General features: G+C 53.7%; 55 protein-coding genes, 1 tRNA gene and 1 riboswitch (2 of these 57 cut by a window edge). Of the genes, 33 read left to right on the top strand and 23 right to left on the bottom strand.

Annotated elements, in window-relative coordinates; genetic code table 11:
- Both hpxA and puuE read left to right on the top strand, forming a co-directional pair.
- A protein-coding gene (gene hpxA, locus ACHHZ6_RS15315) for an allantoin racemase (protein ID WP_182274449.1) crosses the window boundary here: on the top strand, window positions 1–257 show its final stretch. 487 nt of this gene lie to the left of the window's left edge; the window shows 257 of its 744 coding nt (coding positions 488–744); its start codon lies beyond the left edge, outside the window; it ends in the stop codon at window positions 255–257.
- 17 nt (window positions 258–274) lie between these two features.
- Entirely contained in the window at window positions 275–1,207 is a 933-nt protein-coding gene (puuE, locus tag ACHHZ6_RS15320; protein ID WP_182274450.1) for an allantoinase PuuE, read from the top strand.
- A 23-nt stretch (window positions 1,208–1,230) separates the two neighbouring features.
- Here puuE and hpxZ read toward each other — a convergent pair whose 3' ends face one another.
- The 4 genes from hpxZ to hpxW are packed head-to-tail and all read right to left on the bottom strand — an operon-like array spanning window position 1,231 to window position 4,796.
- Window positions 1,231–1,623, bottom strand: coding sequence for an oxalurate catabolism protein HpxZ (gene hpxZ, locus ACHHZ6_RS15325; protein WP_182920013.1), 393 nt, complete (start codon window positions 1,621–1,623; stop codon window positions 1,231–1,233).
- Window positions 1,623–3,017, bottom strand: coding sequence for an AtzE family amidohydrolase (locus tag ACHHZ6_RS15330; protein ID WP_395122575.1), 1,395 nt, complete (start codon window positions 3,015–3,017; stop codon window positions 1,623–1,625). The genes hpxZ and ACHHZ6_RS15330 overlap by 1 nt, the downstream gene beginning before the upstream one ends.
- Window positions 3,014–3,202 carry an oxalurate catabolism protein HpxX gene (gene hpxX / locus ACHHZ6_RS15335; RefSeq protein WP_182919741.1) on the bottom strand — a complete coding sequence of 63 codons (189 nt, stop codon included), beginning with the start codon at window positions 3,200–3,202 and terminating at the stop codon, window positions 3,014–3,016. The genes ACHHZ6_RS15330 and hpxX overlap by 4 nt, the downstream gene beginning before the upstream one ends.
- A gap of 10 nt (window positions 3,203–3,212) precedes the next feature.
- On the bottom strand, window positions 3,213–4,796 hold the full coding sequence (gene hpxW, locus ACHHZ6_RS15340; RefSeq protein ID WP_395122577.1) for an oxamate amidohydrolase: 1,584 nt from the start codon (window positions 4,794–4,796) through the stop codon (window positions 3,213–3,215).
- Window positions 4,797–4,950: 154 nt separating this feature from the next.
- Here hpxW and hpxU point away from each other — a divergent pair, with 154 nt between their 5' ends.
- From hpxU to hpxK, 7 genes are all read left to right on the top strand, one after another.
- A complete protein-coding gene (hpxU, locus tag ACHHZ6_RS15345) occupies window positions 4,951–5,790 on the top strand; it encodes a MurR/RpiR family transcriptional regulator HpxU (protein ID WP_182274454.1) in 840 nt (279 codons plus the stop codon).
- Between the two features lie 202 nt (window positions 5,791–5,992).
- The gene (locus ACHHZ6_RS15350; RefSeq protein WP_395122578.1) at window positions 5,993–6,775 is read left to right on the top strand and encodes a transporter substrate-binding domain-containing protein; all 783 of its coding nucleotides are present in this window, start codon (window positions 5,993–5,995) and stop codon (window positions 6,773–6,775) included.
- A gap of 9 nt (window positions 6,776–6,784) precedes the next feature.
- The gene (locus ACHHZ6_RS15355) at window positions 6,785–7,450 is read left to right on the top strand and encodes an amino acid ABC transporter permease (RefSeq protein WP_182274456.1); all 666 of its coding nucleotides are present in this window, start codon (window positions 6,785–6,787) and stop codon (window positions 7,448–7,450) included.
- Window positions 7,450–8,106 (top strand): amino acid ABC transporter permease, encoded by a 657-nt coding sequence (locus tag ACHHZ6_RS15360; protein ID WP_182274653.1) that lies wholly within the window; start codon window positions 7,450–7,452, stop codon window positions 8,104–8,106. The genes ACHHZ6_RS15355 and ACHHZ6_RS15360 overlap by 1 nt, the downstream gene beginning before the upstream one ends.
- Window positions 8,087–8,824, top strand: coding sequence for an amino acid ABC transporter ATP-binding protein (locus tag ACHHZ6_RS15365; protein ID WP_182274457.1), 738 nt, complete (start codon window positions 8,087–8,089; stop codon window positions 8,822–8,824). Before ACHHZ6_RS15360 ends, ACHHZ6_RS15365 begins: the two co-directional genes overlap by 20 nt.
- 14 nt (window positions 8,825–8,838) lie before the next feature.
- Complete coding sequence (locus ACHHZ6_RS15370; RefSeq protein WP_395122580.1) at window positions 8,839–10,080, top strand: pyridoxal-phosphate-dependent aminotransferase family protein; 1,242 nt, start codon at window positions 8,839–8,841, stop codon at window positions 10,078–10,080.
- Window positions 10,077–11,315 (top strand): allantoate amidohydrolase, encoded by a 1,239-nt coding sequence (gene hpxK, locus ACHHZ6_RS15375; RefSeq protein WP_395122582.1) that lies wholly within the window; start codon window positions 10,077–10,079, stop codon window positions 11,313–11,315. The genes ACHHZ6_RS15370 and hpxK overlap by 4 nt, the downstream gene beginning before the upstream one ends.
- A 3-nt stretch (window positions 11,316–11,318) precedes the next feature.
- Here hpxK and cybB read toward each other — a convergent pair whose 3' ends face one another.
- Together cybB and ACHHZ6_RS15385 are read right to left on the bottom strand one after the other, a co-directional pair.
- Window positions 11,319–11,870: a cytochrome b561 gene (gene cybB / locus ACHHZ6_RS15380; protein ID WP_182274460.1), complete on the bottom strand. Its 552-nt coding sequence runs from the start codon at window positions 11,868–11,870 to the stop codon at window positions 11,319–11,321.
- A 112-nt stretch (window positions 11,871–11,982) separates the two neighbouring features.
- Window positions 11,983–12,984 (bottom strand): magnesium transporter, encoded by a 1,002-nt coding sequence (locus tag ACHHZ6_RS15385; protein WP_395122584.1) that lies wholly within the window; start codon window positions 12,982–12,984, stop codon window positions 11,983–11,985.
- A 60-nt stretch (window positions 12,985–13,044) separates the two neighbouring features.
- Window positions 13,045–13,214, bottom strand: a riboswitch (M-box (ykoK) riboswitch).
- 157 nt (window positions 13,215–13,371) lie between these two features.
- Between ACHHZ6_RS15385 and ACHHZ6_RS15390 the strand changes: the two genes are divergently transcribed.
- Complete coding sequence (locus tag ACHHZ6_RS15390; protein ID WP_395122586.1) at window positions 13,372–13,875, top strand: DedA family protein; 504 nt, start codon at window positions 13,372–13,374, stop codon at window positions 13,873–13,875.
- A 1-nt stretch (window position 13,876) separates the two neighbouring features.
- On the opposite strand, the gene ACHHZ6_RS15395 is transcribed toward ACHHZ6_RS15390, so the two are convergent.
- Window positions 13,877–14,626 carry an SDR family oxidoreductase gene (locus ACHHZ6_RS15395; RefSeq protein ID WP_395122587.1) on the bottom strand — a complete coding sequence of 250 codons (750 nt, stop codon included), beginning with the start codon at window positions 14,624–14,626 and terminating at the stop codon, window positions 13,877–13,879.
- Between the two features lie 100 nt (window positions 14,627–14,726).
- Between ACHHZ6_RS15395 and ACHHZ6_RS15400 the strand changes: the two genes are divergently transcribed.
- Window positions 14,727–15,098 carry a helix-turn-helix domain-containing protein gene (locus ACHHZ6_RS15400; RefSeq protein ID WP_182274464.1) on the top strand — a complete coding sequence of 124 codons (372 nt, stop codon included), beginning with the start codon at window positions 14,727–14,729 and terminating at the stop codon, window positions 15,096–15,098.
- A 73-nt stretch (window positions 15,099–15,171) separates the two neighbouring features.
- Window positions 15,172–16,413, top strand: a complete 1,242-nt coding sequence (gene agp / locus ACHHZ6_RS15405; protein ID WP_395122588.1) for a bifunctional glucose-1-phosphatase/inositol phosphatase — start codon at window positions 15,172–15,174, stop codon at window positions 16,411–16,413.
- 32 nt (window positions 16,414–16,445) lie between these two features.
- Here the strand turns inward: agp and ACHHZ6_RS15410 are convergent, their stop codons facing one another.
- Both ACHHZ6_RS15410 and wrbA read right to left on the bottom strand, forming a co-directional pair.
- Window positions 16,446–16,673 (bottom strand): YccJ family protein, encoded by a 228-nt coding sequence (locus tag ACHHZ6_RS15410; protein ID WP_166716999.1) that lies wholly within the window; start codon window positions 16,671–16,673, stop codon window positions 16,446–16,448.
- Between the two features lie 18 nt (window positions 16,674–16,691).
- Window positions 16,692–17,288 carry an NAD(P)H:quinone oxidoreductase gene (gene wrbA, locus ACHHZ6_RS15415; protein WP_182274466.1) on the bottom strand — a complete coding sequence of 199 codons (597 nt, stop codon included), beginning with the start codon at window positions 17,286–17,288 and terminating at the stop codon, window positions 16,692–16,694.
- Between the two features lie 392 nt (window positions 17,289–17,680).
- On the opposite strand from wrbA, the gene ACHHZ6_RS15420 reads away from it, so the two are divergent.
- The 4 genes from ACHHZ6_RS15420 to ACHHZ6_RS15435 all read left to right on the top strand — a co-directional run bounded on the left by ACHHZ6_RS15420 (window position 17,681) and on the right by ACHHZ6_RS15435 (window position 19,744).
- Entirely contained in the window at window positions 17,681–17,851 is a 171-nt protein-coding gene (locus ACHHZ6_RS15420; protein WP_023332656.1) for a general stress protein, read from the top strand.
- Between the two features lie 116 nt (window positions 17,852–17,967).
- A complete protein-coding gene (locus tag ACHHZ6_RS15425; protein ID WP_182274467.1) occupies window positions 17,968–18,873 on the top strand; it encodes a DMT family transporter in 906 nt (301 codons plus the stop codon).
- Window positions 18,874–18,946: 73 nt separating this feature from the next.
- On the top strand, window positions 18,947–19,216 hold the full coding sequence (locus ACHHZ6_RS15430; protein ID WP_182919747.1) for a DUF1778 domain-containing protein: 270 nt from the start codon (window positions 18,947–18,949) through the stop codon (window positions 19,214–19,216).
- Window positions 19,217–19,240: 24 nt separating this feature from the next.
- A complete protein-coding gene (locus ACHHZ6_RS15435; RefSeq protein ID WP_395122639.1) occupies window positions 19,241–19,744 on the top strand; it encodes a GNAT family N-acetyltransferase in 504 nt (167 codons plus the stop codon).
- 84 nt (window positions 19,745–19,828) lie between these two features.
- Here the strand turns inward: ACHHZ6_RS15435 and ACHHZ6_RS15440 are convergent, their stop codons facing one another.
- Complete coding sequence (locus ACHHZ6_RS15440; RefSeq protein WP_395122590.1) at window positions 19,829–20,293, bottom strand: SymE family type I addiction module toxin; 465 nt, start codon at window positions 20,291–20,293, stop codon at window positions 19,829–19,831.
- 590 nt (window positions 20,294–20,883) lie between these two features.
- Here ACHHZ6_RS15440 and ACHHZ6_RS15445 point away from each other — a divergent pair.
- On the top strand, window positions 20,884–21,471 hold the full coding sequence (locus tag ACHHZ6_RS15445) for a LysE family translocator (protein WP_395122592.1): 588 nt from the start codon (window positions 20,884–20,886) through the stop codon (window positions 21,469–21,471).
- Window positions 21,472–21,528: 57 nt separating this feature from the next.
- Here ACHHZ6_RS15445 and ACHHZ6_RS15450 read toward each other — a convergent pair whose 3' ends face one another.
- The 3 genes from ACHHZ6_RS15450 to ACHHZ6_RS15460 all read right to left on the bottom strand — a co-directional run bounded on the left by ACHHZ6_RS15450 (window position 21,529) and on the right by ACHHZ6_RS15460 (window position 24,207).
- Window positions 21,529–22,422 carry a LysR family transcriptional regulator gene (locus tag ACHHZ6_RS15450; RefSeq protein WP_395122594.1) on the bottom strand — a complete coding sequence of 298 codons (894 nt, stop codon included), beginning with the start codon at window positions 22,420–22,422 and terminating at the stop codon, window positions 21,529–21,531.
- A 409-nt stretch (window positions 22,423–22,831) separates the two neighbouring features.
- Window positions 22,832–23,149, bottom strand: a complete 318-nt coding sequence (locus ACHHZ6_RS15455; RefSeq protein WP_182919750.1) for a YebG family protein — start codon at window positions 23,147–23,149, stop codon at window positions 22,832–22,834.
- 71 nt (window positions 23,150–23,220) lie between these two features.
- Window positions 23,221–24,207, bottom strand: a complete 987-nt coding sequence (locus ACHHZ6_RS15460; protein ID WP_395122596.1) for a nitrilase family protein — start codon at window positions 24,205–24,207, stop codon at window positions 23,221–23,223.
- A gap of 100 nt (window positions 24,208–24,307) precedes the next feature.
- Here ACHHZ6_RS15460 and ACHHZ6_RS15465 point away from each other — a divergent pair, with 100 nt between their 5' ends.
- A complete protein-coding gene (locus ACHHZ6_RS15465; RefSeq protein WP_196391365.1) occupies window positions 24,308–25,183 on the top strand; it encodes a LysR family transcriptional regulator in 876 nt (291 codons plus the stop codon).
- 9 nt (window positions 25,184–25,192) lie between these two features.
- On the opposite strand, the gene ACHHZ6_RS15470 is transcribed toward ACHHZ6_RS15465, so the two are convergent.
- The gene (locus ACHHZ6_RS15470) at window positions 25,193–25,555 is read right to left on the bottom strand and encodes a helix-turn-helix domain-containing protein (protein WP_182919753.1); all 363 of its coding nucleotides are present in this window, start codon (window positions 25,553–25,555) and stop codon (window positions 25,193–25,195) included.
- Between the two features lie 336 nt (window positions 25,556–25,891).
- On the opposite strand from ACHHZ6_RS15470, the gene ACHHZ6_RS15475 reads away from it, so the two are divergent.
- Entirely contained in the window at window positions 25,892–27,067 is a 1,176-nt protein-coding gene (locus ACHHZ6_RS15475; protein ID WP_395122598.1) for an efflux RND transporter periplasmic adaptor subunit, read from the top strand.
- Window positions 27,068–27,090: 23 nt separating this feature from the next.
- Window positions 27,091–30,243 (top strand): multidrug efflux RND transporter permease subunit OqxB, encoded by a 3,153-nt coding sequence (gene oqxB, locus ACHHZ6_RS15480; protein ID WP_395122600.1) that lies wholly within the window; start codon window positions 27,091–27,093, stop codon window positions 30,241–30,243.
- A gap of 66 nt (window positions 30,244–30,309) precedes the next feature.
- Here oqxB and ACHHZ6_RS15485 read toward each other — a convergent pair whose 3' ends face one another.
- Window positions 30,310–30,789: an Rrf2 family transcriptional regulator gene (locus tag ACHHZ6_RS15485; protein WP_182919756.1), complete on the bottom strand. Its 480-nt coding sequence runs from the start codon at window positions 30,787–30,789 to the stop codon at window positions 30,310–30,312.
- Between the two features lie 312 nt (window positions 30,790–31,101).
- Here ACHHZ6_RS15485 and ACHHZ6_RS15490 point away from each other — a divergent pair, with 312 nt between their 5' ends.
- The gene (locus ACHHZ6_RS15490; RefSeq protein WP_395122602.1) at window positions 31,102–32,823 is read left to right on the top strand and encodes a SulP family inorganic anion transporter; all 1,722 of its coding nucleotides are present in this window, start codon (window positions 31,102–31,104) and stop codon (window positions 32,821–32,823) included.
- A gap of 58 nt (window positions 32,824–32,881) precedes the next feature.
- Here ACHHZ6_RS15490 and ACHHZ6_RS15495 read toward each other — a convergent pair whose 3' ends face one another.
- Together ACHHZ6_RS15495 and ACHHZ6_RS15500 are read right to left on the bottom strand one after the other, a co-directional pair.
- Window positions 32,882–33,541, bottom strand: a complete 660-nt coding sequence (locus tag ACHHZ6_RS15495; protein WP_395122603.1) for a DUF1345 domain-containing protein — start codon at window positions 33,539–33,541, stop codon at window positions 32,882–32,884.
- A 168-nt stretch (window positions 33,542–33,709) separates the two neighbouring features.
- On the bottom strand, window positions 33,710–34,369 hold the full coding sequence (locus ACHHZ6_RS15500) for a DsbA family protein (protein WP_395122605.1): 660 nt from the start codon (window positions 34,367–34,369) through the stop codon (window positions 33,710–33,712).
- 873 nt (window positions 34,370–35,242) lie between these two features.
- Here ACHHZ6_RS15500 and ACHHZ6_RS15505 point away from each other — a divergent pair.
- The 4 genes from ACHHZ6_RS15505 (at window position 35,243) to rutR (ending at window position 39,508) form a co-directional block, all read left to right on the top strand.
- On the top strand, window positions 35,243–36,175 hold the full coding sequence (locus ACHHZ6_RS15505) for a retron St85 family RNA-directed DNA polymerase (protein WP_395122607.1): 933 nt from the start codon (window positions 35,243–35,245) through the stop codon (window positions 36,173–36,175).
- 4 nt (window positions 36,176–36,179) lie between these two features.
- Complete coding sequence (locus ACHHZ6_RS15510) at window positions 36,180–37,805, top strand: AAA family ATPase (RefSeq protein ID WP_395122609.1); 1,626 nt, start codon at window positions 36,180–36,182, stop codon at window positions 37,803–37,805.
- Window positions 37,805–38,536 (top strand): retron system putative HNH endonuclease, encoded by a 732-nt coding sequence (locus ACHHZ6_RS15515; protein ID WP_117256233.1) that lies wholly within the window; start codon window positions 37,805–37,807, stop codon window positions 38,534–38,536. Before ACHHZ6_RS15510 ends, ACHHZ6_RS15515 begins: the two co-directional genes overlap by 1 nt.
- Before the next feature lie 333 nt (window positions 38,537–38,869).
- A complete protein-coding gene (gene rutR, locus ACHHZ6_RS15520) occupies window positions 38,870–39,508 on the top strand; it encodes an HTH-type transcriptional regulator RutR (protein ID WP_182274471.1) in 639 nt (212 codons plus the stop codon).
- Here rutR and ACHHZ6_RS15525 read toward each other — a convergent pair.
- Both ACHHZ6_RS15525 and putA read right to left on the bottom strand, forming a co-directional pair.
- The gene (locus tag ACHHZ6_RS15525) at window positions 39,505–39,900 is read right to left on the bottom strand and encodes a lysozyme inhibitor LprI family protein (protein ID WP_196391135.1); all 396 of its coding nucleotides are present in this window, start codon (window positions 39,898–39,900) and stop codon (window positions 39,505–39,507) included. The two genes, rutR and ACHHZ6_RS15525, sit on opposite strands and share 4 nt — an antisense overlap.
- A gap of 49 nt (window positions 39,901–39,949) precedes the next feature.
- Window positions 39,950–43,912: a trifunctional transcriptional regulator/proline dehydrogenase/L-glutamate gamma-semialdehyde dehydrogenase gene (putA, locus tag ACHHZ6_RS15530; protein WP_395122611.1), complete on the bottom strand. Its 3,963-nt coding sequence runs from the start codon at window positions 43,910–43,912 to the stop codon at window positions 39,950–39,952.
- 422 nt (window positions 43,913–44,334) lie between these two features.
- Between putA and putP the strand changes: the two genes are divergently transcribed.
- Both putP and ACHHZ6_RS15540 read left to right on the top strand, forming a co-directional pair.
- Window positions 44,335–45,843, top strand: coding sequence for a sodium/proline symporter PutP (putP, locus tag ACHHZ6_RS15535; protein ID WP_182274474.1), 1,509 nt, complete (start codon window positions 44,335–44,337; stop codon window positions 45,841–45,843).
- 114 nt (window positions 45,844–45,957) lie between these two features.
- The gene (locus tag ACHHZ6_RS15540) at window positions 45,958–46,377 is read left to right on the top strand and encodes a DUF3574 domain-containing protein (RefSeq protein WP_182274475.1); all 420 of its coding nucleotides are present in this window, start codon (window positions 45,958–45,960) and stop codon (window positions 46,375–46,377) included.
- Between the two features lie 41 nt (window positions 46,378–46,418).
- On the opposite strand, the gene ACHHZ6_RS15545 is transcribed toward ACHHZ6_RS15540, so the two are convergent.
- On the bottom strand, window positions 46,419–47,603 hold the full coding sequence (locus ACHHZ6_RS15545) for a NupC/NupG family nucleoside CNT transporter (protein ID WP_182274476.1): 1,185 nt from the start codon (window positions 47,601–47,603) through the stop codon (window positions 46,419–46,421).
- 251 nt (window positions 47,604–47,854) lie between these two features.
- Here ACHHZ6_RS15545 and efeU point away from each other — a divergent pair, with 251 nt between their 5' ends.
- The 5 genes from efeU (at window position 47,855) to phoH (ending at window position 52,437) form a co-directional block, all read left to right on the top strand.
- Window positions 47,855–48,688 (top strand): iron uptake transporter permease EfeU, encoded by an 834-nt coding sequence (gene efeU, locus ACHHZ6_RS15550; RefSeq protein ID WP_182919766.1) that lies wholly within the window; start codon window positions 47,855–47,857, stop codon window positions 48,686–48,688.
- Between the two features lie 43 nt (window positions 48,689–48,731).
- Window positions 48,732–49,859 (top strand): iron uptake system protein EfeO, encoded by a 1,128-nt coding sequence (gene efeO / locus ACHHZ6_RS15555; RefSeq protein WP_182274478.1) that lies wholly within the window; start codon window positions 48,732–48,734, stop codon window positions 49,857–49,859.
- Window positions 49,860–49,864: 5 nt separating this feature from the next.
- On the top strand, window positions 49,865–51,148 hold the full coding sequence (gene efeB, locus ACHHZ6_RS15560) for an iron uptake transporter deferrochelatase/peroxidase subunit (RefSeq protein WP_182919768.1): 1,284 nt from the start codon (window positions 49,865–49,867) through the stop codon (window positions 51,146–51,148).
- A 147-nt stretch (window positions 51,149–51,295) separates the two neighbouring features.
- Window positions 51,296–51,670, top strand: a complete 375-nt coding sequence (locus tag ACHHZ6_RS15565) for a hypothetical protein (protein ID WP_395122615.1) — start codon at window positions 51,296–51,298, stop codon at window positions 51,668–51,670.
- Entirely contained in the window at window positions 51,649–52,437 is a 789-nt protein-coding gene (phoH, locus tag ACHHZ6_RS15570) for a phosphate starvation-inducible protein PhoH (RefSeq protein ID WP_182274481.1), read from the top strand. The genes ACHHZ6_RS15565 and phoH overlap by 22 nt, the downstream gene beginning before the upstream one ends.
- 427 nt (window positions 52,438–52,864) lie before the next feature.
- Here the strand turns inward: phoH and ACHHZ6_RS15575 are convergent.
- The 3 genes from ACHHZ6_RS15575 to ACHHZ6_RS15585 all read right to left on the bottom strand — a co-directional run bounded on the left by ACHHZ6_RS15575 (window position 52,865) and on the right by ACHHZ6_RS15585 (window position 54,657).
- A tRNA-Ser gene (locus ACHHZ6_RS15575) sits at window positions 52,865–52,952 on the bottom strand.
- Between the two features lie 146 nt (window positions 52,953–53,098).
- The gene (locus ACHHZ6_RS15580; protein WP_182274482.1) at window positions 53,099–53,776 is read right to left on the bottom strand and encodes an isochorismatase family protein; all 678 of its coding nucleotides are present in this window, start codon (window positions 53,774–53,776) and stop codon (window positions 53,099–53,101) included.
- A 20-nt stretch (window positions 53,777–53,796) separates the two neighbouring features.
- Entirely contained in the window at window positions 53,797–54,657 is an 861-nt protein-coding gene (locus ACHHZ6_RS15585; RefSeq protein WP_182274483.1) for a pirin family protein, read from the bottom strand.
- 109 nt (window positions 54,658–54,766) lie between these two features.
- Between ACHHZ6_RS15585 and ACHHZ6_RS15590 the strand changes: the two genes are divergently transcribed.
- Window positions 54,767–55,396: the 5' portion of a LysR family transcriptional regulator gene (locus ACHHZ6_RS15590; protein ID WP_182919771.1), read on the top strand. 276 nt of this gene lie beyond the right edge of the window; only the first 630 of its 906 coding nucleotides appear in the window; it begins with the start codon at window positions 54,767–54,769; the stop codon falls past the right edge of the window.

A 55,396-nucleotide genomic window follows, 5' to 3' on the forward strand; every position in this document is an offset into this window, starting at 1 on the left:
AGGTGCGGGCACGTTGTATTCAGGCACTGAAAGAGGATGGCTGCGGGGCGATTGTGCTGGGTTGTGGTGGTATGGCGACGCTGGCGCAGGAGCTGACGCGTGAGCTGCATGTTCCTGTCATCGATGGCGTCAGTGCGGCGGTGAAAATGGTCGAATCGCTGGTGGCGCTGGGGCTGTCAACCAGCAAGCACGGCGATCTGGCGTTCCCGGAGAACAAAGCGTTAAGCGGTAAATTTCAGACATTGAATTCATTTTAATTTTGAGGGGGCTGGTGATGGCGCTTTTTGAACCGAATTACCCGCGCGATCTGCGTGGATACGCGGGCAACCCGCCGCATGCGCAGTGGCCGCAGCAGGCGAGAATTGCCGTGCAGTTTGTTCTTAATTACGAAGAAGGTGCAGAAAACCATGTGCTGCACGGCGATGCCGGGTCAGAGCAATTCCTCTCGGACATCATCGGCGCGGCCAGTTACCCGGACAAACATATGTCGATGGACTCCCTCTACGAATACGGCAGCCGTGCCGGGTTCTGGCGGATCCACAACGAATTCAAAAAACGCGGACTGCCGCTGACGGTCTTTGGCGTGGCGATGGCGCTGGCGCGTCATCCTGATATCGTGGAGGCGATCAAAGCGGCAGATTACGACGTGGCCAGCCACGGCTGGCGCTGGATCCACTATCAGAATATGGATATCCACCAGGAGCGTGAGCATCTGCAAAAGGCGGTGCACGTCCTGACCGATCTGTTTGGCAAACCGCCAACCGGCTGGTACACCGGGCGCGACAGCCCCCACACCCGTCAGCTGGTGGCAGAGCACGGCGGCTTTGACTACGACAGCGACTATTATGGCGACGATTTACCCTTCTGGACGGAAGTGACGTGCAGCGATGGCACCCGCAAACCGCACCTGATTGTGCCTTATACGCTCGATGCGAACGACATGCGCTTTGCGACCGCACAGGGGTTTAATACTGCCGAACAGTTTTATACCTATCTGAAAGACAGTTTTGATGTGCTGTATGAAGAGGGAGAGAGTGCGCCGAAGATGATGTCCATCGGCATGCACTGCCGTCTGCTGGGGCGTCCGGGGCGTTTTCGCGCGCTGCAGCGGTTCCTCGATTATATTCAGCAGCACGATCGGGTGTGGGTCTGTACCCGCCAGCAGATTGCCGATCACTGGCGGGACGTGCATCCGTTTAACAAATAGCGGTGGGTTTTGCCGGGTAGCGGCTACGCCTGTGACATCAAACTCACCTGCGCGGCCACAATCCGCCACCCGTACGGAAACCGCACCCACGTTTGCTGCTGGCGACCAATCCTTTCTGTCCCTTCGCGGGTAAATTCGGTGCTGCACACGGCATAATCTTCCCCAAAGGTGGTGATCACCGTATGGCGTAACGTCCGCAGTAGCCCGGCGGACGGACGTGCGGCGCGAAAGGCGCGGATCTCATCAATACCGTACAGGTTTTCTCCTGCCCCCAGGCGTACGGTATTTTTATCGTGCCAGAACAGTTCATCCAGTACCGCGATGTTATTGCTCACCAGCGCGTCTTCATAGCGGTAAAAGGCCGCCGTGACTTCAGCAACCACCCACGGGCGATTAACGTCATCGTGGTTTATCATCATGCAATCTCCGCAGGACGGGCATCGGTTATGCCACGCTCTTCCAGTACCCGCGCCACCCGCAGACAGGCCTGTTCATTAAACGGCGCAGCAATCAGCTGCAGGCCAATGGGTGCGCCCTGCGCAGTACGCAACGGGACGGTAGTGACGGGCAAACCTAAAAATGAAATCGGTTGAGTGAGCATCCCCATGCTGGCCCGAACCGGCAGCGGTTGTCCGTTAATTTCCATCATCTGCTCGCCAATCAGCGTGGCGCTGCGCGGTGTCGCCGGGGCGATCAGCACGTCGGCCCGGGAAAATAACGCCTTAAACGCCAGCCTGGCGTGGGTGCGGAAACGCTGCGCCTGAATATACCAGGCCGAAGGGATCATGGAGCCTGCCAACAGCCGTTCCCGGGAGTGAGGCTCAAAGCGTTCAGGCTGGCTGCGAAGCAGGGGCAGATACTGATTTCCCCCTTCGGATGCGCTGATGATAAACGCTGCCGAACGGGCAAGTTCTGCATCAGGGAACTGCAGCTCATCCTGCACTTCGAGCGCCTTCGCGACCCGCGCTACGGCTTCGCGGGCATCATTATCACACCAGGTGTTGAAATAGCCACCGAGCACCGCGCAGCGCAGCCCATCCAGCCCGCGATCAAGTAAGGACCGCGTCTGCTCGCGCGAGCTGTCGGCCTGAAAACCGTCGCTGGTATCACGCCCCTGAAGTGCATCGTACACGGACGCCAGATCGCTAATGCGACGGGCAAACGGCCCGATATGATCGAGGCTTGCGACAAACGGATGGCTACCGGAACGTGACAAGCGGCCAAACGTGGGCTTTAACCCGAATATCCCGCACAGGGAGGCCGGAACGCGAATCGATCCGTTGGTATCGGTGCCCAGTGAAAAATGGACCAGCCCGGCGGCAACCGCGGCGGCAGATCCTCCGGACGATCCTCCCGCAATGCGTGCCAGGTCGTGCGGGTTGTGCGTTGCGCCGTAGTGGCTGTTTTCGGTGGTAAACCCGTAGGCGTAGGCATCCATATTGACCATTCCCGAAAGTAGCCCTCCCGCGCTGTGCAGCTGGCGCACTGCAAAACTGTCAGTGGCGGCGACCGGGCGCTGGCTGAACAGCTCTGCTCCGGCGAGGGTGGTATGTCCGGCAACGTCAAACAGGTTTTTCACCGCGTAGGGGACACCCGCCAGCGGTGGCAAAGGGCGCTTTTCCCGACGCAATGTATCGATGTTGTTGGCCTCGGCCAGCATTCGCTCTTCGGTGATCGTTGTCCATGCGTTGAGCTGCGGGTGAGTGCGTGTTATCGCATCCAGCGTATGGCGGGCTATCTCATGGGCGCTCAGGTCTCCAGCACTCAGTGCCTGCTGGATAGCGCTGATACTCATCTCGTGTAGCGTCATGCTTTGTATACTCCTGCTATCTCCAGACGGTCATCGAGCGGCAGCGCCATCAGCGGGGCGGCCATGCAGGCAATGCGATTGAACTGAAGCTGAAGCTCTGCGCGGCGGGCGTCATCCAGTTCAATGTCAAGAACGGACTCCATCTGAGCAAGATATGCACTCCAGTCGGGCTGTGTGGTATTCATCGTGATCTCCTCAGAATCCGGCGGCGGAGCCGTTGCTGCGCGGGTCAAATGCCCCTTCGAACAGGCCGTCAGCGTGGCGGACTATCGCCCCTGCGTGGCCCATGACTTCGCTAAAGTCCGGGTATATTTCCACGTCGTGGCCCAGCGCGTTTAAACGGGCGAGGGTGTGTGATGAGAAGCGACCTTCGAGTTTTAAGGTGTCGGAGGTTTGCCCCCATGTGCGCCCCAGCAACCAGCGCGGGCGGGTGACGCTCTCCTGCAGCGGCACACCCTGCACCACATAGCGGGTAAACAGTGCTGCCTGGGTTTGCGGCTGTCCGTCCCCGCCCATTGATCCGTAAACCATCACGCGGCCATCGTTCAGGCGTGCGGCTGCCGGGTTCAGGGTATGGAACGGTTGCTTGCCCGGTGCGAGCGCCAGAAGATGGTCGGGGTTGAGGCTGAACGAGGCTCCCCGGTTTTGCCAGACTATCCCGGTATCGGGCAGAACCACACCGCTGCCGAACTCGTGGTAAATACTCTGGATAAACGAAACGGCAAGACCGCTGTTATCCATTACGCCCATCCACACCGTATCACCAGGGCCTTTGCCCATCCCCCACGGCGCAGCCTGGCTGTCGTCAATCTTGTCAGCGAGCGCCTGAAGGGGAGCGGATCCCAGCAGGCTCTGGATATCGGTTTTCAGCTGGCGTGGATCGGTGATGTGGGCATCGCGCAGACCAAAGGCCAGTTTGGTGGCTTCCACGATGCGGTGAACGGTCATTGCCTCGTCGGCATCGGCCATCGCCAGACGGTCGGTTATCCCCAGGATCGCCAGAGACACCAGCCCCTGCGTCGGAGGAGCCAGGTTCCAGACCTCTCCTTGCTGGTGTTGCAATTTCAGCGGTGTGGTTCGTCGCGCAACGTGCTGGTTTAAGTCCGCAAGCGTAACGGGAAGACCCAGTTTCGCCATACCCTGCGCCAGGCATTCGGCCAGCGGACCGCGATAAAAACTGTCCAGACCCTCTTCAGCCAGGCGCTTCAGGGTCGAGGCGAGAGCCGGTTGGTAAAAACGGCTTCCGGCTTGCGGCGGCTTACCGTCTACCAGCCAGGTTTCCGCAAAGCCGGGTATGTCTTTAAGTTCGTCGAATTTGCTGGCCGTGGCGCTGGCCTGGGATGCCGTGACCGGCGTGCCGTTCTGCGCATAATCAATGGCGTCCGCCAGCAGGCGAGCCAGCGGCAGCGCGTTGCCGGTCAGTGCGTGTGAAACCTTCAGCGCATCGTCCCAGCCGCTGACGGTTCCGGCTACGGTCAGCGCCGCGCGGGGACCGCGATGGGGGATCTGCGTCAGGTCGCTATAGGCGGCAAGCGTGGCCAGTGAACCTGCCGCACCGCTGGCGTCAATGGCAATCGGTTCACCGTCTGGCGGCACGATGAGCCAGAAGCCATCTCCCCCGAGGCCGTTCATATGAGGGTAAACCACGGCAATGGTGGCAGCGGCAGCCACCATTGCTTCAATTGCATTCCCGCCTTCACGCAGGACAGCCAGCGCGCTCTGGCTGGCAAGATGATGGGGAGCAACGGCCATTCCGTGTGTACAGACATTACTTTGCATGGAGAGTCCTCGTAACCCAAAGAGTCACAAGGCATTGCAAAAGCTGTTCCAGTTATGAATGAAAAGTTTCATGTCAGTCATCACGCATCTTTTTAATACGCTGGCATGCATAATGAAAGGTATAGTTGGGTGAAACAAAAGTTACAGAGGCTTTATGGAACAGCTTGATGAACGTCTGAAAGGGCAGTATGCGTCATTGTCACCGCAGGAGCAGCGCGTGGCCGATTTTATTTTCGATCACTTTGACGACCTTATTAGCTACAACAGCGCTGAGCTGGCGCAGCTGAGTGGGGTGTCGAAAGCCACGGTAAGCCGTCTGTTTAAGCGTCTGGGCTATGAAAAGTATAAGGACATGCGTGACGAACTGCGCACGCTGCGCCAGAGCGGTATGCCGTTGACCGATAACCGGGATGCAGTGCAGGGCAACACGCTACTGGCGCGTCACTATAAGCAGGAGATGGCGAACCTGACCCAGTGGGTGAATGCCCTGGATGCACAGCAGTTTGCCGACGCGATGGCCTGTATGGTTAAGGCGCGGCGGATTGTGATAATCGGGATGCGAAATGCTTATCCGGCGGCGCTACACCTGCGTCAGCAGCTGTTGCAGGCGCGCGGCCAGGTCCTGGTATTGCCGCAGCCGGGGCAAAGCCTGAGTGAAGAGCTGGTGGATTTAACCGCCGACGATCTGGTGGTGATGATGGCCTTTCGTCGCCGTCCGCGCATTATTCGCCCGCTGCTACAGCAGCTTCAGGACAGCGGTATTCCGGTTTTGCTGATGTGTGAGCCACAGGCTCACAGTCTGTTTCCGCTGGCAAACTGGCAGCTGTGCGCCCCGCTGGACAGCGTCTCGGCCTATGACAGCTATTCCTCAGTCAATAGCCTGATTAACCTGCTGGCCAACGCTTTCCTGCATGAAATTCTTGATAAAGGACGTCCGCGCATTCATGAGATTGCCTCACTGTACCAGCAACTGGATGAGCTGGAGCAACGATAATGGGGCATCAGGCTGGTGCTTTGCATTAAATCAGTGCAAAAAAACGGGGTGAAAACAGTTTGTGTTTTCACCCCGTTTTCTTTTTCTCCGCTATTTACCTGCCATTCAAACAAATTTTATGGTTTTGCCGTGTCTGGCACATTAGTTGCAAAAGTTAAATTAAAGAATCTTTTGTTTCATGTTAACGTAACGGGTAAACACCATGAAAAAACTGTTGATTGCACTGGCCGGGGCCGCTTGTCTGTTCACACAACTGCCAGCAAAAGCTGACCAGCTCCAGGATATTGAGAAACGCGGCACCATCCGCATTGCCGTCCCGCAGGATTTTCCGCCGTTTGGCTCAGTGGGAACCGACCTCCAGCCGCAGGGCTACGACATCGACATGGCGCGCTATCTGGCAAAGCAGATGAAGCTCAGGCTGCAACTGGTGCCGGTAACCAGCGCTAACCGCGTACCGTATCTGCAAACCGATAAGGTGGATCTGGTTATCTCAAGCCTCGGTAAAAACGCTGAACGCGAAAAGATGATCGATTTTAGCCGCGCCTATGCGCCATTCTTCCTCGGCGTATTTGGCCCGAAAGGGGCGGAGCTGAAAGATGCCACCGCGCTGAGCGGGAAAACCATTGGCGTGACGCGCGGTGCGGTGGAAGACATGGTGTTGACCAGCCTGGCTCCGAAAGATGCCGAGGTGAAACGCTACGAAGACAACAACACCACGCTGTCGGCGTATCTCTCCGGTCAGGTGCAGTATGTGGCTACCGGCAACCTTGTGGTGGCAGCGATTTCACGGCAGAACGCGGATAAAGCCCCGGTCCCGAGTTTTATGCTGAAAGACTCGCCGTGTTTTATCGGTCTGAAGAAAAACGAACCAGCCCTGAAAGCGAAAGTGGATGCGCTGATTGAGCAGGGTATCAAGGACGGCACGCTGAATGGACTCTCTGAGCAGTGGCTGAAAGCACCGTTACCGGCAAGCCTTGGCGCATAAGGCCTGTGAATGACAGAACAACTTCACTTTTCTGCGCTCTGGCCGTACTGGCCGGAGCTGCTGGCAGGACTTTGGATCACCATTCAACTGACGGTGATGGCGACTATCGGTGGGCTGGCGATCGGTATTTTCGGGGCGGCCATTCGCAGCGGGCGGGCGACGTGGTTCAGCCGGATTTGGGGCGGTTACGTGGAGGTTATCCGCAATACGCCGTTTGTGGTGCAGCTGTTCTTTATTGTTTTTGGCCTGCCTAACATGGGGCTGAAAATGACGGCGGGTGAAGCGGCGCTGCTGGCGATGGTGGTGAATCTTGGGGCCTACAGCACCGAAATCATCCGCGCGGGTATTCAGGTCACGCCAAAAGGGCAGTGGGAAGCCGGGCGCGTGCTGGGGCTAACCCGCTTACAGACCTTTATCCGCGTGGTACTGCCACCCGCGCTGCAGCGTATTTATCCGGCGCTGGTAAGCCAGTGCATCATCGTGATGCTGGGTTCATCGGTCGTGTCTCAGGTCTCGTATGAAGAGCTGACCTTTGCCGCCAGCCTCATCCAGTCCAGAACGTTTCTGAGCTTTGAGGTGTATCTGGTGACGACCGGGATTTACTTAGTACTGTCGATTACCCTGCGCCAGCTGATGATGGCGGCAGGACGGAAATGGCTGGGGGTGCAGGCATGATGACCACCTTTACCGACTGGGACATTATTCGCAACCTGCTGCTCGCCGGGCGCTGGACGGTGCTGCTGTCGCTGGTGGCATTTGTCGGCGGGGCGCTGGTGACGCTGCCGCTGTTGCTGCTGCGGCTGACGGGCGGGCGCACGGTAAAACGTCTGATCCGCGGCTATATTGAGCTGTTTCAGGGCACACCGCTGCTGATGCAGCTGTTCCTGGCCTTCTTCGGCGTGGCGCTGTTTGGCATCGACGTTTCGCCGTGGACGGCCGCGTCGCTGGCACTGACGTTCTACACCAGCGCCTTTTTACTCGATATCTGGTTTGGCAGCATTCGGGCACTGCCAAAAGGACAGTGGGAAGCCTCGCGCTGTCTGGGGCTGAGCTTTGGTCAGACGCTGTTCCGGGTGGTCGCTCCGCAGGCGTTACGCATCGCCATCGCGCCGACGGTTGGTTTTGCCGTGCAGGTCATCAAGGGTACGGCGCTGGCGTCGATTATCGGTTTTATCGAGTTGACTAAAGCCGGAACGATGCTCACCAACGTGACCTATCAGCCGTTTAAAGTCTTTGCGCTGGTGGCGCTGGGCTACTTTATTTTGTGTTATCCGCTGTCGCGCTACAGCCGTTATCTGGAGACTCAATTCAATGCCTCTCATCACCATTAATCAGGTGCAGAAGTTCTACGGCAATAACCACGTGCTCAAGGGCGTGGATCTGGATATCGACATGGGCCAGGTTATTTCGATAATCGGGCGCAGCGGGTCCGGCAAGAGCACGCTGCTACGCTGCATCAACGGCCTGGAAGGGTATCAGGATGGCAGCATCAAGCTCGGCGGTATGACCATCACCGACCGGGACTCTCAGGCGCGTGAAATCAGCCGATCGGTCGGGATGGTGTTCCAGAACTTCAACCTGTTCCCGCACATGACCGCGCTGGAAAACGTGATGCTCGCCCCGCGTCGGGTACTGAAGAAAAGCGCTGCCGAATGCCGGGAGCTGGCGCAGCAGATGCTGGAGAAAGTGGGCTTAGGCGATCGCCTGGACTATTATCCGTCGAACCTCTCCGGCGGCCAGCAGCAGCGCGTGGCGATTGCCCGTGCGCTGGCGATGACGCCAAAAGTTTTACTCTGTGACGAGATAACCTCAGCGCTTGACCCGGAACTGGTGGGCGAAGTGCTCAGGGTGCTGGAACAGCTGGCGGCAGAGGGGATGACGCTTATTCTCGTGACGCATGAAATGAATTTTGCCCGCGAAGTGGGCGACCGCGTGGTGTTTATGCATCAGGGGACAGTCTGGGAGCAGGGCGACAGCAAAACGCTGTTTGCCAATCCGCAGACCACTGAACTGAAGCAATTTATCTCCTCCGTACGCGGCTTAAATTAATTAAGGACTCAACAATGGATATCGCTCAATTTCCGCAAATCAATCCGCCGCAGCGTCTGCTGATGGGGCCGGGGCCGATCAACGCCGATCCGCGCGTGCTGCGCGCCATGTCGAGCCAGCTGATTGGCCAGTACGATCCGGCCATGACCCACTACATGAATGAGGTGATGGCGCTCTATCGCGGGGTGTTCCGCACTGAAAACCGCTGGACGATGCTGGTGGATGGCACTTCCCGCGCGGGGATTGAGGCGATTCTGGTGTCGGCTATTCGTCCGGGGGATAAAGTGCTGGTGCCGGTGTTTGGTCGTTTTGGCCATCTGCTGTGCGAAATTGCCCGCCGCTGTCGCGCCGAAGTGCATACCATCGAGGTGCCGTGGGGGGAGGTCTTCACGCCGGATCAGGTTGAAGATGCGATTAAACGCGTACGTCCGCGCCTGCTGTTGACCGTGCAGGGCGACACGTCGACCACCATGCTGCAACCGCTCGCGGAACTCGGTGCTATCTGCCGTCGCCACGATGTGCTGTTTTACACCGATGCGACCGCGTCGCTGGGGGGGAATGCGCTGGAGACCGATGCCTGGGGGCTGGATGCGGTCTCGGCAGGCATGCAGAAATGCCTCGGTGGCCCATCCGGGACGTCGCCCGTCACCCTGAGCGCACGCATGGAAGAGGCGATCCGCTGCCGGAAATGCATTGAAGAGGGCATCCGTACCGATGCGCATCACAACGGTGTGGATGAGATGGTTTACTCCAACTATTTCGACCTCGGCATGGTGATGGACTACTGGGGGCCGGAACGACTGAACCACCACACGGAAGCCACCACGGCGCTGTTTGGCGCACGCGAATGCGCCCGGCTTATCCTGCAGGAAGGGCTGGATAACGGCATCGCCCGCCACAAGCTGCATGGCGATGCGCTGCTGAAAGGTATTCAGGCGATGGGGCTGGAAACCTTTGGCGATCTGAAGCACAAGATGAACAACGTGCTGGGCGTGGTGATCCCGCAGAGCGTGAACGGCGATCAGGTGCGTAAGCTGATGCTGGAGGATTTTGGCATCGAAATTGGCACCTCATTTGGCCCGTTGCACGGCAAAGTGTGGCGTATTGGTACTATGGGCTATAACGCGCGCAAGGACTGCGTTATGACCACGCTGAGTGCGCTGGAATCGGTCCTGAACTACCTGAAGTTTTCCACCACGCAAGGTGCCGCGATGCAGGCCGCGTGGGATCACTACCGCAGCGAGACGGCGCGATGAGCCAAATCACGCGCCAGCAGGCGGCAGAACGAGTGATGGCGCGCGCCGATGCGCTGGCTGCCATCAGTGAAACCCCGAATGCTCTCACCCGGGTCTATCTCTCAACGCAACATCTGCAGGCCAATCAGCTGGTCGGGCAGTGGATGAGCCAGGCGGGCATGACCGTCTGGCAGGACAGCGTGGGTAATATTTGCGGACGCTATGAGGGTGAGCAGGAGGGGGCACCGGCGGTGTTACTCGGCTCGCATCTGGACACCGTGCGTAATGCCGGACGCTACGATGGCATGCTTGGCGTGCTGACGGCCATTGAAGTGGTGGACAGCCTGCATCAGCAGGAGAAACGTCTGGCGCAGGCCATCGAGATTGTCGGTTTTTGCGACGAAGAGGGTACCCGCTTCGGTATTACCCTGTTAGGCAGCCGTGGCCTGACCGGTACCTGGCCGGAGAGCTGGCTCGATAAATGTGATGCAAACGGGGTCAGCGTGGCACAGGCAATGGTCCTGGCCGGGTTAGATCCTGCCCGGGTACCGCTTGCTGCCCGGAATAAAGACGATTTCAGTGCCTATCTGGAACTGCATATTGAGCAGGGGCCGTGTCTGGAGCAGCAACGGCTGGCGCTGGGCGTTGTGGAAGCTATTAACGGCGCGCGTCGCCTGAACTGCCGCTTTACCGGCGAGGCCGGACATGCCGGTACCGTGCCAATGGCCCATCGCAAGGACGCCCTGGCTGCCTCCGCAGAGTGGATGGTGATGATCGAGAGCACCACGTTGCAGCACGGTGGCAATCTGGTGGCGACCGTGGGAGAGCTGCGCTGCCTGCCTGGTGCGGTAAATGTTATTCCCGGTGAGGTTGCGCTTTCCCTGGATATTCGCGGCCCACAGGATGCTCCGCTGGATGTGCTGCTCAATACGTTGTTGGCACAGGCACAAACGATAGCCACCCGCCGCGGATTGTCTTTCAGCGCCGAGGAGTTCTACCGTATTGCCGCCACGCCGTGTGATGCGCATTTACAAACCCGGCTGGGGGAGGCGGTTGCCGCGGTACAGGGACGCACGGTATCGCTGCCAAGCGGAGCCGGGCATGACGCCATCGCGATGGCGGAGCGCTGGCCGGTAGGCATGCTGTTTGTACGTTGCAAGGGGGGTGTCAGCCATCATCCGGCAGAATCGGTGATGGCTGAGGATGTCGCCCAGGCCATTGACGCTTTCACCCGTGCGGTCACGTCGCTGGCATAACGGCTATTTTACGGATTTTTTGACCCGCATTGCGGGCAGCATCCTTTCCAGGGTGTTGTCACGTACCACGTAATGGTGGAACAGCGCAGCGGCAGCATGCAGACCAATCAGGTAATAGCCCGCGTTGGCGATAATTTCGTGAAGCTCTTTCAGGCTGTGCTGCATACCCACGTTCTGGGTTGCGGCGACGGGCAGAGGGAGCCCGAAGAAAGACCACGCGACCTGGCCGAACCAGAGTGAGGCCACTCCCAGCACCGGCAGTGCAATAAACATCAGATAGAGCAGTCCGTGAAGGGATTTGGAGGCGATAACCTGCCAGCGCGGCGGTGCGGGAAGAATGTCCGGGTCGCTGTTTCTCATCTTCAGCACCACTCTGATGACCATCAGAAACAGGACGCTGAACCCTGCGGTGTAGTGGATCAGTGACATTGTGGCGCGTTCAGGGCTTCCCTTCGCGGCAAACCCTTTCAGGTTTATGGCGGCATAGGCAACGACAATCAGGATGAGAACCAGCCAGTGGATGACTATCTGGCTTCGTGCGTAGCTGTTTTTCATGTTAATCCACCTTATATTTCCATTATGGTGAGTTATAGATAAATTAACTTAAGCAGACATTAACGGCTGCGGAGAAAAGAATTCACCCGCAGCCGTTATTATTGGGTATGGATCACTCCAGCCCCAGCGTGTACTGGGCGATTTTAAAGTAGATGATCAGTCCGGTACCGTCGATAAGCGTCGCGATGAACGGCGCAGAAACCACTGCCGGGTCGATACCACAACGCTTGAGTACCATCGGGATCACCGAGGAGACAATCGCACTCCAGAGCGTAATACAGACCAGCGTCAGGCTGACGATAAGGGTGATTTCCATCCCAATCCCCATCATCCAGGCGCGGATACAGCCTGCCAGGCCGAGCGTGACGGCAATCATTAACGACGTGCTGATCTCTTTACGCAGCACGCGGCCAACATCGCGCAAATGCACTTCACCCAGCGCCATAGCGCGCACCAGCGTGGAGGTGATTTGCGTACCGCTGTTTCCGCCGGTACCAATCAGGAGCGGAATGAAGAACGCCAGTGCGATGGCGGATTCCAGCGCCTCTTCAAAATGCTGAATCACCGAGCTGGTATAGGCCTCGGCGACAAACAGCAACAGCAGCCAGACGGAGCGCTTTTTCCACAGGTCAAACGCGCTGGTTTCCAGATAGGGTTTTTCCAGCGGCAGAGTGGCCCCCTGGAGCTGGGCATCTTCAGTGACATCATCTTCCAGCAGGTGCGCAATCTCGCGTTCGGTGAGGCAACCCACCAGCTTGCCGTGCGTCACCACCGGCACGACATCCGTGCAGCCGTGGGCCAGCAGCCCGGCGACATCGGCGCGTTCGTCTTCGGGTTTAACCTGCAAAAACTGCGAAATCATCAGCGCTTTCACCGGCTGCCCCGTATCAGTGGACTGCAATAATTTGCGTACGGCAATCATGCCCGCCAGGCGACCATTATCTTCGATAAAAATATGCGACGGAATATCATCGTCTTTTAATTTTTCGAAAAACTGCTCACGTGCAAGTGCAACGCATAATGAAATATTGAGGACGATAAAATCGGTATTCATATATTGCGCGATGGCGCTGTCATTGAATGCCAGAATGGAGTTGTGAATAGCGTAAGACATAGTGAATTCCCTTTGAATAATAAAGCCTCTCAGGGGCGAGCAAGACAGGGCATGTCGAAGAAGAGATCCCCACGTCCTGGGTTCAGCACTGTACACCGTATCCCGCAAGGGAAGTTATACTGACAAAGCCTTGATTCGACAGTGCCTGTTTTACCCTGTGCCGGTTCTCTCGAACCCACCAGAGCGATAACGTGTATTTGTACAGGAGCCTCGCCATAACGAGATCGTTGTAAAACGTGGGGGATAATACCGTTATTTTCTTTTGCTGCTTATAAATTTAAATCACGTTTAGGGAATGTTTAGATGAATATTGTCAGCAGCATGTTGACGGTTTATTTAGGCATGTTCATTTTAAATGGAGGAGGGCATATCGATAAGGGAGGTAAAATGGCATGGTTTGACAATCTGCTGAATCATTTTGCGCTCTATCCGACGCATCTGTTCGCTCTGTTGTTTTTAATGGCGTTGAGTAAATCGACCGTGTTGATCTCCTCTGTCCTTCCCCCGGCGTCGGTCATGCTGCTGGCGGGGGTGACTGTCAGCCAGTCGAGCCTGCATCCGGGGCTGACGTGGCTTGCGGTGGTGATGGGGGCAACGGCCGGTTCGGTGCTGAACTACCATATTGGCCAGTTGATGGGGCAGACGCGGCCGATCGCGCGCATCACCTCCAGACATGCTGACACATTTTTACGCGTACAGCACCAGCTGCAAAAGAACGGTGTGCTGGTGCTGTTTACCTCGCGTTTTCTGGCGGTACTGCGCTATGTCGTGCCGCTGGCAGCGGGCATGCTCAGGCTGAACGCGGTGAAACTTTATGTCGTCAGCCTGTTTTCTGCCTGCGTATGGGCGGCGCTGTATGTCGGTATTATCACTGGTATCAGCACTTTTTGAGCTACAGACTTCCCGTTCCACCGTCGACCAACAGCTCTGTTCCTACCGTGTAGCTCGATTCATCGGACGCCAGATAGAGCGCAGCTTTCGCCAGCTCCGTCGGCGTACCCATTCTTCCCAGCGGTACCAGGCTTGCGATATCACTCTGCAATGCTTTTTGTGCTTCTTCGCTTAAACCCAGTTTATTGAGCGCCGGGGTTTTTACCGGGCCAGGGCTCAGGCCGTTGACGCGAATACCGCGTGGCAGCAGTTCTGCCGACAGCGTACGCGCCAGCGACAGTAAACCCGCCTTGCTTGCAGCATAGACGCTACTGGTGGGGAGACCGATGCGCGCACTCACAGAGCCGCACAGGATCACCGAGGAGGGATTATTGAGCAGTGGCAGCAGTGCCTGAATTAAAAAGAACGGCCCTTTCAGGTTGATGCGCATCAGGCGATCCCAGGCATCTTCCTGCCACTCTTCCAGCAACCCGTGCGTCACGTCTCCGGCGTTAATAAATACCGCATCGACTCGCGGCCAGCGGGAGGCAAGCGTCTCTGCCAGCGCGTGTTGTGCGTGTATATCACCCGCATCAGCAGAGATGACCCAGGCGTTATTCCCCAGAATGCGCTGTGCTTCGGCGAGGGTTTCCGGGTTGCGTCCGGTGACGGCAACCTGTGCTCCTTCGGCAATAAACTCCTGTACGGTGGCGAGACCGATGCCGCTGGTGCCGCCGGTAATCAGCGTATATTTACCTGCTAAACGACCCATGTTCTTCTCCTGAAATGTCTCTGGAGAAAGCACTATAGAAACGTTAGTATCAAAAGGAAACCAGGTACCAATTGGATACTAATGAGGCAAGAGGTGTGCTATGGCATCACTACAGGATATTCCCGGTGAAAAAAAATCTGAGGTTCATGCCTGCCCGATGACGCGGTTTGTGAATCTGATCTCCGGTAAGTGGGCAATCCCGATCCTCTATCGGCTGATTGTGCTCAATACCCCGGTACGGTTTGGCGATTTACTTCGTGCTGCTGCGCCCATCACTCAAAAAGAGCTGACGAAGCAGTTACGTCTGTTTGAACAGCGCGGGCTGGTGTCGCGTACGGTTTACCCGGAGATCCCGCCGCGCGTGGAGTACCAGATAACCGGGCTGGGTTTGACTCTACAAAATGCGCTCTCTCCGCTGGCCGCCTGGATGACCGAATATGGCGATCAACTCGAGAAGTCATCATCAGTTTGAGAAATGCTTCAGGGAAAAATGTCATCAATCTGTCACACTTAACGCGACATTTAAAACGAGTGAGGAATTAGGGATGAGAAAAGCACTACTCGCTGTTGCCGTGGCAGGTACCCTTTCAATGACGTTCGGCGCGCAGGCGCAAGAGACGCCAGAGGGGTATCAACTGGAGCAAGTTTTAATTATGAGTCGCCACAACCTGCGTGCGCCGCTCGCTAATAACGGCAGCGTACTGGAACAATCCACGCCGGATAAGTGGCCGGAATGGGATGTGCCGGGCGGCCAGCTCACCACCAAAGGTGGCGTGCTTGAAGTCTATATGGGCCACTACATGCGTGAGTGGCTGGCCGCGCAGGGGATGGTATCGACGGGCGAGTGTCCTCCGGCCAACACCGTTTATGCTTACGCCAACAGCCTGCAGCGGACCGTGGCGACCGCACAGTTCTTTATTACCGGCGCGTTCCCGGGGTGCGATATTCCTGTGCATCACCAGGAAAAAATGGGCACGATGGACCCGACGTTTAACCCGGTCATCACCGATAACACCCCTGCATTCCGTGAAAAAGCATTGAACGCGATGGTAACGGAACGGCAGAAAATGCAGCTCGATGAGAGCTACAGGTTGCTGGAGCAGATGACGCATTACGCTGACTCACCGTCCTGCAAGGAGAAAAAGGTCTGCTCGCTGACGGACGCCAAAGACACCTTCAGTGCTGATTACGAAAAAGAGCCGGGTGTTTCCGGGCCGCTGAAGGTGGGGAACTCGCTGGTCGATGCGTTCACATTGCAGTACTACGAAGGCTTCCCGGCCGATCAGGTGGCGTGGGGCGAGATCAAAACCGATCAGCAATGGCGGGTGCTGTCGAAGCTGAAAAATGGCTATCAGGATTCGTTATTCACCTCGGGTGAGGTGGCGCGCAATGTGGCGAAACCGCTGGTGAAATACATCGATAACGCCCTGGTGACTGAGCAGGGGAAAGCCGCCAGGATAACGCTGCTGGTGGGACACGATTCCAACATCGCCTCACTGCTGACGGCGCTCGATTTCAAACCTTATCAGCTGCATGACCAGTACGAACGCACCCCGATTGGCGGCAAAATTGTCTTCCAGCGCTGGCATGACAAGAACGCTAACCGGGAGTTGATGAAAATCGAGTATGTCTATCAAAGCGCAACGCAACTGCGTAACGCCGATGTTCTGTCGCTGAAGTCACCCGCACAGCGTGTCACGCTGGAGCTTTCAGGGTGTCCGGTCGATGAGAACGGATTCTGCCCGGTAGAGAAATTTAATACGGTGTTGAATAACGCGGCGAAATAAAAGAGACCCCCCGCTGCGGCGGGGGGAAACGGTCAGACGTTTTTACGTTCGATGGTTTGCTCACCCCAGAAGAGCGAGTCTTTGTCCGTTTTTTCGAAGGCGCGCGTCAGGACTTCATCGCTGCCTTCTTCCCAAATCTGCTCTGCCAGCTTTTCGTCATATTTTGCGACTTCAAAGATAGCCTCGGCAATTTCCGGAGAGGTATTGCGTAAACTTGCCCATTCACCCACGCGGTGAGCTTTGGATTCTTGAGTTGGCATGCTTGTCCTCCTGTTGGGTTAGCCGTTCAGTTTTTTGGCAAGACCCGCGACATATTCACCCTGGTAGCGGGCGATAGTCAGCTCTTCGTTGCTTGGCTGGCGTGAACCATCCCCCCCGGCAATGGTGGTTGCACCGTACGGTGTACCGCCGCGCACCTGGGAAACATCAAACAGCTCTTGTGCGCCGTAACCAATGGGCACAATCACCATTCCATGATGTGCAAGGGTCGTCCAGGTCGAGGTGATCGTCTGTTCCTGACCGCCGCCGGTACCGGTAGAGCTGAAAACGCTGGCGAGTTTGCCGTATAACGCACCCGATGCCCAGAGTCCTCCGGTCTGGTCGAGGAAGGTGCGCATCTGTCCTGACATATTGCCAAAACGGGTAGGCGTGCCGAAGATGATGGCATCATAGTCAGCCAGTTCCTGCGGGGTGGCCTGCGGAGCATTTTGCGTTTTCCCACCCGCTTTTAAAAACGCTTCGGGTTGCATCGTTTCCGGTACGCGTTTCACCACAACCTCAACGCCGTCCACCCGGTTTGCACCTTCTGCAACTGCGTGAGCCATGGTTTCAATGTGTCCATACATGGAATAGTAGAGCACCAGAACTTTTGCCATTTTGCATCACTCCTCGTTTGTGTTTTCTGGCAGCGAATCGCTGCGTTCATTTAAAGATAAGTCGTGATGGCCATACTGCAAATATTAGCGCCATTTCTTTGATTTATAACAATATGCTAACTATTTTTGCGCTGTAGCAATATGAAACACATTTACGGGGTTATATTTCTGGAATGATAAGAATGGCTTATTGATAACCCATCAGGGAGCCATTTCGAATCTCCGGGAACATGTTGCAGGATATTACCTTTAGCTTGTCGGGTAGTCTTATTCCACTAAGCTTAATTGCACGCGGCGTGGATAAAGGCGCTGTCCTTTCGTTGCGAGGTGAAAGAATCCTCTTTTACTGAATGCAGTATGATGTCTAATGTTTCACACTCTGGAGGTTAGAGATGGCAAACCATCGTGGTGGTTCAGGCAATTTTGCTGAAGACCGTGAGAGAGCATCAGAAGCAGGTCGTAAAGGTGGCCAGCACAGTGGGGGTAACTTCAAAAATGACCCTCAGCGCGCATCTGAAGCGGGCAAAAAAGGGGGAAAAAACAGCCACGGCAGCAACAAGTAATATGCCGGATTGATACCCTGCCGCCGGGAGCCCCGGCGGTTTTTTTATTTCTGCAACATTGAACTGTAACCAAAGGCATCGCACACTACAGAATTGCTTCTTATTTCTGGTGTCGCATGTCCGTTTCACGTTTCAAATTCTCCGTCAAACCTCAGGAAGCGATCCTCATCCTGATCACCATGTTTTGGGGGGGGACATTTCTTGCCGTTCAGTACGCCGTCACGTTGAGCGATCCGTTCTTCTTTGTGGGTCTGCGTTTTGCGACGGCGGCGGTTGCGGTTGCGCTCATTTCGCTCAAAACCCTGCGCGGGCTGACCCTCAAAGAGCTGAAGGCCGGGGTGGCGATAGGCGTGGCGATTGCGATGGGGTACAGCCTGCAAACGTGGGGGTTACAGTCGATCTCCAGCAGTAAATCAGCCTTTATCACCGCCATGTATGTGCCGCTGGTGCCGTTATTACAGTGGCTGTGCCTGGGCAGAATGCCGGGGCTGATGTCCTGCATTGGCATTGTGCTGGCATTTATTGGCCTGATTTTGCTTGCCGGACCGGAAAACAACCTTCTGGCTCTGGGGCCGGGCGAGATGATTACCCTGGTCGGCGCGGTGGCGATTGCGGCGGAAATTATTTTGATTAGTGCATGGGCGGGCAAAGTGGATGTTAAGCGCGTGACGGTCGTGCAGCTGGCGACGGCGTCGCTGGTGGCGTTTGCGGCAATGGTTCCGGCCGGGGAATCCGTTCCACCGATGTCCACCGGGCTTGTCGTGGTTGCTCTGGGGTTGGGGATCTTTAGCGCCATTATTCAGGTCACCATGAACTGGGCACAGCGTAGCGTGTCGCCAACGCGGGCAACGGTTATCTATACCGGTGAGCCGGTCTGGGCGGGGGTTTTCGGGCGTATTGCCGGGGAGCGTCTGCCGCTGCTGGCACTCGTTGGTGCGGCGTTTATTGTCGCCGGGGTGCTGGTGAGTGAGTTAAAGCTCAAAAAGCGGCGCAACGAAGTTCAGGATCTGACGGTTGAATGAGGTTTTTGTTGAAAAAACTCGCAACGCATTCTACGATATGTACGGATTAATGCCGTACATATTGGACTAGATCATGCCAGCATTGAAAAAACAGCGTATCGACCTTCGCTTAACTGATGAAGACAAAACGATGATCGAAGAAGCGGCGGCGATGACGAATCAAACGATCACCCAATTTATGGTGAACAGCGCTTCGGAACGTGCTGCAGAAGTGATAGAACAGCATCGACGTCTGGTGTTAAACGAAGCATCATGGAATGCAGTGATGGATGCCATAAACAATCCGCCAGAGCCGAATGAGAGACTAAAACGAGCGGCAAAGCGTCTTCAAAACATGGAGTGAAGCGTGGCCAATCTCACGATCGATATGTTTTCAGAGGGAACCGATTACACTTTCGAGGATTTCGATTGTGGTGAACCCTCACTCAATTCCTTCCTCACAGAGCATCTGGTGCGTCAGCACAATGGGCGTATTTTAAGAGGCTATCTACTCAAAGATCGTGACCATCCTCGTGTGCTGGGGTACTACACGTTGTCCGGAAGTTGTTTTGAGAAAGCATTGTTACCCTCTAAAACCCAGCAGCGCAGAATTCCTTATACAAACGTCCCAGGTGTGACTTTAGGCCGTTTAGCGGTACATAAAGAATTGCAGGGGAATGAGTGGGGGACAACACTCGTCACGCACGCTATGCGGGTTGTCTACCTGGCATCGCAGGCTGTGGGCGTGCATGGGATTTTTGTTGATGCACTTAATGAGCAGGCAAAAAGATTTTATCTGAAGCAAGGTTTTATCCCGTTATCCGGTGAAAACAGCAATTCGCTTTTTTATCCCACGAAATCAATCGAACGATTGTTTGAAGCAGACGAGTAAAGCCCTCCCGGAGAAGGGCTTTAGCGTTATCACGGATCCTGATGCACCACCTCGCCCTGCGGTGTCGGGATCGCAGGTGAGCGTTTATTGTGGTTTTACAACCCCGTTCATGCGTTTGGGCTCCGGCAAATCACCCGTATCATTCAGTGCTCCCGGGAACGTCGACAGCCACGCTTTCACCTTCTGCTTATTGGTATACACTGCGCTTAACCCTTCTAAACATCCCCATAGCTCGCGGGAATTCTGCGGGGTGATCACAATGCAATCCGGCATCACACGGATTTTTACCGCCCGGCCATACGTAAACCCGGCGCGGGAAAGCCAGTCACCGGACAGCGGCAGATAGTTGCGCTCCATTCGCGTATACAGCTCACCGCATGATGAACCCGACTCATCCCTCGCGTGAACACGCCCGGAATGGGTTGGCTCCCCATGCAACGTCCGTGGGTTCTTTTTGCATACTTGCTCGCGAATTTCTTCACTATTTTCAAATACTGCATTTTTCGTTTGGGCAACAGCCCGCTCTGGCATAAAATTCTTCGCAGCCATATTCAACTCCGTATTAGTTGTTTGTGGTTAGCGGTATAAAGGTGTTCCACCATCTTTATACCGCGATCTCGTTTACCTACTTTCCTGTATAAAACTCACTGTTTGTGTTGTCGGTTTCAGTACGCCGATTATACCCCCTATGGATAAATACACAGGGGTAAAATGGTGGTGAAAATAGTGAAAATGCGAGGCGGCTCGAGGAAAGGTGTGGGGGCGGGAGTGGGGGGTGTTAATGATGGTTTTCATTGGTAAAAAAGAGCTATGCCTGCTGGTAATGTAAGTGCCTGACTAGAGTGGTTGTTGAGGGCTGGTTTGAGGTGTAGCTCCGCTCTGAGCGAGGAGCGGACATTATGCTGCATTCATTAGATGAATCCCAAAGGGTAATAGTTGGTAGCTGAACATGAGGAACTTGCTAATAATAATTAGCTGATTAAAACTCCGACATTATTAAAAGATTATGTGAAAAAATCAAATACACTGTTATAGAAATCCTACTTTATCTGCCTGTTTTTTACGATAGACTATGATGATAGTCAGGAATGTAGTCATTCAATAAAAACGCTTTATTATATAATGCATATGGAGAGAAAATGACTTTAATATTTGCAATGTTTTTGTTCTCCCTTACCATGTCAATTTCTCCAGGGCCAGTCAATATGGTCATTATATCATCTGGAGCGAGCTATGGATTTAGAAGAACTTTCCCATTCGTCTCAGGTGCTACAATAGGATTTACTCTATTACTTATAGTCATTGGTTTTGGGTTCTACGCTTCCATTGAGAAATATCCACTTTTCTTCAAATATCTCGACGTGGCTGGCTCAGCTTTTATAATATACATAGGTTATAAGATAGCATCATCACGATCTGAGTTATCATTAACAAAATCAGAGGTGCCTAGTTTCACTCAGGGTTTTTTACTTCAATGGCTCAACCCAAAAGCCTGGATTGCCTGCGCATCCGGAGTGGTATTATTTTCTGAACCATCAAATAATACTTCGTTAATAATCTTCATAATAATATATTTTATCGTTTGCTACCTCTCTTTAGCTGCATGGGCTGTCCTTGGAAAGAACATCTCAACATTGCTTAATAGCATTGGACGCATCCGTGCATTTAATTTCTGCATGGGTGGGATACTGATTGCCACTGCCTTCTACATGTTTCTGGCTCAATAAGACACTTTCCCTTACTGGCTGGAATTGCTCTTTTAAATTATTGAAGCCTTAAATTAATCATAATATTTTGGATTCAAAGGAGTTGTAAATATTATTAATTAACGTGTAAGCGATACTGTTGGTAGATATATTAGAAGGCCAGGTCGCATAGACTTTTAGTGGTTCCAATGACCAGTCAGGGAGAACCAACTGTATTTCATCTCGCTTAATATCCTCTTTGCTGAGATAGCAAGGAGGAGCTGCGATTCCAACCTGATGTTTTGCCAGAGTGTAGGCAGCCTCGACATTATCAACGTAAACCGTTGGCGTATACTTAATTAAAGCTATCTCTCCATTTTTGTGCCTGAACTCTCGACTGCCCTTCAGCATGCTCAGACCAATCCAAGGCATTTTTTCTAAGTCATTAGGATGGTTGACAGGCTGATAATTGCTAAGAAGTTTCTTTGAAGCAACAACGTGTCGGGGCAATACAAAAAGATGCCGTGCTTTGAGTGTGCTGTCCGGCAGTTCGCCAATTCGAAATGCAACATCTATACTATCGGCAATAATATCTTTACGAGTATCACAATAAGAAATACTCAGGGAAACGTCCGGATGTTCCTTTATAAATCCTGCAAGATGACGAGTAAAAACACTATTTATAAAAACTGCAGGAATTGACAGATTCAGCTTATTACTTGTTGAAATAGAACGCTGTTTAAACTCGATAAACCCCTTTTCATATAGTTCTAACATAGAGTTTGCAGTTTCGAGCAAACTTGCCCCATCATGGGTCAGCGATAATTTTCGCGTGTTTCTGTATAGCAAAGCACTTCCCAGATTTCTCTCCAGCTTAGAAAGATGTGTGCTTGCTGTCGCGGTGGTGAGCCCTAAAGCGTCTGCGCCACCTGAAATCGATCCAGCTTGTACAATTTTTGCAAAAACAATCAGGTAACGGATATCATCAATCATTACTATTCCTGAGTTCACTCATTAACTTTAAGCGTGAGAGTTGTTCTATCAACCATAAAACTATCATGTTTTTATTTACCGCCAAAGTTCCTTTTTTATCGAAGATTCCCAAAGTTGGAAACCAGAACATTGAAAAATATAATTAGTAATGTGAGGTAATGATCTGCTCCCCACAGATTGATACAGATACATGTTAGTAACGTCCGCTCCTGGCACGGAGCGGACAGAAAGCAAGGTTATCAGGTCTGCTGCGAGCGAACAGCGGAAGTACAAACACCGAGGGCACATTTCAAACATGACTTCGTGTTACTCAACGGGGAGTAGGTCAGTAGATCCCTACAGACAGCAAAAAAAGCCGTAAGCAGATAACTGCTTACGGCACCAGGATCGGTGATGATTTTTCTGACAATCAGGCCGCTTTCACTGGTCTGATTTTTTTCGTGTCAGCCGCATCGGATTCTGTATTATCCGTTGCAGCTGGGGCATGGAGATCGGGAAGCTTGCTGGTTCGCAGAATATGCTGCACGGTCTCTTTCTGTTCGGCGAGATACAGACCAAGATTTTCAGCCTGCGTTTCATCCATCTGCATTCCGCTTTGCAACAGCCAGTCGGTGAACGCGTCTGCCATATCGAGCAGTTTGTCGTAAGCGTCAGCCTCTTTCTTACTGGCAAATGTCATTTTCTCTTCACCTTTTCTTACAACAACAAATTTTGTTTCAACAGCCATTATGCGTACCTCATACTGTAGTTATATACAGTATAGCGGTTCCGGGTTTATGTTGCAGCTAAAAAGTGCATTCACTCCTGGCGAGCAGGGGGCACATTCGAAAACCGTGCGCTGATCGCATCACGCTCATAGCCCTGCGGCTGTGTCAGTATCTGGTATAAATCAGGACGACGACCGTGGATCCAGCGGCGTCCGGTACTCATTGCAAGCAGGCTTAAATCCAGTTCAGCGCTCACCATAGTATCTTCAGCCGCCCAGGTTTCATCAATGATCCGTCCATAAGGATCGAGGATCATTGCATTACCTGTGCGCACTTCGTCATCATCTGCACCGACACCGTTACTGAAGAGGATAAATAAGCCGTTGTCATGCGCACGGGCAGGCAGCCAGCGCATTAGCCATTCCCGACCGCTTGCCCCTTTGAAGGCAGCCGTAATTTCTTCCTTGCGCGTTTCCCGCTCCTCCCAGAGCGCCAGCGGAATAGGCTTCATCGCGTGAGGGCTGCGGGAATCGGTACCACCTGTTTGATGCGGCGCGAGAAGAATATCTGCGCCCAGCAATGCCGTCGCACGCACATTTTCGACCAGATTATTGTCCCAGCAAATCAGGATACCGACTTTCACTCCCCAGGGCGTATCAAAAACGGTAAAGCTGTCCCCGCTGCTGATGGCCGGATGTTCAAAAGCATGGAGTTTACGATGCGTATGCATTGAGCCGTCCGGCATACAGGCCACATACGCATTGTAAAGGCGGCCATCGTCGGCTCGTTCAATAAGACCAGCACCAATAAGCATCTGATGTTTTATCGCCAGAGAGCGAATTAACGTCAGGGAAGGGCTATCAACAAGCGGCTCTGCCAGAGCAGACACCTCCGCTGCCGTGAGCTTAGGTACATGCCAGTAGCCGGTGATACACATTTCAGGGAACGTGAGAATTTTCACCTGCTCATGCGCCGCCTGTTCAATAAATTTCTCCATTATCAGCAGATTGTATTTTTTGTTATTGGCCTGGTGCTGAAACTGTACGGTTGCCGCTTTTAAGGATTGAGGTTCGTTCATGATGCGTCTCCAGTGGTCATCGAAACTGAATTACATAACGATTACCAATAACTGTATAATCAATTCATTTCTTATTTCGATAACCATCTGGAATGAAAAATTGAACATCCGTTTGCTCAAAGCCTTTTTGATACTGGCTGAAAAAGGAAATTATGCCGATGCGGCGCGGGCGCTGTTTATCTCGCAACCGGCATTGACCAAACAGATTAATCTCCTCGAATCTCAGGTGAATATGTCCCTTTTTTCACGAGGTCGTCACGGCGCAATACTGACGGCCGGCGGCAGGCGTTTGCTGCCAGAGGCTGAAAAAGTGGTCAGGCAAACCCAGTTATTTATGCAGCATGCTGAGCGGGTATCAAAAGGCGTGGAGGGGCATATCGCCGTTGGGTTCGGTCTCTCAAGTTTTTATCTGGCACCACGCTGTATCGCTGATTTTCGTCGGGACTACCCGGGAGTCGAGATGTCATTGACGGATCTCCCTTCCTTCCAGCAGTACGAGCTATTGCAAAATGATGAGCTACAGGTGGGATTTGTCAGGGTTCCTCCCCCCGTGGCGCTTGAATACCTGCCGTTATTTACCGACCGGCTGGTTCTGGTTGCGCCCGCAACGTCGCCGACAATGTCTGCTGCTGAGTGGCTAACGAAACGCCCTCTGTTGCGGCTTTATGATGAGCGAGGGCAGGGTTTAAATGCGCAGATTGACCGCTTTTTGCATGACAACGGTCTTTTCATCTCATCGACTCAACTGACTGACGATATACAAACTATCGTCGCGATGGTGATTGCGGGTATCGGTGTGGCCATTCTGCCCACCAGCGTTACGCATATCGCGCCGCCGGAACTGGTGATGATTCCGTTAACCGGGGAGTCAATACGCTGGAAGGTGGGCATCGCCTGGGACGCAAGCAAGGAGGATGTCATCCGTGACAATTTTATTGCCAGCATACGAAAGGGCATTTCTGTCGATGGCGGGTAATTATTCGCACTACCTGGACTGCTGGCGTAGCTGTTGCATGTCCGGGCCACCCAAACTCCGTCGCCATGCCCCTGGTGCCTGACCATACTGGCGCTTAAAACTGCGGTTGAAGGACTGCTGGGAGTCAAAACCCAGCGCGATCGCCACGTTCAGAATGGGTTCATCACTGCGGGTTAAGCGCTCAACCGATTTTTGCAGCTTCTGCGCGCGAATATACCCGGCGAGGGGATAGCCCGTATGTTCTTTGAACAGGCGCTGGAGGTGCCATTTTGAGTAGCCGGAGCGCCTGGCGACGGACTCAATGTCCAGACGGCTATCCAGGTTGTTGTCGATCCAGTCGAGTAAATCATGCATAAATGCGCCAGTGTTCATCTGGTTACCCCCACGCAGCCTGTATAAAAGTATCTTTGTTTGTTGCATTTAAAAGTGGCGCGTTTTTGCAGCAATTGCAAGTTTTATTGTTGCATTTAAATCCCAGACCGAAACGGGTCTTTTCACATCGGCTCAAATAGCACATAAAGTGCAACAATTATTCTTGCACTTAGTTAAGCGCCTTCCTACAATCGCCGGGATAGTGTATTCGCAACTGTTACAGTTTTGTGGCGATGAACGACACAAATGGCCTTAAGCCAGCTACCGGACAAAGGAAGTGTCGCTGCGTCTCCCGCAGCGTCTTGCCCGGCGGCTACCAATACCGGAATAAAAATAATGAGCCTGCAAAAAACCTGGGGTAATTTTCATCTGAGCGCGCTGGGGGTCATGTTGCTCTCCGTGCTGCTCGTCGGATGCGATAACAGCGTCGCGCAAAATGCCGCGCCACCTGCGCCCGCCGTTAGTGCCGCTGACGTGGTGGTGAAATCCATTAGCCAGTGGGATAGCTTTAACGGCCGGATTGAAGCGGTGGAGAGCGTTCAGCTACGTCCACGTGTTTCCGGCTACATTAATCAGGTGAATTACATTGACGGTCAGGAAGTGAAGAAGGGTGAGGTGCTGTTCACGATTGATGACCGAACCTATCGCGCGGCGCTGGAACAGGCGCAGGCGAACCTGGCAAGAGCCAAAACGCAGGCCAGCCTTGCGCAAAGTGAGGCTAACCGTACTGATAAGCTGGTCAATACCAACGTTGTCTCCCGTGAAGAGTGGGAGCAGCGTCGTTCGGCCGCCACGCAGGCGCAGGCGGATATTCGCGCCGCACAGGCGGCGGTTGATGCCGCGCAGCTCAACCTGGATTTCACCAAAGTCACCGCGCCTATCGATGGCCGTGCCAGCCGTGCGCTGATCACCAGCGGCAATCTGGTCACTGCGGGCGACACCGCCAGCGTGCTCACTACGCTGGTCTCGCAGAAAACGGTTTACGTTTACTTTGACGTGGATGAGTCGACCTACCTTCACTATCAAAATCTGGCCCGCAGCGGGCAGGGGGCGTCCAGCAATCACACGGCGCTTCCGGTTGAGATTGGCCTGACGGGTGAGGAGGGTTATCCCCACCAGGGCAAAGTGGATTTTCTTGATAATCAGCTCACGCCAGGTACTGGCACGATCCGCATGCGTGCGCTGCTGGATAACGCGCAGCGGCAGTTCACGCCGGGACTTTTTGCCCGTGTACGTCTGCCGGGCAGCGCGGAATTCAAAGCCACGCTTATCGACGACAAAGCGGTGCTGACCGATCAGGATCGTAAATACGTTTATATCGTGGATAAAGAGGGGAAAGCGCAGCGCCGCGACATCACGCCGGGGCGTCAGGCCGACGGTTTACGCATCGTGCAGCAGGGGCTGAACCCTGGCGATAAAGTCATCGTCGAGGGTTTACAAAAAGTGTTTATGCCGGGTATGCCGGTTAACGCGAAAACCGTTGCCATGACCGCCAGCGCCGTCCTCAACTGATCCCTTACCCGAGAATCCAACCCATGGACTTTTCCCGTTTTTTCATCGACAGGCCGATTTTTGCCGCCGTACTGTCGATTCTGATTTTTATCACAGGATTAATCGCCATCCCGCTGTTGCCGGTAAGCGAATATCCTGACGTCGTGCCGCCAAGTGTGCAGGTACGCGCGGAGTACCCGGGTGCCAACCCGAAAGTGATTGCCGAGACCGTGGCGACGCCGCTGGAAGAGGCGATCAACGGCGTTGAGAACATGATGTACATGAAATCTGTCGCGGGTTCCGATGGTGTGCTGGTGACCACCGTCACCTTCCGTCCTGGCACCGATCCGGATCAGGCGCAGGTTCAGGTGCAAAACCGGGTCGCGCAGGCCGAAGCGCGACTGCCGGAAGACGTGCGGCGTTTGGGCATTACCACCCAGAAACAGTCGCCGACGCTCACGCTGGTGGTGCATCTGTTTTCGCCCAACGGTAAGTACGACTCCCTGTATATGCGCAACTACGCCACGCTGAAAGTGAAGGACGAACTGGCGCGTCTGCCCGGCGTCGGCCAGATTCAGATTTTCGGCTCCGGCGAATACGCGATGCGCATCTGGCTGGATCCCAACAAGGTGGCGGCACGCGGGTTGACCGCTTCGGATGTGGTCACGGCGATGCAGGAGCAGAACGTACAGGTTTCCGCCGGGCAGCTTGGCGCTGAGCCACTGCCGAAAGAGAGCGATTTTCTGATCTCCATTAACGCCCAGGGCCGTCTGCATACCGAAGAAGAGTTTGGCAACATTGTCCTGAAAACGTCGCAGGACGGGACGGTCGTCCGCCTGCGCGATGTGGCGCGTATCGAAATGGGGTCCGGCAGCTATGCGCTGCGCTCCCAGCTGAACAATAAAGACGCGGTCGGGATTGGTATCTTCCAGTCTCCGGGGGCGAACGCCATCGATTTGTCTAACGCGGTGCGCGCGAAAATGAACGAACTGTCCACGCGATTCCCGGCGGACATGAAGTGGGCGGCACCTTACGATCCGACCGTTTTCGTGCGCGACTCCATCCGTGCGGTCGTGCAAACGCTGCTGGAAGCGGTCGTGCTGGTCGTGCTGGTGGTTATTCTGTTCCTGCAAACCTGGCGCGCGTCGATCATTCCGCTGATCGCGGTGCCGGTCTCGGTGGTGGGTACCTTCAGCATTCTTTACCTGCTCGGCTTCTCGCTGAATACCCTGAGCTTGTTCGGGCTGGTTCTCGCCATCGGTATCGTGGTGGACGACGCCATCGTGGTGGTGGAAAACGTCGAGCGAAATATTGAAGAGGGGCTTGCTCCGCTTGCGGCGGCGCATCAGGCGATGCGGGAAGTGTCCGGGCCGATTATCGCAATTGCGCTGGTGCTGTGCGCGGTGTTTGTGCCGATGGCGTTCCTCTCTGGCGTGACCGGTCAGTTCTACAAGCAGTTTGCGGTGACGATTGCGATTTCAACGGTGATCTCCGCGATTAACTCGCTGACGCTCTCTCCGGCACTGGCGGCACTGCTGTTAAAACCGCACGGCGCGCCGAAAGATTTCCCGACCCGGCTTATCGACCGTCTGTTTGGCTGGATTTTCCGTCCGTTTAACCGCTTTTTCCACCGCAGCTCGAACGGCTATCAGGGGCTGGTGGGTAAAACGCTGGGACGACGCGGCACGGTGTTTGTGGTTTATCTGCTGCTGCTCTGCGCGGCGGGCGTGATGTTTAAAGTTGTACCCGGCGGGTTTATTCCGACGCAGGATAAGCTGTACCTGATTGGCGGCGTGAAAATGCCGGAGGGTTCGTCGCTGGCGCGTACGGATGCGGTGATCCGCAAAATGAGCGAAATCGGGATGAATACCGAAGGCGTGGACTATGCGGTCGCATTTCCGGGGCTGAATGCGCTGCAGTTCACCAACACGCCGAATACCGGGACGGTCTTCTTTGGCCTGAAACCGTTCGATCAGCGTAAACATTCTGCGGCGGAAATTAACGCTGAGATCAACGCGAAAATCGCGCAAATCCAGCAGGGCTTTGGCTTCTCCATTCTGCCGCCGCCGATTTTAGGGCTGGGTCAGGGGTCGGGTTACTCTCTCTACATCCAGGATCGCGGCGGTCTGGGCTATGGCGCGCTGCAAAATGCGGTGAACACCATGTCCGGTGTGATTATGCAGACGCCGGGAATGCATTTCCCGATCTCAACCTATCAGGCTAACGTTCCTCAGTTGGACGTGCAGGTCGACCGTGATAAGGCGAAAGCGCAGGGCGTGTCGCTGACCGATCTTTTCGGTACGCTGCAAACCTATCTTGGCTCGTCGTACGTGAATGACTTCAACCAGTTCGGGCGTACCTGGCGCGTGATGGCGCAGGCAGACGGGCAGTTCCGCGACAGCGTGGAAGATATTGCGAATTTACGCACCCGTAATAACCAGGGCGAAATGGTGCCAATTGGCAGTATGGTGAAAATCACGACCACCTACGGGCCGGATCCGGTGATCCGCTACAATGGGTACCCGGCGGCGGATTTGATTGGCGATGCCGACCCGCGCGTGCTCTCGTCCTCGCAGGCGATGACGCAGCTGGATGCGATGTCTAAGCAGATCCTGCCAAACGGGATGAATATTGAATGGACGGACCTGAGCTTCCAGCAGGCCACGCAGGGCAATACGGCGCTGATCGTCTTCCCGGTCGCGGTGCTGCTGGCGTTCCTGGTGCTGGCGGCGCTGTATGAAAGCTGGACGCTGCCGCTGGCGGTGATCCTCATCGTGCCGATGACAATGCTCTCCGCGCTGTTTGGCGTCTGGCTGACCGGTGGCGATAACAACGTGTTCGTGCAGGTGGGGCTGGTGGTACTGATGGGGCTGGCCTGTAAAAACGCGATCCTTATCGTGGAGTTTGCCCGCGAGCTGGAAATTCAGGGCAAAGGGATCATGGAGGCTGCTCTGGAAGCGTGCCGCCTGCGTTTACGCCCGATTGTGATGACCTCCATCGCCTTTATTGCCGGGACCATTCCGCTGATCCTCGGCCACGGCGCAGGCGCAGAAGTGCGCGGCGTCACCGGGATCACCGTGTTCTCCGGTATGCTGGGGGTGACGCTGTTTGGTCTGTTCCTGACGCCGGTGTTTTACGTGACGCTGCGTAAATTCGTCACGCGCGGCAAAGTGGAAAGGGAAGTGCTGCCCGCGTAGGGGCATTGCAGATAATAAAAAGCCGCTTTCACTGTGAAGGCGGCTTTTTTTGCACCAGGTAAAGCGTTACGACGTTTTTTGATACTGGGCAATAAGATCGGGGAGCGGATCGCATCCGCTGCTATCGGCGTTTTTGACCGCTTCCAGGGCACTTGCCACGGTATGGCGGGCTAATACCGCTAACGAAGCCTGCTCCGCTTCTTCGGATATCGATTTAAAGTACCAGCAGGCGTTAGCGCTGACCACGCAGCGGGCTGGTACGTCAGGGCGCGACGCCCACAGCTTTTTATCTTCGATGACCGAAAGGTAGATGTCGCGCAGGGTGATCTCTTCCGGCGGGCGACCAAGATGAATTGAGCCGTTACGGCCAAGCGTTGAGACGATAATGCCGTCACGCGTCAGCGGAACCATCAATTTGCGGATGAAGCTCGGATTCGCCTCCAGGCCGTAGGCCAGAATCGCACTCGTCGAACGTTCACCCAATTGCTCCGCCATCGCTACGCTGAGAACCATCTGCAAAGCTGTCGGGAAGCGGTAATCTAACATTTTTCTGTCCTGGGTTGCGGTGAATCTTGTTCTTTTTGGCACCGCAGAGGTGAATAAGCAATAAACAACAATATAACAAATAGGGTAATTTTTTTGAAGCAATCTGCGGCATTTGCGATCAAACACCCTGTTCCGGTTTAGCTAAACGTGCGGTTCGGGAAGTCAACCGTCATCTCAGGACCACTTTCTGGTCGAAGTGCGTTTTATCAGGTACTGAGAGGCGGTGGCCTCAGTCCGGAGCATTTGAAAACCAGAACCTCAGCCAGAAATGTGCCAACATTACGTGGGTAATATCGCTATCCGGAGAATAACGTGTTCGGAAAACTGTTTTTAAACTACATGCCAGGGTTACAAAATTTATTAGCCTACGATAAAAGCTGGTTAAAACATGATGTTAAAGCCGGGTTATCCGTTGCGGCTGTCGCGTTACCCGTTGCTATTGCTTATGCCGAGTTGGCGGGTGTTGGGGCAATCGTGGGGCTGTATTCCTGCGTTTTACCGATGATAGCGTATGCACTGTTTGGTTCTTCACGTCAGCTTATTGTTGGCCCTGATGCAACAACCTGCGCGGTGATTGCGGCCGTCGTGGTTCCGCTGTCTGCCGGAAATCCCGAACTGCACTGGCAACTGACGATCATCATGACATTAATGATGGGCGGGTGGTGCCTGCTCGCCAGTAAATTTCGCCTGGGCGCGCTTGCCGATCTGCTTTCTCATCCCATTCTTACTGGTTTACTTAATGGCGTAGCCGTAACGATTATTGTTGGGCAATTAGGTAAGGTTCTGGGGATTAAGCTTGATGAGGCGCAGGTAATTGAGAAAATAATTGCCTTGCCAGGCCGAATTTCAGACAGCCATTTATTAACCCTAGGGATATCACTTTTAACGTTAGCTATTTTAATGGCTATCAAAACGTATCGCAGCCACTGGCCTGCACCTTTGATTGCCATTGTGATAACAACGGCGCTGGTATGGGGGACATCTGCACAAAATTATGGGATTGCCACTATTGGAGGGGAAGGTTTCCAGTCTGGTTTACCCGTCGTTAACTGGACGGCGTTTCAGCCCGGTCTGATGCGTGATTTAGTGATCCCGGCGCTGAACCTGGCGTTGGTCAGTTTTGTCAGTCTGATGCTGACCGCTCGCAGTTTCGCCGCGAAAAATGGCTATGAAATTAATGCTGATGCTGAGTTCAGAGCGCTGGGTATTGCGAATCTCATGTCTGGATTATCGCAGGGGTTTGCTATCAGTGGAGCCGATTCCCGGACTGCGGTTAATGATTCAACTGGGGGGAAAAGTCAGCTGGTTTCCGTGGTCGCAGCCTTACTCATTGGTATCGTGGTAGTATTTTTCACTCAGCCATTACAATTTATTCCCGTTTCTGCATTAGGTATTGTTCTAATGTATGCATCGTGGTCATTGATTGATTTACGTGGGCTATGGAACCTGAGGCGAAGAAATAAACAGGCATTTCGCCTGGCTTTCTTCACGTTTGGCTGTGTTTTAATTATCGGCGTTATCCAGGGGATCGGGCTTGCGGTGTTGCTTGGCCTGTTACAGTTCCTGCGTACAGTCTTTCGCCCCTCTGAGCACTTACTGGGAACTGACGAAAATGGAATGATTCACTCATTAGGTAATACAACCGATATTAAAATGATCCCGGGCGTGCTGATGTATCGATTTAACTCCCCGTTGACCTATTTTAATGTGGCTTATTTTAAACGTCGGGTATTGAACTTAGTTGATGGTGCAGCATTACAACCTAAATGGGTGGTCATTGATGCCGTTGCCTGCTTCACCTATTCAGATATCAGTGTCCTGGCAACCATTAATGAGTTAAAGCGCGACCTGAAAGGTCGACAGATCACGTTAATCCTTGCGGGCAGGAAAACGGAATTAACACGCTGGTTTAAAGAAAGTCGGCCAACAATGAAAGATGATGACATGATTCTGGCCCCCGATCTCTATCTGGCACTCCGGTTCATTCAAAGCAAAGAGAGTGTGAGTGAGGGGGAATCAGCCGGTGATGTATAACCAACATCTGGTCATCATCAGGTTATGGCTGACCATTCACCAGGAAATTGAGATAAGTTCAGTTCAGTAGTCCGGCTCCGACGTTCACCGACAGACCAAGGATCGCCAGATTGAAAACAAAAGAAATCACCGACTGGAGCAACGTAATTTGTCGCATGTCGGTGGTACCGGTCGCCACATCGGCGGTTTGTGACGCTACAGCGATGGTGAAGGAAAAATAAAGGAAATCCCAGTAACCCGGTTCCTCTGGTTTTTCCGGAAAGATCATCGGCGTGACGTCTTTACTTCGGTGCAGGTAATGGTGGTGAGCGTAATGCATGGCAAATGAGGTGGGTAACAAGGCCCAGGAAACCGCCAGCGTGGTGCCGGTCAGCAGCAGATGCAGCACGCGCGGTGTGCCGGTGAGGTGCTTTAGTGAGGTCAGCTCAATCAGGATCGCCAGGATACTGACCAGGCAGCCGAGAATCACCATGCCCAGCACCAGCCCCGCGCTCTCATCCTGTATTCTGGCAATATGCGGAATATCCTGCACATCAGTACGTAACATACGAAACCACATAAAGAACAGATATAGCCAAGCCAGCACGTTCCAGCCTATCAGCAACCGTTGCAGATCTCCCAACTCAGGGGGAAGGGCTAAAAAGCAGATGACTCCGGCCAACATAGCAATCAGTAAACGCATGCGCCCGTGAAAATAAGTTCTGAAAGAAAAGAGCATGATGTGTGTGTATTAGCGAAGGGACGATAGATTAACTATAGACACCCGTTGAACTCACAACACAAAGCTGACATCCCATCCTGTGTTAGATCGTAGAAACTGCCTTAAGGTAATTTAATCGCTCTCTGGTTATGACGTGGCGCTTGCGCGTCATGCTGGAAAACTAATTTAGGCAAGTGCTGATAGTGTAGCGTGTATTTTCTCTGCACCACCGTAAAGAGCATGTCCACTAATCATGTGCTCGTTGCCATTAACCGTTGCCAGCAGCATAGGCACCCCTCTGATACCTTTCTGGTTCATAAGGTGCTTCACTTCAGCGATCCTCTTGTCCGTCATGCGCCGCAGCTCTTTATCAGTATCAAGCGCCAGGATAACCTGATCGTGCTTAAACACGAGGTTATTTTCCCCGGCCCAGGCCTCGAAGATATCACCCACCACGTCAGGTCTCGAGGTGTCTCGCCCCTCGACATAGCGGGCATGCTGTAGCGTATGAAGGAGACCTGTCTCGGCCGCCGGGTTGATGTCACGTACCATTGTCAGAGCTCGGTTCATAAACGTCGAATCAAACCGTGTACCGGTCAGCAGAAGCTGATGATAGTTCTCGCTGAACGGCTGGCCGGTGAGGGATGCGATGCGCTGATCGTTTGACCAGGCGTATTCTGCCCATTGTGCGGTGATATCCCGGGCCCCTTCGTCACTGAAAAGACCGCTGGGCATCAGCTCAAGTTTTTCAGCGTAATGCTGAGCAAGGTAGCCCAGAGCTGGCGCGCTGGCGTAGCACCAGCCGCAAAGTGGATCAAAAAAATACTGAATTTTCTCGAAATGCATATTGCCTCCTTCATAATGGGATACCGCCATTATAATGAGTTCGAACCTGGCTAAAAACAGGCATTCAGTAAATGCAGTGTTGCGCAAAATGAGCGAATGGCAGACGGTTAAATCTTTGCGGAACCGATCTAACAAATGTATCAGTGGGGGCTAGAGAATCAGTCTGAACTGGATACCATAGAAGCTTGGTACGCGCCGTGGCTCCAGTATGATGAATTACCCCTGAATCATAAACCACATGCTAAAAGGGAATAATGCCACCCCTTGTTAAGAAGAGGCGGACGGTAGAATCATTCACCCTGGAATGCTTTGTTTGAAGGCCCATTCAATCAGATTAGCAACGTATTCAGGTTGCGAAACCATAGACATATGGCTTGAGTTAATCCGGGACACATTAGCTCCGGTTTGACGGGCAAAATGCGCCTGTACTTCCGGTGGAAGGGCATGGTCATGACCTGCTCCCCATAAATTAAGATATTGCGATGTTATCAACGTCCGCTCCTGGCACGGTGCAGACAGAGAGCAAGGTCATAAGGTCCGCTGTGAGCGAGAAGCGGACATTTACCTCTTTGTTCCAGTGGCCAAATTTAGTGCACCACTACACACCAAAACACATGAGCAGCTATAAGCTTGCTGTCAGTGCTGTTTGTTAGCTATCATCACTGTTAGCTCTTTAGCGTATGGACGGTTTTTGCGTCTAGTCGGGCGGTTAGCCAGACTCTAACTTATTGAGCACTTTTATGATTGCGATAAACACTTCATCGCATCATAAAGTGTTATGATGCGATGAAGTGTTTATCGCGGCTTCTAGTAAAGGGCTTTCAGGGTGACGGGGCATAATTGCGTTCTGCCACCCTGAATTATAAACGATAGATGAAAATAGAGATCCCATATCAGGACATCGGCATTAGCAGAATTAAGCTTGCATCTAGTGCACGGCGAAGTCCGCTAAAGTATAAAGTCTATAAAATACCCAAGCGTCACTCTGGAGTCAGAGTAATTGCTCAGCCTACCCCAGAAGTGAAAGATCTGCAACGCAGACTCGTTGGGTTTCTTCGTACTCAACTCACGGTCCATCCCTGCGCCACCGCTTACGAGCCGGGGAAAGGCATCAGGGAAAACGCACAGCAGCATGTAAACAATCGTTATCTGTTGAAGATGGATTTTTCCAATTTCTTTAACAGCATCAAGCCTGAGATGTTTAAAAATGCGCTGTTGCATGATTCTGTGGAAATTGATGACAGTACTTTAATGCTGTTGAACAACATCTTTTTTTGGTGTCCGGGTAAGAAACTCTCGGGCAAACTGGTATTAAGTGTCGGCGCACCATCATCACCGTTTATTTCTAACTATGTGATGAAAAAATTTGACCAGTTGTTGTCGGAAATATGCGCTAAGGCGGGTATAACCTACACCCGTTATGCGGATGACATGACCTTTTCAACTCAGCGTGAGAATGTGCTGTTTATGCTCAAAGAGCAAATTGCCACACTGCTCGCACAATCCGGTTATGAAAATATCACCATCAATGAAAGCAAAACTGTATTTTCATCGAAAGCGCATAATCGTCATGTTACTGGTGTGACTCTGACGAATGACAACCAACTGTCGGTTGGCCGAAAAAATAAACGTTATGCCTCATCATTGATCTTCAGATTTAAACTGGGGGAACTCAGTACTGATGAAACTCTAACGTTAAAAGGCTTACTTGCACATTATTTCCATATTGAGCCGGGATTTAAGCTCTCAATGAAAAAAAAATACGGCGTAGCAATTATTAATGACATCGTCAATTATCAGGAATAAATAAATGAATCGGACGGTTAGAAAAATAAAAAACGGTGCTGATCATGGTAATTCTCTCAAAGACCAGTACAAAATGTTTAAGTATTATAAAGAGGGGATGTTTGTTGAGGTCGACTCTGAAGAGTCTTCACGTTATCGTCAGATGTGTCTTAATAACCTGAACGAATCACAGTTTCGTTTAAAAAGAGTAAGGCTGGTAAACTATAAAGGCTTTAACGAACTATCGATTAATCTGGATAACGATGTTATCCTGATCGCCGCAAATAATGGCTATGGTAAGACGGGGATTCTGGAAGCGATTTATCTCTCTCTTTCATGGTTTTATCGACTGGTTTATGGTTCTAACCAGGGATGGAAGTTCGGTGATAAATACATCAACCGCCGAGTCAGTAATGCCGGGATGCTAGTTAATCTGGAAGTTTCGGTGGGGAATGACAAAAATTCCTCCGACTATCAGATCGACATTGCCCGCTCCCTTGGTGCTTTTTCGGTTAAAAGTGACTATGCTGATTTTAAAGACTTGGCTGAAATGTATATCGAATTTCAGAACAGTGGCATTGTGGCACCGATGTTTGCTTACTACTCAGTAGAGCGAGGTAAGAATTACCCAGATGGTGGATTCGCATCTGTGATTGAAGGCGGTTCCAGCAAACTGTTGGACAAACTTTACCCGGACTCTTCACTGACGCTTTCTTCTAACATTTTTGCCAACTTTATTAAATGGGCTGCCGAAATAAAGATTAAAAAAAGCGTTTCTAGCGAAGATGAACAAAGTGAAAAAATCAAAAGTCTCAAAGAGTTCATCTATCACATCAGTCATTCTGATCTTGACGAAGAAATAAAAAACACGCTAATTAGCCAGAAAAAGAAGGAAGTCGAAATCATCTTGAGCAGCCAACCGGCGGATAAATTGACCAATCTTGACCGGATGGAAAAGATTGTGGATATGATTTTCGCACTGGGATGTGATTTCATTGATGATATTTCTTCTATCCAGTTAAAATACGATGAAAAGCTGGATGCATTAGATCTTGTATGTATAAAGCGAGATTGTGAAATTAGTGCTTCCTATCTCTCTCATGGTGAGAAGAGCACGCTTTCATTGCTATTCGATATCGCTTTGAAGCTGATCTATACCTGTGGCACCGAAGACCCATTCAACGGTCACGGAATCGTTTTTATAGATGAGGTTGAATTACACCTGCATCCCTCATGGCAGCAGTCCCTGCTCAGTAAATTGAAAAAAACCTTCCCTAATGTCAAAATTATTGCCACCACCCATAGCCCTAATATCCTGAATACTGTTGAAGAACAGGCGATCAGGAAAATTAAAATCAAGGATAATCGATTTTATATTGAGGTTCCGACCTTTTCATATGGTGCAAAATCTTCTCAGGTGCAGAGTGATATCCAGGATGTTGCAGCACGGCCCGATGTCGAGCCAGTACAAAATCTTACACGTTTCCGTGAGATGATGAAAAACAATCAGTACGACACACCAGAAGCTCAGGCGCTTCTAGAGAAAATTCTGCAATGGGGTGATGATCATGACCCGGATGTTACCAAACTGAAAATTGATCTGGAACTCAGAATAAAGCGTAATGCCAAAAAGGTTAGCAAGGAGCAATAATGAGAGGCTTTAGGAAAGGGCGGCTGAGCAACAACATTCTGGACGATTATATTGCGGTGCCAGGAAATGAGAATAATGGCTGGAAGGATGAATTCTATACCACCCTGGCTTCTGACGACAGGGACCGTCTGAAAAATGAGATAATTACCGATCAGGCTGGTCTCTGTGCCTATTGTGAAAAAGCACTCAGAGATGAAGGTGACAACAAACCACTAGGATTTAAAGTTGAACACTTTATTCCTGAAAACAGCAAAACTATTAAAGAAAAGATTGCGGCCGGGCAGCCCGCACCCACCACTAACTACTCGCTGTTGTGGACTAATCTGTTGGGGTGTTGCTTTGGCGGGGAACACCCGCGCTCAGCAAGCTATGATAAGTCCCTGACAGATCGAACTAATCTGAGCTGTGATGTACCAAAATCTAATCATAACTGGTCGGAATTGATCCTCGATCCTTCTCAACAGCCTCCTGACGATGGTACATGGTTTGAATTCGATGAAGATGGATTGATGTATGTCTCCGCAGATTGCCCGACCCAGTATGTGAATAAAGCCCGGCAATCAATAGAAATGTTGAATTTAAATTGTGTCAGATTAACCCGTTTACGGCTGGCAGCACTGGAGTCACTTAGTACTATTAGTGATGAAGCGGATATCGCTGCATTACTCAGCAAGGATGCTGCAGGTATCTACGGTGAGTTTATCTCTCTGAGAAAGTGGTATCTGGCTTAAGTTATTGCGCTCACTTAGGGGGCACCGCCGTCTGCCCCATCCTGCTGCATTTGTGCCTTTGCTGACGATCAATAACCGATTTGACCGCCTCCCGTTTGATTGATTCATCATGATGACAGCAACGTCCGCTCCTGGCACAAAGCGGACCGCCTAAAAGACCATAGAGTCAGCTATAAACAAGGGCCAGCAACACTCTCTCCCGTCCACCACACACAACCCATCCCTCGCCACAACACACTTCCCTTCTTCGATTTTGCACAACCCCACACTACAGAATGTCGAGAGAAAGCAGGGCGTTTGCTATGCTATGGCAAACCAATAAGGAGAGCGCAGATGACACAAGGTGCAGTGAAAACACCAGGTAAACGTTCGCAGGCGGTGAGCGCCAAGAAACAGGCGATCCTCAGTGCGGCGCTGGAGACGTTTTCGCAGTTTGGCATCCACGGCACGCGGCTGGAGCAGGTGGCAGAGCAGGCCGGGGTGTCAAAAACCAATCTGCTCTATTACTACCCGTCCAAAGAGGCGCTTTATGTTGCGGTGATGCAGCAGATCCTCGATATCTGGCTGGCCCCACTGAAGGCGTTCCGCCAGGAGTTCGCCCCGCTGGTGGCAATCAAAGAGTATATTCGCCTGAAGCTGGAGGTATCGCGCGATTACCCGCAGGCGTCGCGACTGTTCTGTCTGGAGATGTTGCAGGGCGCACCGCTACTGCGGGCCGAACTGACGGGAGATTTAAAACAACTGGTCGATGATAAGTCGGCAATTATCGCCGAATGGGTGGCCAGCGGAAAACTGGCTCCCGTCGACCCGCATCATCTGATCTTTATGATTTGGGCCTCCACCCAGCATTACGCTGACTTTGCGGCCCAGGTCGAAGCGGTGACCGGTAAGACATTACAGGATGAGGCATTTTTCCAGAGCACGCTGGAAAACGTGCAGCGGATGATTATTGAAGGGATCCGCGTGCGTTAATTTGCCGGTGGGAGAGGGCAGCTTAAATCGCCCTCTTCGCACTGCATCAGTGAGGCAAGAAAGGCTTCGCGCTCCACGGTTTTTTCCGTCAGGCACTGATTCACAATCATTGGCTGAATGCTGCCGCCTTCGGTTCCGGAACCCACAAACGTACAGTCCGCATCACGCAGGGCGATCCACGCCTGCTGTGCTTTTTTCAACAGATCCCGTTGTGGGGCTGCCGCGCGTTTGATGGCCGCCTGGTAGGTCTGGTTGAGCTTTTTATCTGCTGCCTGGTATTGCTGTGCCGTACAGGTGTTGAGTTCCAGCTGGGTGCTGGCGTTCGCGCACTCGTCGGCCAGCGCGTTTGCGCTCAGCAACAATGCCGCACCTGCGATCAGGTAGTGTTTCATACATTCCCCATAAAAAAGGCTCCGTCTCCGGAGCCTTATTAGCACAGCGTTAGCCTATTGTCATCAGGCTCGCGTTACCTCCCGCCGCCGCGGTGTTGACGCTGAGCGAGCGCTCAACGTACAGACGCTCCAGAAGCAGGTTGGTTTCGCCGCGTGCAAAGCCCTGCACCGAAACAATCGCTCCGCTGCGGGCTGCAACCTGTTCGCACAGCTCGCGTAACTGGTCGGAATCGCCGTGGTAGATCACCGCATCAAACGGCTGGGTCAGCAGGACATCGGCCTTCGCAAAGTGGATGCGGGCAGAAACTGCCTTCGGCAGCTGTTTCGCCAGGTCACGATGCAGGCCATCTTCCGGCCACAGCACTTCACAACCCGTTGCGGCAGCGGCGGCCAGTTGAACCAGCGCATCCTGCTCGTTATCCGCGACGCACAGCACGCGTTCGCGCGGCATGAGCGTCCAGGTGTTGCGCTCGCCGGTTGGCCCCGGCAGCAGACGCTGTGTGCCTGCCTGCGCCAGCTCGCCATATTGCTGAGCAACAGCGCGCAGTTCAGGACGTTTATCGGCCCACTTGATGAGCGCTTCCAGTGGCTGAGTCAGCACCGCTTTCAGCTGTGTATCCACCGGACGTTCTGCATCCTGACGCGCCAGCGTTACGCCCAGCGCATTTTCCGGGCGGTTTGCCAGCAGGCGGTACAGGTAGAGTGGTCCACCGGCTTTAGGCCCGGTTCCGGACAACCCTTCGCCGCCGAACGGCTGAACGCCCACGACTGCGCCGACCATGTTGCGGTTCACATACAGGTTGCCCACTTTGGCACTGCCGGTGACCTGGGCGATGGTTTCATCGATACGGGTATGCACACCGAGCGTCAGGCCGTAGCCAGAAGCGTTGATCTGCTCAATCAGCTCGTTCAGGTTGTTGCGGTTGTAGCGCACCACGTGCAGCACCGGGCCGAAGACCTCTTTTTTCAGTTCGTCGAAGCTTGCCAGTTCGATAAGCGTAGGCGGGACAAAGGTACCGGTCTGCCATTCACGGGCATCTTCGTTGTTTTCACGGACGGCCTGGAACACCGGACGACCTTTGGCGCGCATGGTCTGAATGTGGTTTTCGATATTGCCTTTGGCTTCCACGTCGATAACCGGCCCGATGTCGGTAGTGAGACGACCCGGGTTGCCCATACGGCATTCGGCCATTGCACCGCGCAGCATCTTCAGCGTGTGGTCTGCCACGTCATCCTGCAGGCACAGCACGCGCAGGGCGGAGCAGCGTTGTCCGGCACTGTCGAACGCGGAGGCCAGCACGTCGACCACCACCTGCTCGGTCAGCGCGGAGGAGTCAACAATCATGGCGTTCATGCCACCGGTTTCCGCCACCAGCGGCGTTGGACGACCCTGTGCGTCAAGGCGTGTCGCAATATTGCGCTGCAGCAGCGTTGCCACTTCGGTGGAGCCGGTAAACATCACGCCGCGCACGCGGTTATCGGTGGTCAGCTTCGCACCCACCGTTTCACCACGACCTGGCAGAAGCTGGATAACGCCTGCCGGTACGCCCGCTTCCAGCAGAATGCTAATTCCCTGTGCGGCAATCAGCGGTGTTTGCTCTGCCGGTTTTGCCAGCACGCTGTTGCCTGCCGCGAGTGCGGCGGCAATCTGGCCGGTGAAAATCGCCAGCGGGAAGTTCCACGGGCTGATACAGACCACCGGGCCCAGCGGGCGATGGGTTTCGTTATCGAAATCATCACGAACCTGGCCTGCGTAGTAGTGCAGGAAGTCGACCGCCTCGCGGATTTCGGCAATAGCGTTGCTGAAGGTTTTACCCGCTTCACGCACCAGAATACCGATGAGCGATTGCATCTGATCTTCCATCAGCACCGCAGCACGTTCCAGAATGGCGGCACGCTCCTGAGGCGGCGTGGCGAACCAGATAGGGGCATTGTTCACCGCACTGTCCAGTGCCAGGTCAACTTCCGCTTCCGTGGCTTCACGCACGTAACCGACAATATCTTTTGGCTCTGCCGGGTTAATCACTGGCTGCATTTCGCCGTCAGCAACAGCCTGCTCCAGGATCGGTTTGGCCTGCCATTTATGTAATGCGCTGTTGAGCAGAGCAGAAGAGAGGGACGCCAGACGGTGTTCGTTAGCGAGATCCAGACCCGCAGAGTTGACGCGGCCTGTGCCATACAGCTCACGCGGCAGGGCAATCTTCGGATGCGGCAGACCAATCTGGCCTTCCTGTGCTGCCATTTTCTCAACGGCCTGCACCGGGTCGGCGACCAGCTCGTCCAGCGGTAGCGTGGTGTCGGCAATGCGGTTAACGAAGGAGGTGTTCGCCCCGTTCTCCAGCAGACGACGCACCAGGTACGCCAGCAGGGTTTCATGTGTGCCTACCGGGGCATAAATACGGCACGGACGGTTCAGCTTGCCATCCGCCACTTTCCCGGTGACCTGCTCGTACAGCGGTTCACCCATGCCGTGCAGGCACTGGAATTCATACTGACCCGGGTAGTAGTTCTGCCCGGCGAGGCTGTAAATCGCCGCCAGGGTGTGGGCGTTGTGGGTCGCGAACTGTGGGTAGATCAGGTTTGGCACGCCAAGCAGTTTTTTCGCGCAGGCAAGATAGGAGACGTCGGTGTAAACCTTGCGGGTATAGACCGGGTAGCCTTCCAGGCCGTCCATCTGCGCGCGTTTGATTTCGCTGTCCCAGTATGCGCCTTTCACCAGACGGATCATCAGGCGACGGCGGCTGCGGGTGGCGAGGTCAATCAGGTAGTCGATCACGAACGGGCAGCGTTTCTGGTAGGCCTGAATAACAAAGCCAATGCCGTTCCAGCCGGCGAGTTCAGGTTCGAAGCACAGTTTTTCCAGCAGATCGAGGGAGATCTCCAGACGGTCGGCCTCTTCGGCGTCGATATTGATGCCGATGTCATACTGGCGCGCCAGCATCGTCAGAGATTTCAGGCGCGGGTACAGCTCGTCCATCACGCGGTCATACTGCGCACGGCTGTAGCGCGGGTGCAGGGCGGACAATTTAATCGAGATGCCCGGGCCTTCATAAATGCCACGGCCATTAGAGGCTTTACCGATGGCGTGGATCGCCTGTTGGTAAGAGACCATATACGCCTGGGCATCGGCAGCGGTCAGCGCCGCTTCGCCCAGCATGTCGTAAGAGTAGCGGAAACCTTTATCTTCCAGCTTGCGGGCATTGGCCAGCGCTTCGGCAATGGTTTCGCCGGTCACAAACTGTTCACCCATCAGGCGCATCGCCATGTCCACACCTTTGCGGATCAGCGGTTCACCGCTCTTACCGATAATGCGGTTCAGGGAGCGGGATAGGTTGGCTTCGTTATGGGTAGAGACCAGTTTGCCGGTAAACAGCAGGCCCCAGGTCGCCGCGTTAACGAACAGCGACGGGCTGCGGCCAATGTGTGACTGCCAGTTACCGTTACTGATTTTGTCGCGGATCAGTGCATCGCGGGTGGCTTTATCGGGGATACGTAGCAGCGCTTCCGCCAGACACATCAGCGCCACGCCTTCCTGTGAGGAGAGGGAGAACTCCTGCAGCAGGCTTTGCACCATCCCGGCACGGCCGCTGGCCGTTTTCTGGCTACGCAGCTTGTCGGCAAGCTGATACGCCAGGCTGTGCGCCTGGGCGGCAATGGCGTCTGGCAGGCGAGCCTGCTCCAGCAGCATCGGGACTGCGTCAGTTTCGGCACGGCGGTAAGCGCCGGTAATGGCGGCACGGCTGACGGACTGGGGCAGGATCTGCTCGGCGAATTCGAGGAACGGCTGATGGCTCTCTTCGGCTGCCGGAGTGGCGTCATCGCTTTCATTGGCTGCACCCGCCAGCAGGGCTGGCAGCTCTGGCAGGCCATCTTCACTCTCCAGCCTTTCCAGATAGTTAAAAATCGCCTGCTTGATTAGCCAGTGCGGCGTGCGGTCAATGCGGGTCGCTGCGCTCTTAATCCGTTCGCGGGTCGCGTCATCCAGCTTAACCCCCATAGTGGTCATACCCATGCCAAAACTCCTGTTGTTCTGTAGTCGTGTTCTGTCGTTAGCGTGAAATATCCATCATGTTGCAACTTTGTGCAACCGTGTTAAATGTGACCTGGTTTGCAAGCTGGAAAATGAATGGATTGTTAATGGATGGTTAGCTGGAAAAAAGTGCTGGCTTCTGAATCCGAAGCCTGTTTTTATGCGGGACTTAACATTTTTAAAAGGTGCAACCCGCAAAAGCGTGAGCGAGTGCAACCTATGGGAAAGACGTATAAAACCAGGGATGAATTTGATGTAAATGCAGTGTTAAATCGTTTGTCAGCGGGATGCGCATGCGGCAGGATAGCGCGCCCAATGGAAACACATACACACATCACTACGTTCCGGTGATCATATAACAAGGCAACCCGGATGGTTGTCGCTCGACATTTTGGAGAATTTGAATGGCAATTAGCACACCGATGCTGGTGACATTTCTCGTTTATATTTTTGGCATGATCCTGATAGGGTTTTTGGCATGGCGTTCAACGAAGAACTTTGACGACTATATTCTGGGCGGACGTAGTTTAGGGCCAATGGTGACGGCACTCTCTGCGGGTGCATCGGACATGAGCGGCTGGCTGCTGATGGGCCTGCCGGGTGCGATTTTCATCTCTGGTATTTCAGAAAGCTGGATCGCCATCGGCCTGACCGTCGGCGCGTGGATCAACTGGAAGCTGGTGGCTGGCCGTCTGCGCGTGCATACCGAAGCCAACAACAACGCCCTGACGCTGCCGGACTACTTTAGCGGACGTTTTGAAGATAACAGCCGTATCCTGCGCATCATCTCCGCGCTGGTTATCCTGGTGTTCTTCACCATCTATTGTGCTTCCGGCATTGTGGCCGGTGCGCGTCTGTTCGAAAGCACCTTCGGCATGAGCTATGAAACGGCGCTGTGGGCCGGTGCGGCGGCGACTATCCTCTACACCTTCGTGGGCGGCTTCCTGGCCGTAAGCTGGACGGATACCGTGCAGGCGAGCCTGATGATTTTCGCGCTGATCCTGACGCCAGTGATTGTGATTTTCACCGTCGGTGGCTTTGCTGATTCTCTGGAAGTGATTAAGCAGAAGAGCATTGAAAACGTCGATATGCTGAAAGGGCTGAACTTCGTTGCCATCGTGTCTCTGATGGGCTGGGGTCTGGGCTACTTCGGTCAACCGCATATTCTGGCGCGCTTTATGGCCGCTGATTCCCACCACACCATCGTACATGCACGTCGTATCAGTATGACGTGGATGATCCTCTGCCTGGCGGGTGCGTGTGCCGTAGGCTTCTTCGGTATCGCCTACTTCAACAATAACCCGGCGCAGGCGGGTGCGGTGAACCAGAACGCCGAGCGTGTGTTCATTGAGCTGGCGCAAATTCTGTTTAACCCGTGGATTGCCGGTATCTTGCTGTCGGCCATTCTGGCGGCGGTAATGTCCACCCTGAGCTGCCAGCTGCTGGTGTGCTCCAGTGCTATCACTGAAGATCTGTACAAAGCGTTCCTGCGTAAAGGGGCAAGCCAGAAAGAGCTGGTGTGGGTAGGGCGTTTCATGGTGCTGGTGGTGGCATTGGTTGCCATTGCGCTGGCGGCGAACCCTGAGAACCGCGTGCTGGGCCTGGTGAGCTACGCGTGGGCGGGCTTCGGTGCTGCGTTTGGCCCGGTAGTGCTCTTCTCCGTGCTGTGGTCACGTATGACCCGTAACGGCGCGCTGGCGGGAATGCTCATTGGTGCGGTGACCGTTATCGTCTGGAAACAGTTCGCCTGGCTGGGCCTGTACGAAATCATTCCTGGCTTCATCTTCGGCAGTATCGGCATTGTGGCGTTCAGCCTGCTGGATAAAGCACCGTCAGCGGCAATGCAGAAACGCTTTGCCGACGCGGATGCGCATTACCACTCTGCACCGCCGTCAAAACTGCAGCCGGAATAAATTCCGTCTCGCTCCTGGAGGCCGGGTAAGCGGTAGCGCTACCCGGCTTTTTCTTGCAAATTTTCTGTAATTACGTTGATATCGCTGCACTTATAACAATGAGGATAGCGAAGAATGATGATTAAAACAGGGTTGATGGCGGCAGCATTATTGATGCTGGCAGGCTGTAACGCCCCATCGCAACACGCTGCGGCGGATACCTGCAAAGCGGATAACCAGATGCAGCAAACCACGCTCTATTTCGGGCTGAACCGCCCGGCAGGGAAAGAGATCACCGGCCAGGAGTGGCAGCAGTTTGTTGACCAGGACGTGACGCCACGTTTTCGTGATGGCTTAACGGTGTTTGATGCACGCGGGCAGTGGCTGGGCAACGACGGGAAAGTAGCACGCGAGCAGAGTAAGGCGCTGATGCTGATCCACGGTAAAGATGCCCAGAGCGAGAAGAATATTGAGGCGTTACGCGGGATTTATAAATCACGCTTTGCGCAGGAATCGGTGATGCGTGTTGATCAGCCGGTGTGCGTGCAGTTTTGATAAAACCAGCCGGGTGGCGCTAACGCTTACCCGGCATTAACTCACAATACTAACCCTGCAACGCTCGCCGACAGCAAGCTTACCAGCGTCGCGCCATACACCAGACGCAGACCGAAGCGGGATACCACGTTCCCCTGTTGCTCGTTCAGGCCCTTAATTGCCCCTGCCACAATGCCGATGGAGGCGAAGTTAGCAAACGAGACCAGGAAGATGGACAAAATCCCCAGCCCGCGCGGTGTCATCTGGTGGGCAATTTTTTGCAGCTCAATCATCGCCACAAATTCATTCGCCACCAGCTTGGTCGCCATAATACTCCCGGCATTCAGGGCGTCGCTCAGCGGAATACCGACCAGCCACGCCAGCGGATAAAACACATAACCCAGGATCTGCTGGAAACTCATGCCAAATACGCTGGAGAAGAGGGCGTTGATGGCGCTAATCAGGGCAATAAAGCCCATCAGCATCGCCAGAATAATCATCGCCACTTTAAAGCCTGCCAGAATATACTCACCCAGCATTTCAAAGAAGCTCTGGGATTCGTGCAGTTTTTCTAGTTTGATATCCGGCTCGGCTTCCGGACGTGCCGGGTTGATAACAGAGAGAATAATAAAGGTGCTGAACATGTTCAGAACAAGTGCCGCCACGACAAATTTGGCGTCGAGCATCGTCATATAGGCACCCACAATCGACAGGGAAACGGTTGACATGGCCGTTGCTGCCATCGTGAACAAACGACGGGAAGAGAGATCGCCAAGTATCCCTTTGTATGCAATAAAGTTTTCTGACTGACCGAGGATCAGTGAACTCACTGCGTTAAAGGACTCCAGCTTGCCCATGCCATTCAGTTTTGACAGCAGCGTACCGATGACCCGAATAAAGACTGGCAGAATTCGCCAGTGCTGAAGAATACCAATCAGTGCAGAGATAAAAATAATCGGGCAGAGCACGCCGAGGAAGATGAATGCCAGCCCTTTTTCACCCATCCCGCCAAAGACAAAATTGGTGCCTTCAGCGGCGAATTTAAGCAGTGACTCAAAGAAACCCGACACATATTTAATCAGAAACAGGCCGCTTTCGGCATGCAGGAAAAAGAACGCCAGGGCGATCTCAATTACAATCAGCTGTAAAACAAAGCGAATACGAATTTTTCGGCGGTCAAAACTCGTAAGCCAGGCAAGCGCAAGAATAATCACCAGCGCCAGCAGGAAATGGACAACGTTATACATAGTTTTATTTCAGTTGGTTTTTGAGGCGCATATTTAGCCACAGCGCTGATTAACCGTAAATGAGCATTTTCTTTATACGTTATAAACCTAACGATAACCACTGAAACTATTACCCTGCGAGTTTTTTACATCTCATCATCAAAACGCCACACATTTCGCTTGTGTTTCTTTTCTCCGTAATGATAATCACTATCACAAGAATTTACCTTTCTTTTCACCAGTTGACCGCGATAAACATTTAAGGTGTCGGCATGTTTGTTCCATTTCTCATTATGTTACGTGAGGGGCTTGAAGCGGCCCTCATTGTCAGCCTGATCGCCAGTTATCTGAAGCGAACCCAGCGCGGACGCTGGATTAGCGTTATGTGGGTTGGGGTTGTCCTCGCCGCAGCGCTCTGCCTGGGGCTGGGGATCCTTATCAATGAAACCACCGGAGAATTTCCGCAGAAAGAACAAGAGCTGTTTGAAGGCATCGTCGCCGTGATTGCGGTGGTGATCCTCACCTGGATGGTGTTCTGGATGCGTAAAGTCTCCCGCAACGTGAAAGTGCAACTGGAGCAGGCGGTGGATAACGCATTGCAGAAGGGCAATAACCACGGCTGGGCACTGATCATGATGGTCTTTTTTGCGGTGGCGCGGGAAGGTCTGGAATCTGTCTTCTTCCTGCTGGCTGCGTTTCAACAGGATGTCGGTATCTGGCCGCCGCTGGGCGCAATGCTGGGGCTGGCCACCGCCGTGGTGCTGGGCTTCCTGCTCTACTGGGGCGGCATTCGTCTTAACCTGGGGGCGTTCTTCAAATGGACCAGCCTGTTCATTCTGCTGGTCGCGGCAGGGCTGGCGGCAGGGGCTATTCGCGCCTTCCACGAAGCGGGTCTGTGGAATCACTTCCAGGATGTGGCGTTTGACTTCAGTAACGTCCTCTCTACCCATTCTCTGACCGGCACGCTGCTCGAAGGTATCTTCGGCTATCAGGAAACGCCGAGCGTCAGCGAAGTGGCAATGTATTTCATCTATCTCATTCCGGCGCTGGTGCTGTTTTTTATGCCATCGCGCCCCAGCGCTCAGCCGTCGCGTACTGCGCCCTGAAGTGCACCGTGTAGTTACAACATACTTTTAAAAGGGAAGTGTCATGGCAATTCAATTTCGTCGTAGTGCGTTACAGGCGGGTGTGGCAGCGCTGATTGCATCTGCATTTGCAGCTCAGGCTGCTGATATTCCACAGGTTAAAGTGACGGTGAATGATAAACAGTGTGAGCCGATGACCATCACGGTCAACAGTGGCAAGACCCAGTTTATTATTCAGAACCATAGCCAGAAAGCGCTGGAGTGGGAGATCCTCAAAGGCGTGATGGTGGTGGAAGAGCGTGAAAACATCGCCCCTGGCTTCAGCCAGAAAATGACCGCTAACCTGCAGCCGGGTGAATATGACATGACCTGCGGCCTGTTGACGAACCCTAAGGGTAAGCTGATCGTTAAGGGCGAGGCCACGGCGGATGCCGCAAAAGGCGCGGCCTTGTTGAGCCTGGGTGATGCCATTACTGCCTATAAAACCTGGGTCGCCACAGAAACCGCCGGTCTGGTTACGAGCACCAAAGCCTTTACCGATGCGGTGAAAGCGGGGGATATCGAAAAAGCGAAATCCCTGTATGCGCCAACCCGTCAACACTACGAGCGCATCGAGCCGATTGCCGAACTGTTCTCTGACCTCGATGGCAGCATTGATGCCCGTGAAGATGATTACGAGCAGAAAGCCGCCGATCCGAAATTCACCGGTTTCCACCGTCTGGAAAAAGCCCTGTTTGGTGACAACTCCACCAAAGGCATGGAGAAATATGCCGATCAGCTGAACAGCGACGTGCTGGAGCTGCAAAAACGCATTAGCGAGCTGGCCTTCCCGCCGTCAAAAGTAGTGGGTGGGGCAGCCGGTCTGATCGAAGAAGTGGCCGCGAGCAAAATCAGTGGTGAAGAAGATCGTTACAGCCACACTGACCTGTGGGACTTCCAGGCGAACGTCGACGGTGCGCAGAAAATTGTCGATCTGTTGCGTCCTCAGTTGCAAAAAGAGAACAGCGAACTGTTGGCCAAAGTGGATGCCAACTTCAAAAAAGTCGACACCATTCTGGCGAAATACCGCACCAAAGACGGTTTTGAAACCTACGACAAACTGACCGATGCTGACCGTAACGCGCTGAAAGGCCCGATTACAACGCTGGCGGAAGATCTCTCTTTACTGCGTGGCGTACTGGGTCTGGACTAAGCACGATGAACAAACATGATGAATATGATGTCGCTGAGCCTTCACGACGTCGATTGTTAAAAGGGGTTGGGGCGCTTGGCGGCGCGTTTGCGCTGGCCGGTGGGTGTCCGGTGGCGCATGCGGCGAAACCGCAAAACGCTCCCGGCGTGCACTCACCGGGTACCCGCATGGAGACGCAGCCCTTTTATGGCGAACACCAGTCGGGCATTCTGACACCTCAGCAGGCCTCCATGATGCTGGTGGCCTTTGATTCGCTGGCGAGCGATAAAGCCGGGCTGGAGCGCCTGTTCCGCCTGCTGACGACACGCATTGCGTTTCTCACCGCCGGTGGCCCGGCACCGGAAACGCCGAACCCGCGTCTGCCACCGATGGACTCCGGGATCCTCGGGCCGTTTATCGCGCCAGATAACCTGACGATTACCGTTTCGCTCGGTGAGTCGATGTTTGATGCGCGCTACGGTCTGACACAGCAGAAGCCAAAAGCACTGCAAAAAATGACGCGTTTCCCGAACGACTCTCTGGACGCAAACCTGTGCCACGGCGATCTGTTGCTGCAGATCTGTGCCAATACGCAGGACACGGTTATCCATGCGCTGCGCGATATCATCAAGCACACGCCAGATTTGCTCAGCGTTCGCTGGAAGCGGGAAGGGTTTATCTCTGACCATGCTGCCCGCAGCAAAGGGAAAGAGACACCGGTGAACCTGCTTGGGTTTAAAGACGGTACGGCCAACCCGGACAGCCGCGATGGCGCGCTAATGAAAGATGTGGTCTGGGTTACAGCCGATCAGGGAGAACCTGCCTGGGCGGTGGGCGGTAGCTATCAGGCCGTGCGGATTATCCAGTTCCACGTTGAGTTCTGGGATCGTACACCGCTCAAAGAGCAGCAGACGATTTTTGGTCGCGATAAACAAAGCGGTGCGCCGCTGGGTATGCAGCATGAGCATGATGTACCTGACTACGCCAGCGACCCGGATGGTGATGCCATTGCGCTGGACAGCCATATCCGGCTGGCGAACCCGCGCACGAAGGAGACACAGTCCAGCCTGATGATGCGTCGTGGCTACAGCTACTCACTGGGGGTGACCAACTCCGGCCAGCTCGATATGGGGCTACTGTTTGTCTGCTATCAGCACGATCTGGAGAAGGGCTTCTTAACCGTACAGAAGCGGTTGAACGGTGAAGCGCTGGAAGAGTACATTAAACCCATCGGCGGCGGCTATTTCTTTGCCCTGCCAGGGCCGCGCGATAAAAATGCGTATCTCGCACAAGGCCTTATCGAAGCCTGATATACATCCCTGCGATAGTTCGCAGGGATATTATTTTTTCATATGACTCCCTTCTTGTTATATTTCTGTAATATTCCTGTATGAGACTGATTTCAACTGCAGGAGCGGTCTTAAAAGTTGCATTCAAGTAAAATAAATGTTGCATTTATGATAATTCTTGATGTACTTAATATAAGGCAGCGGTTGTTCCCGGCAGTGATGCTGAATCACTATGGAGATCGCGAATGGTTGCGTCCTGTACTGGACAAGGTAAACATAACAACCGCAGCACCCGGCGCGGAGGCTCAGACTCCGGCAGCGATTTCCTCACCACTAAATTCTCCCCCTCGACTCAAGAACCTCATTCTACCGACGTGCAAAATGGTGCGCGTAGCCGTTCTGTATCGTCATCCGGAAAAGCAAGCAATGGCTTACAAGGAAGCCAACCCTCAGATGTTCGTGCGCATAATCGTGCCGAAGATGGCGCGTGTGATGAATACCAACAACTCAAGGTGCTATCCATGGGAAGACAAAAAGCAGTGATCAAAGCTCGTCGCGAAGCAAAACGTGTGCTGAGACGGGATTCACGCAGCCATAAACAGCGTGAAGAAGAATCGGTCACCTCGCTTGTGCAGATGAGTGGCGTAGAAGCAATTGGCATGGCGCGGGACAGCCGTGATACTTCTCCAGTTGTGGCACGCAATGAAGCTCAGGCGCACTACCTGAATGCTATCGAGAGTAAACAGCTCATCTTTGCAACCGGTGAAGCCGGATGCGGGAAAACCTGGATTAGTGCAGCCAAAGCGGCGGAGGCTCTGATCCATAAGGACGTGGACAGAATTATTGTCACCCGTCCGGTACTGCAAGCTGATGAAGATCTCGGCTTCTTGCCCGGAGACATTTCGGAGAAATTTGCCCCGTACTTCAGGCCCGTCTATGACGTGCTGGTGAAACGACTGGGGGCATCCTTCATGCAGTACTGCCTGCGACCAGAGATTGGGAAGGTGGAAATCGCGCCGTTCGCTTATATGCGCGGACGTACATTTGAAAATGCGGTCGTCATTCTTGACGAGGCTCAGAACGTGACCGCAGCGCAAATGAAGATGTTTTTAACGCGCCTCGGGGAGAATGTGACGGTTATCGTCAATGGCGATATTACCCAATGCGACCTGCCATCCGGTGTGAAATCTGGGTTGAGCGACGCCATGTCACGTTTTGAGGAAGATGAGATGATTGGGGTGGTTCGCTTCACCAAAGAGGACTGCGTGCGCTCGGCACTCTGCCAGCGCACGTTGAAAGCGTACTACTGAGTTTGCTGTTGTGTTCAAGGCCCGGGAAACCGGGCTTTGTTTTTTGTGCTTTTTATTCCCTCTCCCCTGGGGCTGAGGGTTCCCCACAAATGAATGCGGGCAGTGCATAATTCCCTCGCCCCTTTGGGGAGAGGGTTAGGGTGAGGGGCTTAGACCGCACTGAGCTGCATAAAGCACCGGGGGGGATTGACTCGCTTCGCTCGCCGTTACTCGGCCCATCCACGGGCCTCGCCCCTTCGGGGCCAACGCAGGCGTTGTTCAAAAACGCTCCCGGCGTTTTTGTGCGGGCAGATTCCTCGCAGGCTCGTCATCTGTCCAACTGGCTGTCGCCAGTTGTCGAACCCCGGTCGGGTGTTCTCATCCCCCCCGCAGGCGTGCAACATGCGAAAAAAAAGCCCGTACTTTCGTACGAGCTCTTTCTCGAATATGGCGGTGAGGGGGGGATTCGAACCCCCGATACGTTGCCGTATACACACTTTCCAGGCGTGCTCCTTCAGCCACTCGGACACCTCACCATATTGTTTGCTGCCTGACCGCTTGGGGGGCAACGGGGCGCTACTATAGGGAGTTGCGCTAAAACGGTCAAGCAGATTTTCTGCTTTAGTGCTTGTTCGGTTAAGCAATAATCAGCTCCACGGCTTTTACACCGTGGAGAAGGCGATTAACGCTGTGAATCGAGCACTTCGCTATTTTTTACGACCTCTTGCGCTTTACCATAGCTTTCGATCAGCAACTGATAGGCAGGGAAGATATGGGTATAAACCTCAGCCCACTGCGCAGCATCTTCCCGATTCCATGTGCGCTGGATCTCGGAGGCAACAGCCGCAGTATCCATCGGTACAACGCCTGCCTGTACCACGCGTGCCAGCGTGATCTCCTGCGCCATTTTGCTGTAGGTTCCGGAGGCATCAATGACCGCAAACACTTTATAACCGTCTGCTACCGCGCTGATCGACGGGAAGGCCATGCAGACACTGGTAATGGTTCCGGCAATAATCAGCGTGTTACGCCCGGTAGCTTTCACTGCCGCAACGAATTCCGGGTTGTCCCAGGCGTTGATCTCGCCTTTACGTGCAACATACTGTGCATGCGGCGCGTTGGCATGGATCTCCGGGATGAGCGGGCCGTTCGGCCCTTGCGGAACAGACGCCGTGGTAATGACCGGAATGTTTGCCAGCGTGGCAATTTTCGCCAGTGCCGCCGCACGGGCACGCAACTCCGGCATTGGCATATCACCGACGGTCTGGAACAGCCCGCTCTGGTGGTCGATAAGCAGCATGACCGCATCATTGACATCAATAACCGGACGTGCGCCGTTGAAGTTAGCAGGGGTAGACATAATCCTCTCCTTTATTACGCTCAGATCTGGCCGAAGCGGCCGGAATTGAAATCGCGAATAGCTTCAGCGATTTCGGTTTTACTGTTCATCACAAACGGGCCGTAGCCCACGACAGGTTCATTTAACGGTTCCCCGGCCATCAGCAGGACTTTGGCATCGCGACTGGCTTCCAGATGTAGTTTGTTACCCTCCTGGCTCATGACGACCAGTTGGGCTTCACCCGCCTGGGCTGTGCCGTTTACCGTGATGTTGCCTTCCAGCACAACCAGCGCGGTGCTCCATCCTTCGGGCTGACTGAGCGTAAGATGGCTTCCCTGATTCAGGGTGACATCCCAGACATTCAGCGGTGAGTAGGTATGCGCAGGGCCTGTCACCTCGCCGTAGCGACCCGCGATAACCCTCAGTGAGCCGCTGTTATCCGGCAGCGTCACTACCGGGATCTCACCTTTCGTGATGCTCTGATAGCCCGGAGCCGCCATTTTGTTTTTTGCAGGCAGGTTGACCCACAGCTGCATCATTTTTAGTTCTCCTCCCTGGCGCGAGAACGCGCTGGAGTGGAACTCTTCGTGCAAAATGCCCGCACCTGCCGTCATCCACTGAACGTCGCCAGGGCCAATTACACCGCCTTTGCCCGTCGAGTCGCGATGCTCTACTTCACCGGAGTAAACGATGGTGACCGTTTCAAAACCACGATGGGGGTGCTCGCCCACGCCGCGTTTTGCGCCATCGGCCGGGAAGGTATAGGGGCCTGCGTAGTCCAGCAGTAAGAATGGGCTGAGCGGTTCACCGTGAGTCTGATAAGAAAACATCGAACGTACCGGGAAACCGTCGCCAACCCAGTGCTGACGGGGAGCGGTATAAACACCTGTTACGTTTTTCATGATTAACTCCTGATGTTCTGTTGATGTAATTAGCTTATATTCAGAGTTAATATCCCGGTAGATAGTGAAAATGGCATTCACTGTTCTGAAAATAGAACGATGGGGGTTTATGCAGGATCTCAATGACTTCGTCTGGTTCGTTAAAGTGGTCGACTACGGCGGTTTTGCGGCGGCGGGGCGGGCACTCGATCTGCCCAAGTCCAGGCTGAGCCGCCGGATTGCGCAGCTGGAGGAGCGGCTCGGTGTGCGTTTAATACAGCGCACGACCCGGCAGTTCACGGTGACAGAGGTTGGGCAAACCTTCTATCAGCACTGCAAAGCCATGATGGTGGAAGCGGAAGCCGCAGAGGAGGCCGTTGCGGCGCTACAGGCTGAACCGCGCGGTATTGTCAGACTCACCTGTCCGGTAACGCTGTTACACGTGCATATTGGGCCAATGCTGGCACGATTTATGGCGCGTTATCCTGGTATTAATCTTCAGCTTGAGGCGACAAATCGGCGTGTTGATCTCGTCAGTGAAGGGATTGATGTGGCGATACGCGTTCGCCCACGCCCGTTTGATGACAGCGATCTGGTATTGCGGGTGTTGGCTGACAGGGGGCATTGTCTTGTCGCGGGGCCACAGCTGATCCAACAGCAGGGGATGCCCGAAATGCCGTCTGAACTTAGTGCCTGGCCGGGTCTCAGTATGGGAGAAGGGAAACAGGTGCATAAGTGGGAACTCACCGGGCCAGAGGGC

Source organism: Enterobacter cloacae complex sp. 2024EL-00214, from assembly GCF_043945575.1.
GTDB classification, from domain to species: Bacteria; Pseudomonadota; Gammaproteobacteria; order Enterobacterales; family Enterobacteriaceae; genus Enterobacter; species Enterobacter cloacae_P.

What these genes read in the sequence shown, in the direction of transcription:
- ACHHZ6_RS15540 (WP_182274475.1), top strand. Translation starts at nt 45,958, where the DNA reads ATGATGATTAAAACAGGGTTGATGGCGGCAGCATTATTGATGCTGGCA.
- hpxW (WP_395122577.1), bottom strand. Translation starts at nt 4,796, where the DNA reads ATGCAAAGTAATGTCTGTACACACGGAATGGCCGTTGCTCCCCATCAT.
- ACHHZ6_RS15580 (WP_182274482.1), bottom strand. Translation starts at nt 53,776, where the DNA reads ATGTCTACCCCTGCTAACTTCAACGGCGCACGTCCGGTTATTGATGTC.
- ACHHZ6_RS15500 (WP_395122605.1), bottom strand. Translation starts at nt 34,369, where the DNA reads ATGCATTTCGAGAAAATTCAGTATTTTTTTGATCCACTTTGCGGCTGG.
- ACHHZ6_RS15460 (WP_395122596.1), bottom strand. Translation starts at nt 24,207, where the DNA reads ATGAACGAACCTCAATCCTTAAAAGCGGCAACCGTACAGTTTCAGCAC.
- ACHHZ6_RS15545 (WP_182274476.1), bottom strand. Translation starts at nt 47,603, where the DNA reads ATGTATAACGTTGTCCATTTCCTGCTGGCGCTGGTGATTATTCTTGCG.
- ACHHZ6_RS15410 (WP_166716999.1), bottom strand. Translation starts at nt 16,673, where the DNA reads ATGCCAACTCAAGAATCCAAAGCTCACCGCGTGGGTGAATGGGCAAGT.
- ACHHZ6_RS15425 (WP_182274467.1), top strand. Translation starts at nt 17,968, where the DNA reads ATGTCCGTTTCACGTTTCAAATTCTCCGTCAAACCTCAGGAAGCGATC.
- ACHHZ6_RS15400 (WP_182274464.1), top strand. Translation starts at nt 14,727, where the DNA reads ATGGCATCACTACAGGATATTCCCGGTGAAAAAAAATCTGAGGTTCAT.
- hpxK (WP_395122582.1), top strand. Translation starts at nt 10,077, where the DNA reads ATGAGCCAAATCACGCGCCAGCAGGCGGCAGAACGAGTGATGGCGCGC.
- hpxZ (WP_182920013.1), bottom strand. Translation starts at nt 1,623, where the DNA reads ATGATAAACCACGATGACGTTAATCGCCCGTGGGTGGTTGCTGAAGTC.
- efeO (WP_182274478.1), top strand. Translation starts at nt 48,732, where the DNA reads ATGGCAATTCAATTTCGTCGTAGTGCGTTACAGGCGGGTGTGGCAGCG.
- ACHHZ6_RS15450 (WP_395122594.1), bottom strand. Translation starts at nt 22,422, where the DNA reads ATGATTGATGATATCCGTTACCTGATTGTTTTTGCAAAAATTGTACAA.
- ACHHZ6_RS15565 (WP_395122615.1), top strand. Translation starts at nt 51,296, where the DNA reads ATGATAATTCTTGATGTACTTAATATAAGGCAGCGGTTGTTCCCGGCA.
- efeU (WP_182919766.1), top strand. Translation starts at nt 47,855, where the DNA reads ATGTTTGTTCCATTTCTCATTATGTTACGTGAGGGGCTTGAAGCGGCC.
- ACHHZ6_RS15430 (WP_182919747.1), top strand. Translation starts at nt 18,947, where the DNA reads ATGCCAGCATTGAAAAAACAGCGTATCGACCTTCGCTTAACTGATGAA.
- puuE (WP_182274450.1), top strand. Translation starts at nt 275, where the DNA reads ATGGCGCTTTTTGAACCGAATTACCCGCGCGATCTGCGTGGATACGCG.
- putA (WP_395122611.1), bottom strand. Translation starts at nt 43,912, where the DNA reads ATGGGTATGACCACTATGGGGGTTAAGCTGGATGACGCGACCCGCGAA.
- putP (WP_182274474.1), top strand. Translation starts at nt 44,335, where the DNA reads ATGGCAATTAGCACACCGATGCTGGTGACATTTCTCGTTTATATTTTT.
- ACHHZ6_RS15355 (WP_182274456.1), top strand. Translation starts at nt 6,785, where the DNA reads ATGACAGAACAACTTCACTTTTCTGCGCTCTGGCCGTACTGGCCGGAG.
- ACHHZ6_RS15440 (WP_395122590.1), bottom strand. Translation starts at nt 20,293, where the DNA reads ATGGCTGCGAAGAATTTTATGCCAGAGCGGGCTGTTGCCCAAACGAAA.
- ACHHZ6_RS15525 (WP_196391135.1), bottom strand. Translation starts at nt 39,900, where the DNA reads ATGAAACACTACCTGATCGCAGGTGCGGCATTGTTGCTGAGCGCAAAC.
- ACHHZ6_RS15420 (WP_023332656.1), top strand. Translation starts at nt 17,681, where the DNA reads ATGGCAAACCATCGTGGTGGTTCAGGCAATTTTGCTGAAGACCGTGAG.
- ACHHZ6_RS15370 (WP_395122580.1), top strand. Translation starts at nt 8,839, where the DNA reads ATGGATATCGCTCAATTTCCGCAAATCAATCCGCCGCAGCGTCTGCTG.
- cybB (WP_182274460.1), bottom strand. Translation starts at nt 11,870, where the DNA reads ATGAAAAACAGCTACGCACGAAGCCAGATAGTCATCCACTGGCTGGTT.
- hpxX (WP_182919741.1), bottom strand. Translation starts at nt 3,202, where the DNA reads ATGAATACCACACAGCCCGACTGGAGTGCATATCTTGCTCAGATGGAG.
- ACHHZ6_RS15365 (WP_182274457.1), top strand. Translation starts at nt 8,087, where the DNA reads ATGCCTCTCATCACCATTAATCAGGTGCAGAAGTTCTACGGCAATAAC.
- ACHHZ6_RS15495 (WP_395122603.1), bottom strand. Translation starts at nt 33,541, where the DNA reads ATGCTCTTTTCTTTCAGAACTTATTTTCACGGGCGCATGCGTTTACTG.
- oqxB (WP_395122600.1), top strand. Translation starts at nt 27,091, where the DNA reads ATGGACTTTTCCCGTTTTTTCATCGACAGGCCGATTTTTGCCGCCGTA.
- wrbA (WP_182274466.1), bottom strand. Translation starts at nt 17,288, where the DNA reads ATGGCAAAAGTTCTGGTGCTCTACTATTCCATGTATGGACACATTGAA.
- ACHHZ6_RS15435 (WP_395122639.1), top strand. Translation starts at nt 19,241, where the DNA reads ATGTTTTCAGAGGGAACCGATTACACTTTCGAGGATTTCGATTGTGGT.
- ACHHZ6_RS15445 (WP_395122592.1), top strand. Translation starts at nt 20,884, where the DNA reads ATGACTTTAATATTTGCAATGTTTTTGTTCTCCCTTACCATGTCAATT.
- ACHHZ6_RS15485 (WP_182919756.1), bottom strand. Translation starts at nt 30,789, where the DNA reads ATGTTAGATTACCGCTTCCCGACAGCTTTGCAGATGGTTCTCAGCGTA.
- efeB (WP_182919768.1), top strand. Translation starts at nt 49,865, where the DNA reads ATGAACAAACATGATGAATATGATGTCGCTGAGCCTTCACGACGTCGA.
- ACHHZ6_RS15390 (WP_395122586.1), top strand. Translation starts at nt 13,372, where the DNA reads ATGGCATGGTTTGACAATCTGCTGAATCATTTTGCGCTCTATCCGACG.
- agp (WP_395122588.1), top strand. Translation starts at nt 15,172, where the DNA reads ATGAGAAAAGCACTACTCGCTGTTGCCGTGGCAGGTACCCTTTCAATG.
- ACHHZ6_RS15585 (WP_182274483.1), bottom strand. Translation starts at nt 54,657, where the DNA reads ATGAAAAACGTAACAGGTGTTTATACCGCTCCCCGTCAGCACTGGGTT.
- ACHHZ6_RS15455 (WP_182919750.1), bottom strand. Translation starts at nt 23,149, where the DNA reads ATGGCTGTTGAAACAAAATTTGTTGTTGTAAGAAAAGGTGAAGAGAAA.
- ACHHZ6_RS15470 (WP_182919753.1), bottom strand. Translation starts at nt 25,555, where the DNA reads ATGAACACTGGCGCATTTATGCATGATTTACTCGACTGGATCGACAAC.
- ACHHZ6_RS15515 (WP_117256233.1), top strand. Translation starts at nt 37,805, where the DNA reads ATGAGAGGCTTTAGGAAAGGGCGGCTGAGCAACAACATTCTGGACGAT.
- rutR (WP_182274471.1), top strand. Translation starts at nt 38,870, where the DNA reads ATGACACAAGGTGCAGTGAAAACACCAGGTAAACGTTCGCAGGCGGTG.
- phoH (WP_182274481.1), top strand. Translation starts at nt 51,649, where the DNA reads ATGGGAAGACAAAAAGCAGTGATCAAAGCTCGTCGCGAAGCAAAACGT.
- ACHHZ6_RS15385 (WP_395122584.1), bottom strand. Translation starts at nt 12,984, where the DNA reads ATGTCTTACGCTATTCACAACTCCATTCTGGCATTCAATGACAGCGCC.
- ACHHZ6_RS15475 (WP_395122598.1), top strand. Translation starts at nt 25,892, where the DNA reads ATGAGCCTGCAAAAAACCTGGGGTAATTTTCATCTGAGCGCGCTGGGG.
- hpxU (WP_182274454.1), top strand. Translation starts at nt 4,951, where the DNA reads ATGGAACAGCTTGATGAACGTCTGAAAGGGCAGTATGCGTCATTGTCA.
- ACHHZ6_RS15360 (WP_182274653.1), top strand. Translation starts at nt 7,450, where the DNA reads ATGACCACCTTTACCGACTGGGACATTATTCGCAACCTGCTGCTCGCC.
- ACHHZ6_RS15510 (WP_395122609.1), top strand. Translation starts at nt 36,180, where the DNA reads ATGAATCGGACGGTTAGAAAAATAAAAAACGGTGCTGATCATGGTAAT.
- ACHHZ6_RS15330 (WP_395122575.1), bottom strand. Translation starts at nt 3,017, where the DNA reads ATGACGCTACACGAGATGAGTATCAGCGCTATCCAGCAGGCACTGAGT.
- ACHHZ6_RS15350 (WP_395122578.1), top strand. Translation starts at nt 5,993, where the DNA reads ATGAAAAAACTGTTGATTGCACTGGCCGGGGCCGCTTGTCTGTTCACA.
- ACHHZ6_RS15505 (WP_395122607.1), top strand. Translation starts at nt 35,243, where the DNA reads ATGAAAATAGAGATCCCATATCAGGACATCGGCATTAGCAGAATTAAG.
- ACHHZ6_RS15395 (WP_395122587.1), bottom strand. Translation starts at nt 14,626, where the DNA reads ATGGGTCGTTTAGCAGGTAAATATACGCTGATTACCGGCGGCACCAGC.